Source organism: Paenarthrobacter sp. UW852 (assembly GCF_024608385.1).
Lineage (GTDB): Bacteria > Actinomycetota > Actinomycetes > Actinomycetales > Micrococcaceae > Arthrobacter.
This window is the reverse complement of the sequence record NZ_JAMSGY010000004.1, coordinates 338,412-384,541: the sequence shown is the minus strand read 5'-3', so window position 1 is coordinate 384,541 and position 46,130 is coordinate 338,412. Positions and strand designations below refer to the sequence as shown.

General features: G+C 63.8%; 36 protein-coding genes (1 of these 36 only partly in view). 18 read left to right on the top strand and 18 right to left on the bottom strand.

What is annotated here, in order from left to right:
• Window positions 1-195 precede the first annotated feature (195 nt).
• Window positions 196-387 (bottom strand): DUF1508 domain-containing protein, encoded by a 192-nt coding sequence (locus NEK97_RS09975; protein ID WP_044569301.1) that lies wholly within the window; start codon window positions 385-387, stop codon window positions 196-198.
• Between the two features lie 159 nt (window positions 388-546).
• Between NEK97_RS09975 and nboR the strand changes: the two genes are divergently transcribed.
• Together nboR and NEK97_RS09965 are read left to right on the top strand one after the other, a co-directional pair.
• Entirely contained in the window at window positions 547-1,182 is a 636-nt protein-coding gene (nboR, locus tag NEK97_RS09970; protein ID WP_257369713.1) for a nicotine blue oxidoreductase, read from the top strand.
• Window positions 1,183-1,201: 19 nt separating this feature from the next.
• Complete coding sequence (locus tag NEK97_RS09965) at window positions 1,202-1,660, top strand: GNAT family N-acetyltransferase (protein WP_257369712.1); 459 nt, start codon at window positions 1,202-1,204, stop codon at window positions 1,658-1,660.
• Window positions 1,661-1,678: 18 nt separating this feature from the next.
• Here NEK97_RS09965 and NEK97_RS09960 read toward each other — a convergent pair whose 3' ends face one another.
• The 5 genes from NEK97_RS09960 to NEK97_RS09940 form a co-directional block, all read right to left on the bottom strand.
• A complete protein-coding gene (locus NEK97_RS09960; RefSeq protein WP_257369711.1) occupies window positions 1,679-4,498 on the bottom strand; it encodes a molybdopterin-dependent oxidoreductase in 2,820 nt (939 codons plus the stop codon).
• Window positions 4,488-5,423, bottom strand: a complete 936-nt coding sequence (locus tag NEK97_RS09955) for a xanthine dehydrogenase family protein subunit M (RefSeq protein WP_257369709.1) — start codon at window positions 5,421-5,423, stop codon at window positions 4,488-4,490. The genes NEK97_RS09960 and NEK97_RS09955 overlap by 11 nt, the downstream gene beginning before the upstream one ends.
• Window positions 5,414-6,649, bottom strand: a complete 1,236-nt coding sequence (locus NEK97_RS09950; protein WP_257369708.1) for an XdhC family protein — start codon at window positions 6,647-6,649, stop codon at window positions 5,414-5,416. The genes NEK97_RS09955 and NEK97_RS09950 overlap by 10 nt, the downstream gene beginning before the upstream one ends.
• A 331-nt stretch (window positions 6,650-6,980) precedes the next feature.
• Window positions 6,981-8,570: an NCS2 family permease gene (locus NEK97_RS09945; RefSeq protein ID WP_257369706.1), complete on the bottom strand. Its 1,590-nt coding sequence runs from the start codon at window positions 8,568-8,570 to the stop codon at window positions 6,981-6,983.
• A gap of 6 nt (window positions 8,571-8,576) precedes the next feature.
• Window positions 8,577-9,071 (bottom strand): nucleoside deaminase, encoded by a 495-nt coding sequence (locus tag NEK97_RS09940; protein WP_142937997.1) that lies wholly within the window; start codon window positions 9,069-9,071, stop codon window positions 8,577-8,579.
• A 410-nt stretch (window positions 9,072-9,481) separates the two neighbouring features.
• Here NEK97_RS09940 and NEK97_RS09935 point away from each other — a divergent pair, with 410 nt between their 5' ends.
• Window positions 9,482-10,822, top strand: coding sequence for an 8-oxoguanine deaminase (locus NEK97_RS09935; RefSeq protein WP_257369704.1), 1,341 nt, complete (start codon window positions 9,482-9,484; stop codon window positions 10,820-10,822).
• A gap of 109 nt (window positions 10,823-10,931) precedes the next feature.
• Here NEK97_RS09935 and NEK97_RS09930 read toward each other — a convergent pair whose 3' ends face one another.
• From NEK97_RS09930 to NEK97_RS09920, 3 genes are all read right to left on the bottom strand, one after another.
• Entirely contained in the window at window positions 10,932-12,491 is a 1,560-nt protein-coding gene (locus NEK97_RS09930) for a hypothetical protein (RefSeq protein WP_257369703.1), read from the bottom strand.
• A 380-nt stretch (window positions 12,492-12,871) separates the two neighbouring features.
• Window positions 12,872-13,069 (bottom strand): hypothetical protein, encoded by a 198-nt coding sequence (locus NEK97_RS19845; protein WP_306672936.1) that lies wholly within the window; start codon window positions 13,067-13,069, stop codon window positions 12,872-12,874.
• A 1,021-nt stretch (window positions 13,070-14,090) separates the two neighbouring features.
• Window positions 14,091-14,267 carry a hypothetical protein gene (locus NEK97_RS09920; RefSeq protein ID WP_014922716.1) on the bottom strand — a complete coding sequence of 59 codons (177 nt, stop codon included), beginning with the start codon at window positions 14,265-14,267 and terminating at the stop codon, window positions 14,091-14,093.
• 370 nt (window positions 14,268-14,637) lie between these two features.
• Between NEK97_RS09920 and pucL the strand changes: the two genes are divergently transcribed.
• Together pucL and NEK97_RS09910 are read left to right on the top strand one after the other, a co-directional pair.
• The gene (gene pucL, locus NEK97_RS09915; RefSeq protein ID WP_257369701.1) at window positions 14,638-15,552 is read left to right on the top strand and encodes a factor-independent urate hydroxylase; all 915 of its coding nucleotides are present in this window, start codon (window positions 14,638-14,640) and stop codon (window positions 15,550-15,552) included.
• Window positions 15,553-15,717: 165 nt separating this feature from the next.
• Window positions 15,718-17,235, top strand: coding sequence for a nucleobase:cation symporter-2 family protein (locus NEK97_RS09910; protein WP_257369699.1), 1,518 nt, complete (start codon window positions 15,718-15,720; stop codon window positions 17,233-17,235).
• A gap of 187 nt (window positions 17,236-17,422) precedes the next feature.
• Here NEK97_RS09910 and NEK97_RS09905 read toward each other — a convergent pair whose 3' ends face one another.
• Window positions 17,423-18,178, bottom strand: a complete 756-nt coding sequence (locus tag NEK97_RS09905; RefSeq protein WP_257369698.1) for an IclR family transcriptional regulator — start codon at window positions 18,176-18,178, stop codon at window positions 17,423-17,425.
• Between the two features lie 220 nt (window positions 18,179-18,398).
• On the opposite strand from NEK97_RS09905, the gene NEK97_RS09900 reads away from it, so the two are divergent.
• The 7 genes from NEK97_RS09900 to NEK97_RS09870 all read left to right on the top strand — a co-directional run bounded on the left by NEK97_RS09900 (window position 18,399) and on the right by NEK97_RS09870 (window position 27,360).
• Window positions 18,399-19,799 carry an NAD-dependent malic enzyme gene (locus NEK97_RS09900; protein ID WP_257369697.1) on the top strand — a complete coding sequence of 467 codons (1,401 nt, stop codon included), beginning with the start codon at window positions 18,399-18,401 and terminating at the stop codon, window positions 19,797-19,799.
• Between the two features lie 34 nt (window positions 19,800-19,833).
• Window positions 19,834-21,447, top strand: a complete 1,614-nt coding sequence (gene aceB, locus NEK97_RS09895; RefSeq protein ID WP_257369696.1) for a malate synthase A — start codon at window positions 19,834-19,836, stop codon at window positions 21,445-21,447.
• Window position 21,448: 1 nt separating this feature from the next.
• Window positions 21,449-22,711 (top strand): aldolase, encoded by a 1,263-nt coding sequence (locus NEK97_RS09890; RefSeq protein WP_257369695.1) that lies wholly within the window; start codon window positions 21,449-21,451, stop codon window positions 22,709-22,711.
• 14 nt (window positions 22,712-22,725) lie between these two features.
• Window positions 22,726-23,538, top strand: a complete 813-nt coding sequence (locus tag NEK97_RS09885) for a bifunctional allantoicase/(S)-ureidoglycine aminohydrolase (protein WP_235517474.1) — start codon at window positions 22,726-22,728, stop codon at window positions 23,536-23,538.
• Window positions 23,539-23,789: 251 nt separating this feature from the next.
• Complete coding sequence (locus NEK97_RS09880; RefSeq protein ID WP_257369694.1) at window positions 23,790-24,377, top strand: DinB family protein; 588 nt, start codon at window positions 23,790-23,792, stop codon at window positions 24,375-24,377.
• Between the two features lie 196 nt (window positions 24,378-24,573).
• The gene (locus NEK97_RS09875) at window positions 24,574-25,074 is read left to right on the top strand and encodes a sensor histidine kinase (protein ID WP_257369693.1); all 501 of its coding nucleotides are present in this window, start codon (window positions 24,574-24,576) and stop codon (window positions 25,072-25,074) included.
• A gap of 108 nt (window positions 25,075-25,182) precedes the next feature.
• Window positions 25,183-27,360 (top strand): transglycosylase domain-containing protein, encoded by a 2,178-nt coding sequence (locus NEK97_RS09870; protein ID WP_257369692.1) that lies wholly within the window; start codon window positions 25,183-25,185, stop codon window positions 27,358-27,360.
• Here NEK97_RS09870 and NEK97_RS09865 read toward each other — a convergent pair.
• The 5 genes from NEK97_RS09865 to NEK97_RS09845 all read right to left on the bottom strand — a co-directional run bounded on the left by NEK97_RS09865 (window position 27,285) and on the right by NEK97_RS09845 (window position 35,771).
• Window positions 27,285-29,078 carry an FAD-dependent oxidoreductase gene (locus NEK97_RS09865; protein WP_257369691.1) on the bottom strand — a complete coding sequence of 598 codons (1,794 nt, stop codon included), beginning with the start codon at window positions 29,076-29,078 and terminating at the stop codon, window positions 27,285-27,287. The two genes, NEK97_RS09870 and NEK97_RS09865, sit on opposite strands and share 76 nt — an antisense overlap.
• Window positions 29,075-32,035: an FAD-dependent oxidoreductase gene (locus NEK97_RS09860; RefSeq protein ID WP_257369690.1), complete on the bottom strand. Its 2,961-nt coding sequence runs from the start codon at window positions 32,033-32,035 to the stop codon at window positions 29,075-29,077. Before NEK97_RS09860 ends, NEK97_RS09865 begins: the two co-directional genes overlap by 4 nt.
• Window positions 32,036-32,037: 2 nt before the next feature.
• The gene (locus tag NEK97_RS09855; protein WP_257369689.1) at window positions 32,038-33,177 is read right to left on the bottom strand and encodes a Gfo/Idh/MocA family protein; all 1,140 of its coding nucleotides are present in this window, start codon (window positions 33,175-33,177) and stop codon (window positions 32,038-32,040) included.
• A 147-nt stretch (window positions 33,178-33,324) separates the two neighbouring features.
• A complete protein-coding gene (locus tag NEK97_RS09850; RefSeq protein WP_257369688.1) occupies window positions 33,325-34,713 on the bottom strand; it encodes an MFS transporter in 1,389 nt (462 codons plus the stop codon).
• A gap of 251 nt (window positions 34,714-34,964) precedes the next feature.
• Window positions 34,965-35,771, bottom strand: coding sequence for an IclR family transcriptional regulator (locus NEK97_RS09845; RefSeq protein WP_257369687.1), 807 nt, complete (start codon window positions 35,769-35,771; stop codon window positions 34,965-34,967).
• A gap of 89 nt (window positions 35,772-35,860) precedes the next feature.
• On the opposite strand from NEK97_RS09845, the gene NEK97_RS09840 reads away from it, so the two are divergent.
• From NEK97_RS09840 to NEK97_RS09825, 4 genes are all read left to right on the top strand, one after another.
• The gene (locus NEK97_RS09840; protein ID WP_257369686.1) at window positions 35,861-36,757 is read left to right on the top strand and encodes a LysR family transcriptional regulator; all 897 of its coding nucleotides are present in this window, start codon (window positions 35,861-35,863) and stop codon (window positions 36,755-36,757) included.
• A 114-nt stretch (window positions 36,758-36,871) separates the two neighbouring features.
• Entirely contained in the window at window positions 36,872-37,210 is a 339-nt protein-coding gene (locus NEK97_RS09835) for a YciI family protein (protein WP_257369685.1), read from the top strand.
• Window positions 37,211-37,219: 9 nt separating this feature from the next.
• Complete coding sequence (locus NEK97_RS09830) at window positions 37,220-38,269, top strand: alcohol dehydrogenase catalytic domain-containing protein (RefSeq protein ID WP_257369684.1); 1,050 nt, start codon at window positions 37,220-37,222, stop codon at window positions 38,267-38,269.
• The gene (locus tag NEK97_RS09825) at window positions 38,266-39,894 is read left to right on the top strand and encodes an FAD-dependent oxidoreductase (protein ID WP_257369682.1); all 1,629 of its coding nucleotides are present in this window, start codon (window positions 38,266-38,268) and stop codon (window positions 39,892-39,894) included. The genes NEK97_RS09830 and NEK97_RS09825 overlap by 4 nt, the downstream gene beginning before the upstream one ends.
• 342 nt (window positions 39,895-40,236) lie before the next feature.
• Here NEK97_RS09825 and NEK97_RS09820 read toward each other — a convergent pair whose 3' ends face one another.
• Complete coding sequence (locus tag NEK97_RS09820) at window positions 40,237-40,968, bottom strand: glutamine amidotransferase (protein WP_257369680.1); 732 nt, start codon at window positions 40,966-40,968, stop codon at window positions 40,237-40,239.
• Between the two features lie 148 nt (window positions 40,969-41,116).
• On the opposite strand from NEK97_RS09820, the gene NEK97_RS09815 reads away from it, so the two are divergent.
• Complete coding sequence (locus tag NEK97_RS09815) at window positions 41,117-42,358, top strand: MFS transporter (RefSeq protein WP_257369679.1); 1,242 nt, start codon at window positions 41,117-41,119, stop codon at window positions 42,356-42,358.
• Window positions 42,359-42,528: 170 nt separating this feature from the next.
• On the top strand, window positions 42,529-43,857 hold the full coding sequence (locus tag NEK97_RS09810; RefSeq protein ID WP_257369676.1) for an ammonium transporter: 1,329 nt from the start codon (window positions 42,529-42,531) through the stop codon (window positions 43,855-43,857).
• Window positions 43,858-43,932: 75 nt separating this feature from the next.
• On the opposite strand, the gene NEK97_RS09805 is transcribed toward NEK97_RS09810, so the two are convergent.
• Window positions 43,933-44,529 carry a DUF1992 domain-containing protein gene (locus tag NEK97_RS09805; protein ID WP_257369675.1) on the bottom strand — a complete coding sequence of 199 codons (597 nt, stop codon included), beginning with the start codon at window positions 44,527-44,529 and terminating at the stop codon, window positions 43,933-43,935.
• Between the two features lie 199 nt (window positions 44,530-44,728).
• Window positions 44,729-46,130: the 3' portion of a bifunctional SulP family inorganic anion transporter/carbonic anhydrase gene (locus NEK97_RS09800; RefSeq protein WP_257369673.1), read on the bottom strand. The gene runs 878 nt beyond the window's last position; 1,402 of the gene's 2,280 nt are visible here — the last part of the coding sequence; its start codon lies off the right edge, out of view; its stop codon occupies window positions 44,729-44,731.

Genomic DNA, 46,130 nt, shown 5'->3' with positions numbered 1-46,130 from the left:
ATGCTGGCGGCGAGGGGCGAAGTCGCGGAGGGCGCGCCGTCGTACGCCATTGACCGCTACAAGCTGCTTGACGTGAACGCCGGCACCACCGGCGGAGCAGGCGGCGACGCCTAAAGCTCCAACAAACAACAATCGGCGGCAGTGTTCGTGATGAACACTGCCGCCGATTGTTGTTTCCGACCAGGACGGGCAACGTCAGGTGCCCAGGTTCCGCCTGTCGACGACAAAGCCCGTTGCCGCATTTTCGCGGACTGCGTTGATACCGGCCACAACGGCCTTCAAATTCGGAAACTGTGGCGACACTGCCACAACCGTGCCGTCTTCGGCAGTGAGCCGAAATCGGAATGAGTTGGTACCTGCTTTGAGAATCTCGAAACTGCCCGCCATTTTCCCCTGTTCCTTACGCGTCGCTGCGTACACGAGCTGACTTCATAACTCCCCACCGACCCTAACGGCCATTTCCGACCACCAAAAGCCCTACTGATGGGTAATTTACAACCGATATCGGTAGATCTCTTTGAAAGCAACCGAGGAGCTACAGACCGCATGGAACCCCGCGCGTATGGTGAGGATATGACTCCATCCGGCACGCCCACTACGGGCGTCCTGCTCGCTGCGGGCGCCGGCACCCGCTTGGGGCGCGGCCCCAAAGCGCTGCTGCCCTTCCGCGGACGCACGCTGGTGGAAGTACTCGCCGACACCCTTTTCGACGGCGGCTGCAGCGAGGTGGTGGTGGTTCTCGGAGCCGAAGCCGAAAACGTGCGGAACAGTACAGACCTGGGCGCGCACACCGTCGTAGAAAACCAGAATTGGGCCAAGGGGGTGGCCGGATCCTTCCGCGCGGGCATCGAAGCAGCAGCCCCTGGGAACAACATCATGGTGGCTCTGGTGGATCAGCCCGGGCTTACCCTGACGGCGGTGAGCCGGTTGCTGGGCAGCCATCGTCCAGGGCGGGTCACCGCCGCCGCCTACCCTGACGAGTCAGGAAGGCTGAAGCGCGGGCACCCGGTGATATTCGACGTCGGGCTTCGCGGACAGGCCGCCGACGCCGCCAATGGCGACACCGGCGCGCGGTCCTTCCTCAAGGCGCACCCGGGCCTGGTGGACCTGGTGGACTGCAGTGATTTGTGCTCGGGTGAGGACTTGGACACCAAGGATCAGCTGCATCTTCTGGACGGATAGCGGCAGGTACATTGGGTGCATGATCCGCATCGAAACAGACGATCCCGCACGCCCGGATGTCCATCAGCTCCTCAGTGAACACCTGGCTGACATGTTCGCCACCTCCCCCGCGGAGAGCGTCCATGCGCTGGATCATTCCGCGTTGTCCCACGAGTCCATCACGTTCTGGACTGCCAGGGAGGATGGACAACTGCTGGGATCCGGTGCCCTGAAAGACCACGACGGTGGACTGGCCGAGATCAAGTCCATGCGCACCACGGCCAGCGCCCGCGGCCGGGGCGTGGCGACATTGATGCTGGAACACATCGTCGCCGACGCCCGAAGCCGCGGGTACCAGCGGCTGTGCCTGGAAACGGGCACCGAGGACTATTTCGCCCCGGCACGGCGTCTGTATGAAAGGCACGGCTTTACGGAGTGCGGGCCCTTTGCGGACTACACCCTGGACCCGAACAGCGTCTTCATGGAGCTCCCCCTCTAACCCGATTGGGCAGGCGGGCTACACGGAGGCAGGGCTCCGGTCGCGGAGCGCCAGGTAGATCTTGTCCCGGGCGATGGGCAGCTCAGCGAAACGGATCCCGGTAGCGTTGCGGATGGCGTTCGCCAGCGCCGGGGCCACAGGATTGAACGGGCTCTCACTCATGGACTTGGCCCCGAGGGGACCCGTGCTGTCATTGGTTGTGGCGAAGTAGACCTCACTCCTCGGCACATCCGCGAACGACGGAATGTGATACTGCCGCAGGATGTCCGTGGTGACCCGGCCGGCGTCGTCCACTTTCACTTCCTCGTACAGCACCGCACCGAGGGCCTGCGCGATCCCGCCCTCGATCTGCCCACGGCACTGCCGCGGGTTGACCACCACTCCGGCGTCGGCGGCCTGCACGCTCTGCAGGATCCGCAGCTCACCGGTCCCCGTGTTTACGGCAACCCGGAAGCCGTGGACGTTGAATGCCACCGAACGCGGCGTCCCTCCCCAGTTTCCGTCGGTGGCGAGCCGAACGCCTTGCAGCCGGGCGGCGTCGACGATGTCCGTCAGCTGCACGGTACGCTCGCCGCACTGGACAGCGCCATCCACCAACCGGCAGTCCGCCAGCGCCACCCCTGTGAGCGAGGCCGCGACTGTCTGGATGCGGGTCGCCAGTTCCAGCGCCGCACCGAGCGTCGCCTTGCCGGCAACCACCGTTCCCGCGGACCCGAACGCACCGGTGTCGTGCTCCACAAGGTCGGTATCGGACTGGCGCACGGTCACCTTGGACGCTGAGGTCGCCAACGCCGTGGCCGCCAGCTGCGCGTGCACCGTGGTGGTTCCGTTCCCGAATTCGGCAGTACCGACGTCGACGGCGAACCGTCCGTCCGCTTCCAGGCTCACCCGGGTGTGGGCGAAGTGGCCGCGGGGCGGGACGGTGTCGATCATGGACAGGGCTGACCCCTCACCGGTGACCCACTCCGGGCCGAGGTCATCAAGGCCGGCGGCCCGGTAGCGTTCCTTCCCGCGGTCCAGGGCGTCGCGCACCAAGGCGATGCACTGGTCCAGGCCGTAGCTTCCGTAGTGGACGTCTTCCTCGGGCTCCGGAGTTGTGGACAGCATGTGGTCACCGGGCCGGACCATGTTCTTCAGCCGGAACTCCAGCGGATCCATACCGATCCCAAGGGCCAACTCGTCGATGGCCGATTCGATGGCAAAGATCATCTGGCTCAGCCCGTAGCCCCGGAAAGCCCCGGCGGGAACTGTGTTGGTGTAGACGGCGTGGGCGTCCACTTTCTTGTTCACGCACTTGTACACGGCCAACGACTCTCCGCAGCCGTGGAACATCACGCCGGGAGCGTGGTTTCCGTAGGCACCAGTGTTGGTCAGGACGTTCAGCTGCAGGGCCGTCAGGTATCCGTCCTTGTTGGCACCGGCTTTGAGGTGGATGGTGAAGGGGTGGCGGGTGGTGGTTGCCGTGAACTGCTCGGTCCGGGTGAACTCCAACTGCACGGGACGCTTCAGGGCAAGGGTTGCCAAAGCCACCAAATCTTCGGTGAGGACTTCCTGCTTTCCACCGAAACCGCCGCCGACCCGGCCGGCCACAACACGGACGGTTTCCGGCGCCAGGTTGAACAACCGGCTCAATGTCCGCTTCACCAGGAACGGGACCTGGGTGGAGGAACGGACAACCAACCGGCCCTCCTGATCGAGCCAGGAAATGGACGAATGGGTTTCCATGGCTACGTGCTGCACCCGCTGGGTCTGGTACGTGTGCTCGTGGATGTAGTCCGCGGCGGCGAAGCCGTCTTCCACGCTGCCCAGTTCCGCGTGGACCTCGGCCACAACATTCTGGAGCGGCCGCGAAATACGGGACTCGACGCCGTCTTTCTCGCCGTGAATCGCCGGGGCACCGGGAAGGATGGCTTCCTGGGGCGTGAAAACCGGGTCAAGGATTTCGTACTCCACGGCCAACGCGCGCGCTCCGGCTTCGGCTGCACCCACGGTTTCGGCAACGACAGCTGCAACGCGTTGCCCTATGAAGCGCACCACGCTGTCCAGGACGCGGGTGTCATCGGGGTCGTCGGTGAAATTCTCGTGTTGTGCCGTGGAGAAGAGCTGCTGCGGTGCGTCCTCGTGCGTGAACACTGCAACCACGCCCGGCACGGCCAACGCCGGAGCCTTGTCAATGGAAACGATCCGGGCGTGCGGATGTGGCGAGCGCGCCACTTTGAGGTGCAGCAAGCCGGGGAGTTGCTCCGCCGGAACGTCCAGGGCGTACCTGGCCGTTCCCGTGATCACGGCGTCGCTGGCCAGGGCGGGGACATTGTCGCCAAGTTGGCCGGGGGTCGCCTCCACAACAGCAGGCGACTTTGCGCCTGAAACGTCAGCTCCGGCGTCGTGCTGGTGTTGGCCGCCGTGGCCTCCGCCGTGGCCACAGACGGCGTCCGCAATGGAGCGGTAGCCGGTGCAGCGGCACAGGTTTCCCTTGAGGTTCCGGGGCAGGTTGGCGCGTTGTTCGTCGTCGAAAGTGGCGGCAGTCATCATCATGCCTGCGGTACAGAAGCCGCACTGGAAACCCTGGCCCTGGTGGAACTGCTCCTGCACAGGGTGCAGTTGTCCGTCCTTGGCGAGGCCCTCGATTGTGGTGACCGTCTTGCCTTCGGCGCGGACTGCCGGGTAGATGCAGCTGTGCACGGGAGTTCCGTCGACGTGGACGGTGCAAGCTCCGCAGTCGCCGCCGTCGCAGCCCTTCTTGACGCCGAAGTTGCCCTCCTCCCTCAGGAAGGTGCGCAGGCATTGGCCCGGACGGGGTGTGGCCTGCGAGGCAGTGCCGTTGATCTCAATTGCCATGGGAGGCCTCCTTCTGGGTGCCTGTGGTTTCGGGTTGCGTGGACGGCTGGGGCGACGTGGCATGCGGGGGCCAGAAATCGCCGGAGACAGTCATCAACTCGTCCATCAACTCCGCCCGTATTTCCTCGGCCAGCTTGAGCGTCATGTCGCGGCGCCATGCCGGGAGCCCGTGGATATCGTCGTGGTACAGCGGCCAGGGAATGGAATGTTCGACGGCGTCGGCCAGCGTCCGCGCGTCCGGAACCTTCCCGGCCGGGAACCTCAGTTGCACCGGGCGCTTGGTCGAAGCAGTCACCGTGATGACCAAGCCGAAGACGGGATCGAGCCTGCCAATCAGCAGCACCCCGGAGCGGCCAAGGTTGCTCAGCGACAAGCGCCTGAATGCTACGCGCGCCGAGAGTGCCTCGGCGGGGAGATGAATGCTGCGGAGCAACTCCCCCGGGGCCAGGACGGTCTGCATATCGCCGATCACAAAGTCGGCAACCGGGACCGTGCGGCTGGAACCATCCGGGCTGAGGATGGTGGCGAGGCCGTCGAGTCCGGCGCACAGCGACGTCATGGGTCCTGCGGGCAAGCCCGTGCAGATGTTGCCGCCCACCGTGGACATGTTCCAGATTTTGAAGGACGCCACGAACGAGTCGCAGCTGGGCCGGATCAGAGCCAGTCCGGGCCATTCGCGGTGGGCTGCTTCTTCGCTGGCCGGCAAGGCGTAGAGCTCAGCCACGGTGCAGGTGGCAGCCAGTTCGATGCCGTCATCGGTCACGGTCACGGCGGGCCAGTTGGCTTCGCCGAGGTCGAGGAGCCGTTTGAGGACAGTGCTTCCGTAGGAGAAAAGGACTGTACCGCCGGCGAGCCAGGCATCGCCTTCGCGCCACAGGGCCGGGTCCGTCGTGGGCACCACGGCCTCGATGGTGTTCATGTCCATGGGTCCTCCTGGGTGAGGTGTTGAGGTGCTGGGTGAATCGGGCCGTTGCCGTCTTTGAGGGACGGAAAACCGGGCGTGCCGTGCGTTCCCCGGGTACCGGGTCCGCGCTCGGCGATGATCTCGGCCGTAATGGAAACCGCCACCTCTGCTGGTGTCACGGCACCAAGGTTCAGGCCGATGGGTGAGTGCAGCCGCGCCAAGGACTCTGAGGGAGTGCCTGACTCGAGGAGGGCATCGACCCGTTGGCGGTGGCTCCGGCGCGAACCCATCGCGCCAACGTAGGCCAGGTTGAGGCGGAGGGCCGTCTCCAGCAAGGGGATGTCGAACTTGGGATCGTGGGTCAGGACGCAGACCACGGTCCGGGAGTCGATCCGTCCCGCCGCGGCCTCTGCTTCGAGGTAGCGGTGCGGCCAGTCCGTCACCACCTGGTCGGCTCCGGCGAAACGACTTTGTTGAGTGAAAGCAGGCCGGGCATCGCACAGCGTGACGTCGTAGCCGAGCAGTTGTCCAGCGGGAAGCAACGCGGCACCAAAGTCGTTGGCGCCAAAGACCAGCATCCTCGCTGCCGGCAACCTGCTTTCGACCAGCAGGGTGATGGGTTGAGGTTCTTCCTTTTCCCGGGGCGGCGCAGCCAACCTCTCGGTTGTTACCCACCCATCGATGCAGCCCTCGGGCGGGGCCAGCCGGACCAGGCCTGCGCGGCCCCCTTGGAGGAGGGGCTCCACTTGAGCGGCTGCCGCGAAAAGGGTAGCCGGGTGGTCCCCCACCAGTCTGGCCAGTTCTTCGGATTCCATGGCACGGAACCGTGCGGGATCATCCACCACCATGACTCCACCACCAGCATCAAGGCGGCGGATGAGTGCGCCAGGGCGTCGGGTTTCGGCCAGCATCGAGAGTTCGGGCGAGCCTTCCTGCAGCGGCTGGATGTGGACTTCCAGTTCCCCTCCACAGGTGAGTCCCACCGCGAACGCGTCCTCGGGACTGAAGCCGAAGGACTCAAGGCGGGGGCCGCCGTCGCGCATGGCTTCCAAGGCCGCCTCCACAACGGCACCCTCCACGCAGCCGCCGGACAAGCTGCCCAAAATTTCGCCGTGTTCGGAGACCATCATGGACGTCCCCAGGGGCCGCGGCACGGAGCCGCCGGTCCCTACGATCGTGGCCACAGCGCATCGTTGGCCGGAGACCGCCGTCCGCCAGCCGCCCAGTGAAGGCATCAGATCCAGCATGGCAACACATCCTTATTCCAGGTGTCCCGGCCAGGTGGCCCGGCCGGAGCAGTGCGCGATCTTGCCCCATAATCTCATTCGCAGAGGCTGTTGAGGGGCAGTCGCGGCTGTTCAGTAAAAGTTCAGTCAGTAAGGGTTCATAGGAACGGGGGCAAGGGCTTCATCTCCCTGCCCCCGTTCCCTGACGGAGCACCGGCACCCTGCCGCCGCCCGCCGTCGTACCTTGTTTTCAGGGACGACGACGGCGGGCGCCTATTCGTGCGGAGGGAACCGGGGGACCGTCGATCGGAGTGCCGGATGATGACCCGCCGGCGCGGGCTGGGGTTCCTGGCTAAACACCCATCAGGGCGTTGATGGGACCCCGTGCGAAGTAGATGATGAAGCCGGCCGTGACCACCCACATGAGCGGATGCACCTTCTTGGCCTTACCTGACGCGGCGTTGACCACGGCGAAGGAGATGAACCCGACCCCGATGCCGTTGGCGATGGAGTACGTCAGCGGCATGGTCACGATGGTCAGGAACGCAGGCAAGGCGACCGAGAACTTGGTGAACTTGATCTCGCGGATCTGCGCCATCATCATCGCGCCCACAACAACCAGTGCGGCCGCAGCAACTTCCAGCGGAACCACCGAAGTGAGCGGCGTGAAGAACATGGACCCCAGGAACAGGAGGCCGGTGACCACCGACGCCAGGCCCGTGCGGGCACCTTCGCCGATACCAGCCGCGGAGTCGATGTACACGGTGTTCGATGATCCGGAGGTTGCCCCACCCACCACGGCACCCATGCCTTCAACAATGAATGCCGACTTCAGCCTGGGGAACGTGCCGTCCTTGTGAGCCACACCAGCGCTCTTCGCCAGCCCGGTCATGGTGCCCATGGCGTCGAAGAAGTTGGTGAACACCAGGGTGAAGACCAACATGGTGGCGGCAAGTCCACCGATCCGGGCGAACGAGCCGAAGAGATCGAAGTGGCCCACCAGGCTGAGATCCGGCACGGACACCAACTGGCTGGACAGGATAGGCACGTTCAGGTGCCAGCCGCCGGGATTGGTGGCGCTGCCTGGCCCAATCTTGAATACGGCCTCGACAACTGCGGCGAGGACGGTAGTGGCGACGATGCCGATCAGCAGGCCGCCCTGGATTTTGCGGGCCACAAGGATGCCCATGGCAAGCAAACCGACGATGAAAACGAGGGTCGGGAGGGAGGTGATGGAGCCGTCGTTACCCAGCTGGACCGGTGGGCCACCCGCTGTGGGACGGACGAACCCCGAGTCCACGAAGCCGATGAAGGCAATGAACAGGCCGATACCAACGGTGATGGCTGCCTTGAGTTCCTTGGGCACTGCCTTGAAGATCGCTGTCCGGGCCCCGGTAGCACCGAAGAGGACAATGAGGATGCCGTTGATGACCACCAGGCCCATGGCTTCTGGCCATGTGACTTCCTGGATGACCGCAACGGCCAGGAACGAGTTGATGCCCAAACCTGCGGCCAGGCCGAAGGGAAGGTTGGCGACCAGGCCGAAAATGATCGTCATGACGCCGGCCGTGAGGCCAGTGACCGCACCGACCTGCGCGGCCGACAACCAACCGCCCGCCACATCAGTTGGCGCGTTCTCTGCCGAGAAGCCACCCAGGATGAGCGGATTCAGGATGACGATGTAGGCCATGGTGAAGAACGTGACCAGGCCGCCGCGGAATTCGCGGGCCAGTGTGGAGCCACGCTGGGAGATCTGGAAGAACTTGTCCAGGAAGGAGTTCGACGCCGGGGGCTTCTTGTTGCCACCTGCCAGGCCGGCTGCCGTGTGCTTTGCTTCTGCCGCTGTGGGCTCTGCGCTGTTCTCACCGTTGGGGAAGAGCGCAGCCTGCTTTTCAGCTGCTGTGTGCATTTCTGCGGTACCCAGGATTTCCATGTCAGCCACCGGGCCCTAGTAATCAATCCTGGAATCAAGCGTGTTCCATGTGGTGAACGGCTGGAGGGCCTCCGGAGCCTGGGGATCGCCCAGTTCCAGCTTGGCTACCGGCATCAGCGCGTCCCGGTTGTCGTTCTCGAAGTACTCGTAGAAGACGGCGTCGTCGAAGCCCACGGATGCGGCGTCGTGACGGTCTGCGGCGAAGAACACGCGGTCCACGCGTGCCCAGAGCGCGGAAGCCAGGCACATGGGGCATGGCTCGCAGCTGGTGTAGAGGGTTGCTCCGCTCAGATCGAACGTTCCCAGTTCGCGGCAGGCGTTACGGATTGCCGTGACTTCTGCATGCGCGGTGGGATCGTTCGTGGCGGTCACGCGGTTGACGCCTTCGAAGGCTCGTCCGTCCGCGGTGACAATGACGGCGCCGAAAGGGCCACCACTGTTCAGGACATTGGCTGTTGCCAGCTCAATGGAGGTGGCCAGGAATTGCTCGGCCGTGACGGTTGTACTCATGTTGCGACTTCCTTAGTGCTGTGGAAGCCAGGTGACCTGTTTGAGCGCGCTGCAAAAAGGAGCTCCAGTTAGCTTGGTTACCAGGCTTCAGCATGTGCGATGAAGGTTAAGTTGCGCCTGGTAGATAGCTTCCCGAAGTCCGGGTGCCCGCCTTTGGCAGTTAGAGCGTAGCACCAGGGTTGTGAGCCGCGCCATAGTTTTTTGAAAATTTAATTTCGTCATGCGAAATAAGTTGCGCCGTGCTTTTGGTGCCCGAATGTGACTGCAACCCGTGTGCGGGCGTTGACGGCCGGCGTCGCCCATTTTACGCTGTTGGGACCGTACCGCTCTCTGGCGGACCGGAAACCTGGATCAGCAGACAGGGCCTAACTGAGCTGGAACGCGTACACGCCGACCAGACAAGGACCTCCATGCTTTGGATCAAAAACCCGCTGGGTATCTTCACCGCCAACGACCTCGACGCCGGCAACGGCCTGGTGGTCTCCGACGACGGAACCATTCTTGAACTGGTGCCCTCCGGCGTTGAGCCTTCCATGCCGTGTTCCGTGTTCGATGCGTCCTCCCACGTCGTGCTCCCGGGCCTCATCAACACGCACCACCACTTCTACCAAACCCTCACCCGCGCCTGGGGCCCCGTGGCCAACGCACCCCTGTTCCCGTGGCTGCAGAACCTCTACCCCGTGTGGGCGCGGCTCACTCCACGCAGCCTTGAGCTCGCGGTTCAGGTAGCGCTTGCCGAGCTCCTCCTGTCCGGCTGCACCACCGCGGCCGACCACCACTACCTGTTCCCCGACGGCATGGAAGACGCCATCGACATCGAGGTGTCCGCCGTACGGTCCATGGGGATGCGGGCTACCTTGACCCGCGGGTCCATGACCTTGGGAGAGGACGACGGCGGGCTGCCGCCCAGGACTACGGTCCAGTCACCTGAGGCAATCCTCGCGGACAGCGAACGCCTGATTCGCAGGTATCACGAGACCGGCGATGGGGCTGTGGTCCAGATTGCCCTTGCCCCATGCTCGCCGTTCTCCGTGACCAAGGAAATCATGGCCGAGTCCGCAGCCATGGCCGAGCGCTTCGACGTCCGGCTGCACACGCATCTTGCCGAAACCATCGACGAGGAGGACTTCTGCCAGTCCATGTTCGGGCTGCGGACCGTGGATTACCTGGAGTCCGTGGGGTGGCTCGGATCCCGGACCTGGCTGGGACACGGCATCCACTTCAATGACGAGGAGATCGCGCGTCTGGGAGCTGCCGGAACAGCGGTGGCCCACTGCCCGACGTCGAACATGCGCCTGGCCTCCGGGACCGCACGGGTCCTGGAGCTGGAAGCCGCGGGCGTTCCCGTGGGGCTGGGCGTGGACGGATCTGCTTCCAACGACGCGTCCAACATGATCCTCGAAGCCCGGCAAGCCCTGTATTTGCAGCGCTTGCGGTATGGCGCCTCGGTCCCCGTGTCACGCGCGCTTGGATGGGCCACGCGCGGGTCCGCGGCAGTTCTTGGGCGGTCCGACATCGGCCAGCTGGCTCCCGGGATGCAGGCGGACCTGGCACTGTTCAAGCTCGACTCGTTGAGGTTTTCCGGCAGCCACGACCCCGTAGCTGCGTTGCTGCTCTGCGGGGCAGACCGGGCCGACCGGGTGATGGTGGGCGGATCCTGGCGCGTCGTTGACGGGGCAATCCCGGACCTGGACGTGGCCGGGCTGATCGCGGAACACTCTGCGGCTGCGCGGAAGTTGGTGGCCGGGTAGCTCGTTGGTTATGGTTTTGCGCGAGTTCGCCGGAACGCTGCCACTTCGCAGGGAGCGTTCCGGCGAACTCGCACTCTTCCGGCGAACTCGTTGTTTGGGTTGTCCTTCCCTAGATCGTGACCTTGTAGACGTGGTGCGTGTATTCGTTGGCGAAGGAGTCCGTGAACTTGCCGTTCTGCACGGCAATGCTGCGGTTCTCGCCCACAACCTCCACCTGCGTACCGGTGATCCCGGCAGGAAGAGTGAAGGTCTTCGAACCGGTAGTGCCATTCAAGCCAATGCCTGCGAACAGGTACGCGCTGCCGTCCTTGGCTTTGAGCATGGTGTCAGAGCCGGCCGCGCCTGCGTTCCACACATAGCTCTGGGTGTTGAGGACAGGTGCAAGCGCCTGGATCCCGGCCAGCAAGGCCTTGATCTTGGCCTTACGGTCGGCGGGGATGTCCACCAGCGAGTAGTTGCCGTACGCCGGATCATTGTTGTGCTGGAAAATGCTGATTCCGCGGGCTTCATGGATGATCGCCGACCACATTGCACCCTCCATCTGCTCCGGGGTTATGGTCTTGGCGTTCGACTCTGACAAGAAGGGCCGTGCGGACTCGACGAACACCCAGTTGGGCTTAATGCCAGGGGTTGCCTGGAACGATCGCATCTGGTCAATCTGCCACCCATAGGCTGCACTCGTGGCGGGGTTCGCTCCTGCAGGCCACGCAGGGGAAATCTTCATGGCATCTCCCACAGGAGGGCTGGTGTAGGCGTAGTTATCCGCGGATGCGAAGTCCACCACGGCCAGGAAGTCGTCCATGGTTCCGCTGGCCCACCACGTGCCGAGGATGCCCTTGCCATAATTGGCGTTGATTGGGCGGCCATCACCGTACGCACGTATCTTGGCCACCAGATTGTTCATCTGCTGCAGGTTCTCCTGGGTATTGCTCCCGGAGCACCCAAGGCCCATGTCGCACTCGTCAAAGGTCGCCCAGGCGACGACGCCGGGATTGGTCCCCACTTCGGCCCGCGTCCACTCCTGGCCCGCAATGACGAGCATTCCGGTGTTGGTGATGGACGTCAACGTGGAGCCGTCGTGTTCCGCCTCTTGGTAGACGTTCACGCCCAGGTCCTTCAACTGCGCAGCGTGCTCCGGTTTCCCGAAGAAAACACTCACGGGGAACAGGCTGGGGTTGTTCAGCCGCGCCGCACCCGGGAACTTCGACCAGTAGGCCGGGCCACCATCCCAAGGGACCCGGGCCAGGTTGGCGAGGCTGCCCGTGGGGGTGGGGGTTTCAGTGGGGGTGGGGGTCGGGGTCGGGGTGACAGTAGGCGTCGCTGTCGGAGTGGGCGTCGCCGTCGGCGTCGGGGTGACAGTAGGCGTCGCTGTCGGAGTGGGCGTCGCCGTCGGCGTCGGCGTGACAGTAGGCGTCGCTGTCGGAGTGGGCGTCGCCGTCGGCGTCGGGGTGACAGTAGGCGTCTCTGTCGGAGTGGGTGCCACCGTCGGTGTCACCGTCGGGGTGACAGTGGGTGTCACCGTCGGCGTCGGGGTTTCGGTCGGCGTCGGGGTTGGTTCCACTGTTGCCGTTGCGCTGGGGCTCTCGGTGGGTGGCGGGGTGCCGGGGTCCGTGCATCCGGCAAGGGCCACCACAATCACCGCCCCGAGTGTGACAAAGGTGCGTTTCATGACAATGTTTCCTTTGGGGAAAGCAGCCTGATTGCTGCTGTGCGGCGCCAGCCCCCCAGATCCGGCTCTTTTTGAGACCTACCGCGGCAGGCGTTATCAGCCAGGTATCCGTGTCCCGGCACGGCTCGATGACGAGCGGCAGCTATCGCTCGTGCTGCTGCAGTACGACGCTTGCAGACCTTTGTCCGGCGCCATCAAGCCAGCAAGTGCGGCCCAAACGCCGGGCCACGGCGACCTTTAAGACCCCATCGGGCGGCCGCCATTCCAGCATACGTGACCCACGCCACACCCCACCGAAATATGACGCGGCCCATTTTCGGCCAATTAGACGCCGCACTGCACCCTAGACGGTTGAAATCGTCTAGTACGCAGCAAGTCGTCTAACTGGCGCGGCTCAGGGCACGGAGGAGCCGGGTCTTGAATGCCTGCTCCTGAAAGAGGTCCCGCCTTTGGATGCGAATGAAGACCCACCTTTGCTCCATCAAAGCGTTCTCCCGTTGCCTTTCCCTGTAGATGACCTGGCCAGTTGGCTCATAGTCGAAGTATTTGACCCTGCCGTCGAATTCGAGGGCCACCATCTCCCCCCCTCCACGCGAGGTCAATGCGGTACACACCCTCGGACGTAGGCACCTCCACCTGCAGATCAGGAGCTTCAACGCCAAGTTTTTTCACGAGAGCCCCGGTCAGGGCCTCCCCTGGCGACTCAGACCTCGCATCCGCGTCTCGAGCACCCGCCGCAAAGTCACCACTCCACTTCGTCCGATCATCGAGCGGCACATGTCCCACAGTTTGGCTTCGCTGGCACCCATGCGAAGAGCGTGGTCCATGACGATCAAGGCCTGCCCGTACTGCAACATCCGGCAGCAGTCGACCACCGTGCGCTCCAGTGACGTGCAAGGCAATCCGAAACGCTGGACAATCTCGGCCCGGTCAAGGAGTCGGGTATGCGGCACCACATCCATGCCGTGCGAAACCGGCGAAGGAGGCGTCTTCTGCGTGACATGACTGCGATCGTCAACATTCCAGTGGAACAGCCCGTAAAGCCTCGCCGCTGAAGTATGGCTGTAGACGAGACTTCCACCCGAAGTCGCCAGCGTCCCATGAGCGTGGGCAGCGACGAGTTGGCGGCTTCTCACGCCCGGCTTTTGCGCAGACCACACGCTCCCCCTGATGTAGCAGCCCCTCCGAAGCCTGACCAAGTGACGAGACCGGACCAAAGGCAGCTATGGCCCGCGCGCTGAAACCTGCGTCCTCCAGCTCACTGGTCCGCCATAAGTCAACGCCAGCGGGGAGCTCCCGCACCTTCTATCCCGTCATTCCACAAGCCTCGTGGAGTCCGCACAGGGAGCGCATGCCTGACTTTCCCTATGTGGATAATCCCGATTAGACGAATACCTGCGTATTAGACGACTCCTACCGTCTAATATGCAGCGAACCGTCTAAACGGAAGGGCGGGGTGGGTTAGGGCGCGCGGGAAGCGTGGGCGCGCGGGCGAAAAAGGGCATGCCCAGGCGCACGGGAAAGCGGGCGACACCTCCCCAGGCATCGCCCGCTTCCTTGGCTCTGTTGCGCAGAGTCCGCGCCCGTGATGCAGGAAAATCAGGGGCGCTGCCGGCCGAATACCGGGAGCGCGCGCAGCCAACGGGAGAACCCTCCGGCTTTGCGGTCGCAGTCGGCCGGAATATAGAAGTCCGGATCTGTTGCACCGAAGGGCAGGTACAGCTCCTGACCCGGTGCCGGGAATTCCACGACGTTGTTCGTATCCTTCGAGTCCATCTGTTCCTCCTCTTTCTCATGCACTCAGTTTCCGTACTTCGGAAAACTTTTATTGTTACGTGGAAAGTGTAGGCAGCTGGGAAACTGGGCGTCAAGAGCCCCTCCGGAGCAAAGTGAGTTGCCCCGGTCACATTCGGGTAGTTCATAACGATCCTTGGGAACCCGTATACACAGGCCGAAACCATGCGCTACTCTCGAATCAGTTCGTGGCGTAGGTCACGTAACCTGAGAGCAGCAGGCAGGGTCGTAATGAGCTGGCATCAATGGATGTCGGCTCTTTTTTGTTGGGTCGGCTCCACCAGAAACGCGGTGGAAACACGCGCTTAATTTCATTGATGGAACCTAGGTTCCACCTCACAGAAGTTGGGATATGACCATGAGCAACAACATCGTCCTCGGCGAAAACCAGTACGGCAAAGCAGAAGTCCGCGTCGTCAAAGTCACTCGGGATACGGACCGCCACCACATCGAAGACCTGAACGTCACCTCGCAGCTGCGGGGCGACTTCCAGGCAGCCCACCTCGAAGGAGACAACGGCCACGTCGTTGCCACCGACACCCAGAAGAACACGGTCTACGCTTTCGCTCGTGAAGGCATCGGCTCCCCCGAAGCCTTCCTCCTGCGCCTTGCCGATCACTTCACCGGTGGGTTCGACTGGGTAACCGGCGGCCGCTGGGAAGCCGAGGCCTACAGCTGGGATCGCATCCAGGCACACGGCGAGGGACACGACCACAGCTTCGTCCGCAACGGACAAGAGGTGCGTACCGCCGTCGTCGTCCGTGATGGCGCAACCACCCACGTTGTTTCCGGCCTCAAGGACCTGACCGTCCTGAAGACCACTCAGTCAGGTTTTGTCGGCTACCCGCGCGACAAGTACACCACCCTGCCGGAGACCACGGACCGCATCCTCGCAACGGATGTCTCCGCCCGCTGGCGCTACAACACCAACCTGGACGTCGCTGGCACGGACTTCAACAAGAGCTACGAAGACATCCGGGCGCTCCTGCTGGAAGGCTTCACCGAGAACTACTCCCACGCCCTGCAGCAGACGCTGTTCGACATGGGCAAGAAGGTCCTCGAAGCACACAGCGAAGTGGACGAAATCAAGTTCTCCATGCCCAACAAGCACCACTTCCTGGTTGACCTGAGTCCGTTCGGCCTGGACAACCCCAACGAGGTCTTCTTCGCGGCTGATCGCCCGTACGGCCTCATCGAAGCAACCGTCCAGCGCGAAGACATCGACGCTGCACCCGTTGCATGGAGCGGCATCGCCGGCTTCTGCTAACCACCCGGCGAAGGCCAACCCCTGGGTTTGTGTACAGGTGCTGTCCCTAAGAGCCCCTTTAAAGGCATCACCTGTACACAAACCCGACCCCTAAAACCCCAAGATTTGTTAGCCAGACACAGTTAGCCAGACGAAGACGTCTGCCATGAACCCAGAAAGTCTGCCATGAACATCAAGAAGAAATCCCGCCCCGCGAATACCACCTCGTCCCGGACGGACCGCGCGAACAAGCCCGAACGGCCCGAGGACAAGCGCCTCTCCATCGGAAGCACGTTTGCCTACGGCTTCCAGCACGTCCTCACCATGTACGGCGGAATCATTGCCCCGCCGCTGATCATCGGTGCAGCGGCCGGCATGAACTCACAGGACATCGGCCTTTTGATCGCCGCCTGTTTGTTCGTAGGCGGGCTCGCCACCATCCTTCAGACGGTGGGCATCCCGTGGTTCGGCTCGCAGCTGCCGCTGGTCCAGGGCGTGTCCTTCGCCGGCGTTTCCACCATGGTGGCGATCGTCCAGGGTGGCGGCGGGATCCAGGCGGTGTTCGGCTCGGTGATCGTGGCCTCGCTGATCGGTTTGGCCATCACTCCCCTGTTCTCGAAAATCATCAAATTCTTCCCACCTGTGGTTACGGGCACAGTAATCACCACCATTGGGCTTACCCTGATGCCGGTGGCCGCGAACTGGGCCATGGGCGGCAACGCCAAGGCTGACAACTACGGCAGCATGGCCAACATCGGATTGGCCGCAGCAACCATGGGCATCGTTCTGCTCCTGAGTAAGGTCGGCAACGCCGCGATCTCCCGGCTCTCGATCCTGCTGGCCATGGTGATCGGCACCATCATTGCGCTCATTGCCGGCATGGCCGACTTCTCCAAGGTGGGCCAGGGCGACGTCGTCGCATTCCCCACACCCTTCGCTTTCGGTGCCCCCACCTTCGAAGTCGCAGCCATCATCTCCATGCTGATCGTTATCCTGGTGACCCTCACCGAGACCTCCGCGGACATCATCGCGGTGGGCGAGATCGTGGACACCAAGGTTGATTCCCGCCGCATCGGTGACGGACTCCGCGCCGACATGCTCTCCAGCGCCATCTCCCCCCTGTTCAACTCCTTCACCCAGAGCGCTTTCGCCCAGAACGTTGGCCTCGTTGCCATCACGGGCATCAAGAGCCGCTTCGTGGTCAGCGCCGGCGGCCTCATCCTGGTGGTCCTGGGCCTCCTGCCGATCCTCGGCCGCGTGGTCGCAGCGGTTCCGACGCCCGTCCTGGGCGGTGCCGGCGTCGTACTTTTCGGTACGGTTGCCGCGAGCGGTATCCGCACCCTGGCCAAGGTCGAGTACAAGAACAACATGAACCTGATCATCGTGGCGGCCTCGATCGGCTTCGGCATGATCCCGATCGCCGCCCCGAAGTTCTACGACCAGTTCCCGTCCTGGTTCTCCACGATCTTCCACTCCGGCATCAGCTCGGCCGCGGTCATGGCGATCCTGCTGAACATCCTGTTCAACCACTTCAAGGCCGGCAACTCGGACAACCAGTCGGTATTCGTTGCAGGAACGGACCGGATTGTCAGCGAAGAGGACATCAAGTGCCTCAGCGAAGGCGACCGCTTTGAGAACGGCAAGTTGATCGACGCCGACGGCAACGAGGTCCCGCTCAAGACTTCCAGCGCGTCAGAGCACTGACCACTCTTCCGCGGATGAAAGGCGGCAGTGTTTCCTTGGGGGACACTGCCGCCTTTCGCGGTGCCACGGAAGCGCACGACGGCGGCACTCGCCCAGAGCGCGCCGCCCACCTTCCAGGGGCCGTCCAGATAACAAAAGATGGCAATGTTCGCGGGGAACATTGCCATCTAGTGCCATCTGGCAGGGATTAGTTTTGGTTGAGCTCCGCGGAGATCGCCTTGGCCGCCTCGCTCAGCATTGGCACAGCACGGTCGGCGAAGCTCTGGTCCACGCGGGTAATCGGCCCGGAAACGGAGATCGCAGTGGGCGTGGGCGCGTTGGGGACGGCCATGGCGAAGCAGCGCACGCCGAGCTCCTGCTCTTCCTCGTCAATGGAGTAGCCGCGCTCACGGATCAATGCCAGGTCAGCGAGCAGAGAGTCGATGTCCCCGATGCTCTTGGCCGTGGGGGTGGGCATGCCGGTGCGGGCCACGATGCCGCGGACAACCTCGTCATCCAGCTGGGCCAGGATGGCCTTGCCGACGCCGGTATCGTGCGTGTGGGCGCGACGGCCAACCTCGGTGAACATGCGCATGGAGTGCATGGACGGAACCTGGGCCACGTAGATGACCATGTCCGAGTCCAGGACCGCCATGTTGGAGGTCTCTCCGAGTCGTTCTACGAGGGTCTTGAGCTGAGGGCGGGCTACGGCACCGAGTTGCTTGCTGGCACCTTCGCCGAGCCGGATGAGCCGAGGGCCCAGGGCGTAGCGGCGATTAGGCAGCTGGCGGATGTAGCCGAGGGAGACCAGGGTCCTCAGCAGGCGATGGATGGTAGGCAGGGGCAAATCCGTGGACGAGGAGAGCTCGCTCAAGGTGACGTCGCCACCGGCGTCCGTGATCAGTTCCAACAGTTCAAAGACGCGCTCAACGGACTGCACGCCTCCGGAGGCTTTTTCAGCCATTCCCTTGTCTCCAATGACTCAGATTCCGACAACTCTTATCCGCATCGTGAAAAGAATTGCTTAGAACACCCAACATACAGCACGCATGCAAGCGGCGCGATGACACCGAACATGACCAAGCAAGGGGTTGTGTTTCCACTTTGTAGATAATAATATCCATAATACGAAAACATTTTGTAGGAACGGCGGCCCGGGAACGGGCCTAACAGGAGGAATTTCAATGGCGAATCCGAGCCCCGGAAACTCGATCACCCTGCGCGTCGCCGCACCGTCGAGCTTCACCGCTACCAGCGAACTGGCAGCAGCCGTCGGCGCAGCCGGTGCAGCAATCACCGCCCTGGACGTCACGGAATCCCACCACGAGAAGATCGTTGTCGACGTCACCTGCAACACCACCGACGACGACCACGCAGCCCGCGTCAAGGACGCCCTGAACGCACTCGACGGCGTCACCGTCCAGCACGTTTCGGACCGCACTTTCCTCATGCACCTCGGCGGCAAGCTCGAGGTCGTCCCCAAAGTAGCCCTGCGCAACCGCGACGATCTTTCGCGCGCCTACACTCCCGGCGTCGCCCGCGTTTGCATGGCCATCGCAGAAGACCCGGCTGCTGCCCGCAACCTCACGGTCAAGCGCAACACCATTGCTGTCCTCACTGACGGTTCCGCCGTCCTGGGCCTGGGCAACATTGGCCCCGCGGCCGCACTTCCGGTCATGGAAGGCAAGGCGGCGCTGTTCAAGCAGTTCGCCAACGTTGACGCCTGGCCGGTTTGCCTGGACACCCAGGACACCGAAGAGATCATCATGATCGCCAAGGCCATGGCCCCCGTTTACGGCGGCATCAACCTTGAAGACATCGCCGCACCGCGCTGCTTCGAAATCGAGAACCGCCTCCGCGAAGAGCTGGACATCCCGGTCTTCCACGACGACCAGCACGGCACCGCGATCGTTACGCTCGCAGCCTTGGTCAACGCCCTGCGCGTCGTGGACAAGAAGCTGTCCGAGGTCAAGATCGTGGTTTCGGGCGTCGGTGCTGCCGGCTCCGCCATCATCCAGCTCCTCAAGGCCCAGGGTGCGCAGCACATCATCGCCGCGGGCCGCTCGGGCGCCATCCACTCGGGCGAGGAATACAGCGACGAGCACCGCAGCTGGATCGCCGCGAACACCAACGAAGAAGGCTTCTCCGGCACCCTGCACGATGCCCTCAAGGGTGCTGACGTGTTCATCGGCGTCAGCGCACCGCACGTGATCGGCGAGGACCAGGTCGCCTCGATGGCCGAAAATGCGATTGTGTTCGCCATGGCCAACCCGACGCCGGAAATCGATCCCGTGATCGCTTCCAAGCACGCCGCCGTCGTAGCTACCGGCCGCAGTGACTTCCCCAACCAGATCAACAACGTGCTGGCTTTCCCCGGATTCTTCCGCGGGCTACTGGACGCAGGGGCATCGGACATTACGCCTGACATGCTGGTGGCCGCCGCCGAGGCGATCGCCAACCGGGTGGCTGACGATGAGCTGAACGCGAGTTACATTATCCCCAGCGTCTTCGATCCCCACGTTGCTGCCGATGTTGCTGCTGCGGTGGCAGCCGCCGCGCACGCAAACGCCGCCAGCGCGCTGTAGCACCAGCGCACCCTAGAAGAAGGAATCCGCTCACATGGCTATTACAGTCACTGATCCCCGGCCGATCGATCGCGCCGAGGAGATCCTCACCCCGGAGGCACTGGCCTTCATCGAAGAACTGCACACCCGCTTTGCCGGCACCCGCAACGAGCTTCTCCAGGCACGGAAGGTCAAGCGCCAGAAGGTTGCGGATACGTCCCGCCTTGATTTCCTTCCGGAAACCCAGGAAATCCGCGACGGCGACTGGAAAGTCGCCGAGGCTCCTGCGGCTTTGCAGGACCGCCGCGTTGAGATGACCGGTCCGGCAACCCCGGCCAAGATGGCCATCAACGCCCTGAACTCCGGCGCGAAGGTATGGCTTGCCGACCTCGAAGACGCTTCGACGCCGACGTGGCCTAACGTCGTCGATGCCATCCTGAACCTCCGCGACGCCGCCCGGGGCACTTTGAGCTTCACCTCCCCCGAGGGCAAGGAATACCGGCTCCGCACGGACGCTCCCCTGGCCGTCGTTGTTGCCCGCCCCCGCGGCTTGCACATGGAGGAAAGCCACGTACTGCTCGACGGCGAACCCGCCGTTGGTGCGCTGGTGGACTTCGGTTTGCACTTCTTCCACATCGCCAAGCAGTTGCTGGAAAACGGTCACGGCCCGTACTACTACCTGCCCAAGATGGAGAGCCACCTGGAGGCACGCCTCTGGAACGATGTGTTCGTCTTCGCCCAGGACTACCTCGGCGTCCCGCAGGGCAGCGTCCGCGCCACCGTGCTGATCGAAACCATCCCGGCAGCGTTCGAGATGGACGAGATCCTCTACGAACTGCGCGACCACGCTTCCGGCCTCAATGCCGGGCGTTGGGATTACCTCTTCAGCATCATCAAGTACTTCCGTGATGCCGGCGAAGAGTTCGTCCTCCCGGACCGCGCCACCGTTGCCATGACGGCACCCTTCATGCGTGCCTACACCGAGCTCCTGGTCAAGACCTGCCACAAGCGCGGCGCCTTCGCCATGGGTGGCATGGCCGCCGTCATCCCCAACCGCAAGCAGCCGGACGTCACCGCCGCAGCCTTCGACAAAGTCCGCGCCGACAAGACCCGCGAAGCAAACGATGGCTTTGACGGTTCCTGGGTTGCCCACCCGGACCTGGTGCCTACCTGTCGCGAAGTCTTCGATTCCGTGCTTGGCGACCCTGCCAACGGCGGTAAGAAGAATCAGCTGGATAAGCAGCGCCCCGAGGTGAACGTCACCGCTGAGCAGCTGATCGACGTCGCGTCCGCCGGCGGTACCGTCACCGAAGCCGGCCTGCGCCTGAACCTGTATGTCGCCGTCGCCTACACCGGCGTGTGGATCTCCGGCAGTGGTGCCGTGGCCATCCACAATCTGATGGAAGACGCCGCGACTGCGGAGATCTCCCGCTCGCAGGTGTGGCAGCAGCTCCGCAACAAGTCGATCCTCGCGGACACCGGCAACACAGTGACCCGCGAACTGGTCACCCGCATCCTGGGCGAAGAGACCGAGCGCCTGCGCATCGAATTCGGCGACGAGAACTTCACCAAGTACTACGAGCCCGCGTCCAAGCTGATCGAGGACATCTGTCTCTCCGATGAGTACACGGACTTCCTGACCACGCCCGCGTATGAGCTGGTGGGCTGAGATGGGTTCACTGAGTTCATCTGACCTGGCCCACATCGAGGAACAGCTGACCGCAACGGACCAGTTGCTGGACCGCAACTACCCCGGCGACGACGGCTCCCGCCAGCCCATCCACACCGTCTACATTCCGGCGGACCGCTTCACGCCCACTTTCCTGGCGGACTGGGGCGCCCAGGCACTCGCGACGGCGGAGGCCCACGGCGGCCTCGAAAAGCTTGGACAGCTGTTGGGCCAGGAGCCCGACTTGGCTGCAGCCGTTGCCGCCCGGGTAGCTTCCAAGCTGGCCTCCGAGCCCATTGAGGACCTTCGCCTGGACTTTGAAGACGGCTACGGTGACCGCGGCGACGAGGCAGAAGACGCCGACGCCGTTGCTGCCGCCAACGCCGTTGCAGCTGCTGTCGCAGCCGGAACAGCACCGCCGTTCATCGGTATCCGCTTCAAGTGCTTCGAAGCCCCCACCCGCGCCCGCGGCCTGCGCACCCTGGACCTGTTCGTGTCCACGCTCGCAGCAGCCGGGGAGCTCCCGGCCGGCCTGATCCTCACCCTGCCCAAGGTCACCACGGTGGCCCAGGTCCAGGCCATGGATTACGCAGTGTCCCGCCTGGAGGAAGTCCTTGGGCTCCCCGCTGGCCGGCTCCGCTTTGAGGTGCAGGTGGAGACCCCGCAGCTCATCATCGGCGCGGATGGAACCTCGCCGGTGGCACAGCTCCCCCACGTGGTACCCGGTCGCATCAGCGCCCTGCACTACGGGACTTACGACTACAGCGCGTCGCTGGGCATCTCCGCGGAATACCAGTCCATGGAACACCCCGTGGCCGACTTCGCCAAGCAAGTCATGCAACTGGCCGTTGCCGGCACAGGCATCCGCCTGTCCGACGGTTCCACCAACATCATCCCCGTCGGTGACGCGGTGGAGGACGCCTGGAAATTGCACGGCCGCCTGGTTCGTCGTTCCCTGGAAAACGGCTACTACCAGGGCTGGGATCTCCACGCCGCCCAGCTCCCCAGCCGCTTCTCGGCGTCGTACGCTTTCTACCGCGAAGGCCTGCCCGCCGCGGCGCTGCGCCTGCGTAACTATGTGGAGCGCACCGAAGGCGGCGTCATGGATGAGCCCGCCACGGCCCGCGCGCTGGCTGGCTTCGTCCTCCGCGGCGTCCAGTGCGGCGCAGTGGGGACCGACGAGGTCAAGGCGCTTGCCGGCGTCGAACTTTCACAGCTGACCGCGCTGGCGCACCCGCGGCTCGCACAACCGACTTCCCACTGATAGGAGCATTTCGCATGGGCAAGTACTACTACCCCGAGGGCGGGCTGCCCCCGCAGACCCACCTGACCACCGAGCGGGCCATCGTCACCGAGGCCTACACGGTGATCCCCAAGGGTGTCATGACGGACATCGTCACCAGCAACCTGCCGGGCTTCTCCAACACCCGCTCCTGGATCATCGCGCGGCCGATTTCCGGCTTCGCCACCACGTTCTCCCAGCTGATTGTGGAGATCGGCCCGGGCGGCGGCGCTCCCAAGGCCGAGTTCGAGTCCGGCGTTGAAGGCGTTATCTTCGTGACCAAGGGCCAGGTCAACCTGACCCTCGACGGCGAGCTGCACCACCTCGAAGAGGGCGGCTACGCCTACCTCGCAGCCGGTGCGGAGTGGGGCCTGGAGAACGTCTCCGACGACATCGTTTCCTTCCACTGGATCCGCAAGGCCTACGAACGGCTTGAGGGCTTCGAAGCGAAGTCCTTCGTGACCAATGAGAAGGACGTGGAGCCCACCTCCATGCCGGACACCAACGACGTATGGAAGACCACCCGCTTCACGGACTCCAGCGACCTGGCCCACGACATGCAGGTCAACATCGTTACGTTCCAGCCCGGCGGCGTGATCCCCTTCCCGGAAACCCACGTCATGGAGCACGGCCTGTACGTGCTGGAGGGCAAGGCCATGTACCTGCTCAACAACGACTGGGTTGAGGTGGAGGCCGGCGACTTCATGTGGCTGCGCGCGTTCTGCCCGCAAGCTTGCTACGCCGGCGGCCCGGGCGAGTTCCGGTACCTGTTGTACAAGGACATGAACCGCCAGGTGAAGCTCACCTAGGTTTGATGCTTGCGCCGAGATCGCCGGAAAGCTGCCAGTTCGCTGGAGTTTTCCGGCGATTTCGTCGTTTTCCGGCGGACTCGGTGCTGACGCCCCGTGTTGTTGTCCCCCATGCGCCCGAGTCTAACCTGCGTGCGAATTCGTAAGGCCAAGCGAGTTCGCTGGAACGCGGCGAAATCGCCGAAGCATTCCCAGCGTTTTGGCACGTTTCCCGCGAACCCCTGTCGGACCCCTTCGGTAGAGTGCAGCACATGGATGACAAAGCGACGCTGCTCACATACCTCAGGAATCGGCGGGAGGATCTCCTCAGCAAAGTCGAGGACCTCAGCGAGTACGACGCCCGCAGGCCCATGACGCCCACCGGCACTAATCTGTTGGGGCTCGTGAAGCACGTCGCCAGCGTCCAGTTGGACTACTTCGGTGTGACGTTCGGGCGGCCCAGTGGCCGGGAACTTCCGTGGTTTGCCGATGGTGCCGAGCCTGATGGGGACATGTGGGTTCCGGCCAACGAAAGCCGCGAAGAGATCATGGAACTCCACCGTTTCTCTGCCGAACACAGCGACGCCACCATCGAGGCACTGCCGTTGGACGCGGCGGGCGTGGTGCCCTGGTGGAACGAGGCAAAGAAGAACGTAACGCTTCACCAGATCCTGGTGCACATGTGCGTCGAAACGGCCCGCCATGCCGGGCATGCGGATATTCTCCGTGAACTCATTGACGGTTCGGCAGGCCAGCGGCCAGGGGATCCGAACGTGCCCGGAAAGTCCACGGAGGAATGGGCGGCGTACCGGGCCCGCATCGAGCAAGCAGCAGTGGAGGCTGGCCACAGCAACCGCTGACACCCTGGCAGCGCCCGACGACGGTACTCACGTGCCGCCGTCGGGCGCTGTTATGCGGGAGCTTCCACCGGCGCAAGTCCGCCCCGCAAACTTGATACGAACTTGAGCTAATCGAAAAGGTTCCTTGATACATCAGCGCCACGCTGGAAGCAGTCGAAGCACCAATACACGGAGTCTTCGGCAACGAATTTCCGGTATGAATCACAACGATGTGGGGGACCCAATGGACCAGTCAGCAGCTCTCAGTGAGGTGATGGCCGTCAAGGGCATCATCCAGGATCAGCACCCCGTGGATTTCTACGCGCTGGGTGTCGCAGGATGCATCGACCGGCTGGCTGCTCCCCTTCGCAGGGCCGGTGTGACAGTGCACTGGCACACCCCGCACCATGGAATCGAAATCTCATCCTCCGCGGCGGCCCTTTTGTATCACGTGGCCCAGGAAGCTTTCAGCAACACCCTGAACTACGCGGGAGCCAGCGAGCTCACCATCCGCCTGAACGCGGTGTACCACGGCATCCAGCTCACTATCACCGATGATGGCAGCGGCTTCGAAATCCATGCTGCGCCCAGCGGACGTCGCCACGGTTTTGGGCTCCTCATGATGTCGATCGCAGTGCACGACGCCGGCGGGACAGTGGACATCGACTCCGAGGTTGGACGGGGCACCAGCGTGAGGGTCACCCTTCCTCTGGATTGAGTCCTATTTGGGACCTTATTTAGGCTTCCACCCCATGGATCGGCGGCAGTGCCGGACGTATTCTGTACCTACTTTTCAGCCTCATGTCCCTACGGAATGGCATCGAAAATGGCGCGGAACAAGGGTCGGAAGCCAACTCTCGGAAAGGTCCTGCTCAGGATCTTCGGTTTCTTTTCCGTGAGCATCCTCTGCGGTGTGCTGATCTCCGGGTTCGTGGTGCCCGTAGTCGCCTTCACCAGCACCACGGTGGGTGGATCCATCGGGTTCTACGAGAGCCTGCCCAGCGAACTCAACGTCGACTCGCCGTCCCTTTCCAGCACCGTTGTCACGGCGGACGGCCAACACATTGCCACCTTCTATGCCGAGAACCGGGTGAAGGTTCCGCTGGAGGAAATGTCGCCGTTCATCCGGGAAGCGATCGTCGCCATTGAGGACAGCCGGTTCTACGAGCACCCTGGTGTGGATGCCCAAGGCATCATGAGGGCGTTGACCTCAAACCTGACCAAGGGAACCCGGCAGGGTGCCTCCACGCTGACGCAGCAGTACGTGACGAATGTCCTCAACGAGTCGCGGCTCACTCAGGGACGTCCGGAGGATGTGGTCCTGAGCGGCGAAAAGACCATGGGAGACAAGCTCCGCGAGATCAAGCTGGCCCTGGAACTGGAAAAGCGGTTCAGTAAGGACCAAATCCTTGAGGGCTACCTGAACATTGTCTTTTTCAACCGGAACGCGTACGGCATCGAAGCGGCGTCGCGCTACTTCTTCAGTACGTCCGCCAAGGACCTGACCTTGCCGCAGGCCGCACTCCTGGCCGGCTTGGTGAACGGGCCCAGCGTCTACGATCCAACCGTTGCCCCGGACGCCGCAGTCGCCCGACGAAACCTGGTGCTGGACAGGATGCTGGAGCAGGGCAAGATCACCGCCGTGGACCACGGTGTTGCAGTGGCGGCACCGTTGGAACTCAACATCACCCCGTCCATGCAGGGCTGCGCGGGGGCCACCATCGCCACGTATTTCTGCGACTACGTTTCGCATCTCATCCTCAACAACGACGCCTATGGCTCAACGTTGGAGGAACGCGAGCGGCTCCTGTTCCGCGGCGGCCTCACCATCACCACCACGCTGGACAGCAGGCTCCAGGCCGCCGCGCAAAAACAGGTCGATGCCTCAGCAGGCGACAATCCTGACAAGTGGGGCGCGGCCATGACCACGGTGCAGCCCGGTACCGGCAAAATCCTTGCGATGGCGCAGAACACGGTGTTCGTCCCGGAGGAAGGGAAGTACGATACCCAGCTGAACTTCAACGTGGACGCCAAGGATGCGAACGGCTACGACCTCAACGGGGCCGGCGGCTTCCAACCCGGGTCCACCATGAAGCCGTTCATCTATGCCGAGTGGCTCAATGAGGGCAAGAATCCAACCGCGGTGGTGGATGCTTCCCGCCGGGTCTACCCGGTGGGCTTCCCGTGGCGTGACAGTTGCGGGAAAGTGATGGGTGGCTACAGCACGGCCCAGAAAGCGGCCAACCTGGGCGCCGACGACGACCTGCAAAACAACGACCCCGGCTACTACCGTCCCATGCCCATCAACTACGGGCTCTACAACTCGATCAATACGGCAACGTTCGCCACTGCCGCGCAACTGGATTTCTGCGGCATCCAGCGGATGGTGGACACTGTGGGCCTGCACAGCGGCCTGGACAACGCGCCGGTCAACATGCACCAGATCGGCAACCTGCTCGGTTCCATCGGCGTGGCGCCCGTGGTCCTGGCGAGCGCTTACGCCACCTTCGCCAACGACGGCACCTACTGCGCCCCTATCGCCATCACAGAAATCAAGGACGCCCAGGGGCGGCAATACGATGCCCAGCAACCCGAGTGCCGGGATGCCGTCAAACCTGCCGTTGCCCGCGGAGTCAACGCTGTGTTGCAGGACGTACTGAAGATGGGTTCCGGCGTCTACATCGAACCCAAGGTACAGAACCAGGTCCCTGTCGCTGCAAAAACCGGAACCTCGAACAACAACGGAGCCACCTGGGTAGCCGGCTTCACCACCACGCTGGCTACGGCGTCGTTCTTCGGGGATACCTCGGCGGGCCAGCAACGGGCGGGCCAGAACGTCACCATCAACGGCAAGTTCTACAGGTCGCTGGACGGCTACATGATCGCCGGTCCACAGTGGGCAAACTACATGATGGAAGCCACTGCGCTCTACCCCAGCGGTCCCTTCCCTGCACCGGCTCCCCCACCTGCTCCGGTCACCCCTGCACCTACCGCGCCGCGGTAGGTATCCACGCCGGCGAGATCCCTTCCGGCGATGTAGCCGAACGTCAGCGCGGGACCGAGGTTGATGCCGCCTGCCGGGTAGTGGCCGCCCATGACGTTGGCTTGGTCGTTGCCCGCAACGTAGAGTCCCTGAATCGGCTTACCGTGGAGGTCAAGTGCCCGTGCGCGCCCGTCGGTCTCAACGCCGGCAAAGGTCCCGAAGCTGCCGGGAACCACCCGCACGGCATAGAACGGGCCCTTCTCGATGGGACCCAACGACGGGTTGGGCTTGTTGCCGGCATCGCCGCCGTACCGGTTGAAGGCGGTCTCTCCACGGCCAAAGTCGGGGTCCACGCCGGCCCGTGCGTTGGCATTGAACCTCGTCACTGTTCGACGTAGACCGGCGGGGTCTATGCCGCACTTCTCCGCCAGTTCTTCGATCGTCCTGCCCTTGATCAGGTATCCCGAGCGCAGGTACGGGAACAGGGGCACGGGCAAAGGTTTGGCCATGCCCAGCGGGAACCTGCGGACAAAGCGGCTGTCCGCGATCTGCCATGACTCCACAGTTTCGCCTTCGGGCGTCGCGGCCAGGAGCGCCTCGACGTAGTCGTAGTAGCCGTTCGCCTCGTTCACGAACCGCTGACCGTCCGCGCGGACACCGATGCTGCCCGGCTTGGCCCGGTCCATGATGTGCGGGAACACCCCCGTCCTGCCGTTGCGGTAGGGCACCAGCGACACCGGGCACCACGCGGCAGGCGATTTCACCGCAGTCTTGAAGCTGGCCCCCACAGACTGGGCCAGGTTGATGCCATCACCGGTGGTCTCCCCCGGCGCCAGCGTCCAGTGCTCGCGACCCGTTGGGGTTTTTGGAAACAACTCTTTCCGTCGCTGCACATCGTTGGGGAAGCCGCCGGACGCCAGCACGACGCCGCGGGCAGCGTTGATCTGCAGCTCACCTTCCGGTGGACGCACGACGGCGCCAGTCACCGTGCCGTCGTCGTCGCTGAGTAACGCTGTGGCTGGCGTGGAAACGCGGATGTCGACGCCGAGGTCATCAGCCGATTTCATGAGCCGGCCGGTAAGCGCTGTGCCGTTGACCAGCTGCATGTTGCGGCGGTGCGTCAGGACGTCCAAAAGGTGGAAGCCGAAACGCCAGCCCGCATGGAACAGTCCTTTGGGGTTTCCCTGTGATGCCGAGAGGAACTTGCCCAGGTCCGGACCGGCCATGATGCCCATGCCGAGGAACGATGTTTCATATAGTTGGTGGCGCATCATGGCGCGCACGGTGGGTTTGATGGCGCGGGCGTTCAGGGGTTTGGGTCCCACGGACCGGTTGCCTGTACCGGCGCCGGGCAGCTTGCCGTAGATGTCGTTGATCTTGCTGCCGGGAACAAACTGCAGGGATGTTTTTTCGTGGAAGAAGCCCACCATGTGTGGAGCAGCTTCGAGGAATGCATCCACTTTGTCGGCCTGATAGTCATCCCCGAGGACCCCGCGGAGGTAGGTTCGGAAGGTGTCCTTATCCTCGTTGACGCCTTCCTTCTTGGCGAGGGGATTGCCCGGCGCCCAGGCCCAGCCGCCGGACCAGGACGTTGCACCGCCGCACACGTCGGCTTTTTCCACCACGATGACTTTCAGCCCGTGATAGGCGGCCGTCACTGCCGCTGAAAGGCCTCCGGCCCCTGAGCCGATCACCAGGACGTCGCAGTCCACAGTAGCCAGAGGTTGTTTGGTGTTCATTTGGTGCTCCCGGTAAGTGCTGCGTTGTTGATTGTGAGGGTGGTGAGGACAGCTCCGGCTGCCGCTCTGAGGTGCTTGGCCCATCCGGATTCGCCCAGTGCCGCGACCCGGCTGTCCGATGGGGTTTCGACGCTGACCGCAGTACCCGCGGGGAACGCAGCTACGAGGGACGCAAGGTCGAATTCGCCTTCTCCCGGGACGCCGCGTTCGGAACGGGACTCCTTGACCAGTCCCTCCCTGTTCCCTGGCGGTGATGAAGGTCCGTCGCAAAGTTGGATCAAAGGAACAAGATCCGCGGTGGCAGCAAGCTCATCCAAGGAACCCCCGAAACGGTTGATGTGGAGGGCGTCCACCACGATCTTGCAGCCCGCCCGGCGAGCCAGCGCTGCCGCCTGCGGTATGGAACGGACTGCCTGGTAGGCGATGGGTTCCAAGGTGGGCATGATGCCGTAGGCCTTGCCATCCAGGGTCATCTGGGCGAGGTGGTCCCCAAAGCGATCAAGGTCCGGGTCCGCGCATGCCACCGTCAGGGTCGAGGCACCCAAGGCTTGGCCGGCTTCCATCATCTGCAGCCACGCCTGGCGCTGATCGGTCCCGTTCTGCAACCCTGTTCCGTCCAAGAGCAGGAACTCGATGTCTTCAACCGTGATCCCTGTGTCAGCCATGCGGGCCAGGGTTTCCCGAAGCATGGGCGAGCCCGGTTGAAGGTCATAGGGCCGCTCGGAAGCAGTAACCGGCCGGACCCGTGCGCCAATGAAGTCGAATCCGGCCTGGGCTGCGATGGTCACCAGGTCCGGGGGCGCGGTGCCGACAAGGGAAAGCTGGGCCAATCCTAGCCGCCGGGGCTGACGCTCGCTCTGCTCTGCGCCGAATTCGCCGGAATCGTGCGGCTTCGCTGGAGAGCTCCAGCGACTTGGCACCTTTCCGGCGAACTCGGCTCCCATGCCGCTTCCGGCCAACGTCGCTGCGATGCGTTGCGCAGCGTCGTACCCGCTCTTCACAGCGTTGGACACGATAGCCGGGGAGGTATCCACAACCGTCCCGGCCAGCGCGACCGGTACGGACGCAGCCAGGCTGAGCCCTGCTTCCCGTTCCTCGTGCGTGATGGAACCATCCAGCGGCAGCACGGAACGCGAAACCAAGAGATCGCCCGGAGCCTCAACCCACTGGTCCTCAACACCCGCTCGGCTGATTCGGACCCGGGAACCGTCATACTCCTCGATGGTGCTGGACAGGAAAATCCGCACCTTTGGGTTGGCTTCGAGCCGTGGCACGGCAAGGATCTTGGCACGGCGCCCCGACTCAGGAGCCAGCGCCGCCTGGGGGCCCACGATCAGCACGGCAGTGCCCAGGGACGCGAGGGTGTCCGCCACACTCATGGCCACGGAGTCCCCACCCCATATGGTCACAGCCTCGGGAACAGCAGCCGATGAATCGCCGTCCAGGATGTCCGGATGGGCAGACAGCCAGTCCCGGACATCGGACACCTGCGGCAAGTCGGCCCCGATAAACCCTGGCGTCGGCCGCAGCCCACCGGTAGCAAGGACCACGGCATCGGCGCCGACCTCGCGGGCCAGCTTGCCGGCGTCGGAGATATCAACGCGTGCTGCTAAACGGACTTCCACGCCCAGCCGCTCGTTTTCCGAGTTGGACCACTCCGCAAAACGGTGGAAGTCCGGCGTCGATTTCATCCGCTCCGCCATCGCGAACTGCCCGCCGGGCCGCACGCCGCCGTCCATCAGAGTCACCCGGGCACCGGCTTCGGCGAGTTCCCGGGCGGCGGTGAGGCCAGCGGGTCCGGCCCCCACCACCAGCACCTTCGAGTCGGGACGGACAGCGGCAGTCGGAACTGGAACCCGTGAGCGTCCGACGGCTGGATTGACCGTACAGGTGACCTGGCCAAGACCAAGGTTGTCGATGCAGACGTTGCAGGCGATGCAGGGCCGGTAACGTTCTCCCCGCAGGACGCCGCCAACAAAGGCAGGGTCTGCATGGATGGCACGGGCCAGGCTCACGAAGTCGCAGGTGCCCTGAGACAGGACTTCCTCAATGATCTCCGGCGAATTCAAACGCCCAGCCATGCCCAAGGGGAGCCCGAACTGGCGGTAGGCCTTGGCATAATCGGCCAGGATTCCGGGCTTCCACTCCCCCGACTGCACGATCCATTCACCGGCGTCGTAACTGCCCGCCGAGATGTCCAGGAAGTCGAGCTTGTCCAGGTGTGCCTTGGCGACGATGGCCACTTGCTGCTCGGCGCTGATACCGTCGGCCGGCCCTTCCACCACCGAAACCCGCATGCCCACGATCGTGTCAGGCACGGCCTCCCGCACGGCGTCGATGACCAGGTTCAAGAAGAACTCCGGAGCCGCGAACTCGTCCGTGCGGTGGTTGGAAATGGGCGACATGAACTGGTGGATCAGGTACCCGTGCGCGCCGTGGAGGTTGATGACGTCGAACCCGGCGGCAACAGCGCGGCGGGCCGCGGCCGCGTAGGCTGCCACCAGCTCGTAACACTCGGCAGCGGTGAGTTCGCGCGGAACCTCGCCTCCCGCCGTCGGGCATGGAACGGGCGACGGCGCGAGGTTCTTGAAACCGGAAACTGCGGCCTGCGCGGTGCGGCCGCCATGGTTAAGTTCGACGGCGGCGAGCGCACCTTCCGCGTGCAGGGCCTCATTGAGCCGGCGAAGTCCGGGGATCATGTCATCCGTGTGCAGGCCAAGTTGGTGGGTGCGGCCCTTGCCGTCGGCCCGGACGTAGGTGGCCTCAGTGGTGACCAGGCCCAGTCCGGCTTTGGCACGGGTGACCAGGTAGTCGATGTATTGCTCCGTGATGTAGCCGTCCGTGGTGCCGTAGTTGCGCTCCATGGGCGCGGAGGCCAGTCGGTTGCGGAGGGTCTTGGGGGTGCGGCCGTTGCGGCCAAGGGTCACGGGTGTTCCGGCGATTCGTGTCTGTGCCATGGTCAGCCAGCCACCTTCTGGAGGTCGCGGAGCCCGGGGATCGCCTGGTGTGCGGGGTGAACGGGTGCGAAGCGGACTGGTTGGCCGGTTCGTGAAGATTCGTACACGGCGAGGAGAATGCGGAGGGACTTCAACGCGTCCTTACCCGTGATGGCTGGTTCGGTGCCAGCCTCGAGTGCCTGGACGAAGTCCTGGACCTGCAATTTGTGGAACGGAATCAGCTGGCCGTTGATGGCGGACAGATCGACGTTCGGCTCCACGCCTTCCGGGTGGACAGGTTCGACGACGATCCGCTCGCCCACCGCCCACAGGTCCAACCGTCCGTCGCTGCCTTCCGGGAACTCCGTCAGGGAAGCCGAGGCACCTGTTTCGCCGGTGATACGGAGCTGGATCCCAAGGTTCGGCGATACAGCGGTGGATGCCTCCAAGGTAGCCATGGCACCTGAGGTGAAGGTGATCACCGCCGTCGCGGAATCCTCTACCTCTATGTAGTCACCGTGGCGGTAGGTGTTGACCTTGCCATAGACCTCGGCCACGTCCCCCAGATACCACTGGAGGAGGTCGATCTGGTGGACAGCCTGGGACATGAGGACCCCACCGCCGTCGCTGTCCCAGGTGCCTCGCCAGGCGTCACGGTTGTAATAGTCCGGCGCCCGGTGAAGCATCACTGAGCACTGCGCCATGATGGCTTTGCCCAACGTGCCGTCGTCGATGGCTGCACGGATCTTCTGCGACGCCGGCCAGAAGCGGCGCTGGAACAGGACACCAAGTTGGACTCCTGCTTCCTCGCAGGCTGCGACCATGCGCTCGGCGGACTCCAGCCTGGTGGCGATGGGCTTCTCGCAGAGGACGTTGACACCGGCAGCTGCGGCTTTCAGGACCACTTCCTCGTGCGTGGGGTGCGGCGTGCAGACGGAGATGATGTCCACCTCCAGCGCCAGGAGCTCATCCAAGCTGGTGACCGCGTTGGGGATGTCCCAGGCTCTCGCTGTTGCCGCGGCGCGGTCTGCATCCACGTCGCAGACGCCGATCACCTGGACGTTGTCCAGGGCTTTGAAAGCCTCCAGGTGATTGCGGGAAATGGCGCCGCAACCCGCGATTCCAACGCGGAAGGTGCGGGTTGCCGGTGCTGGGGAAGTCATGGGGTATCCAACTTTCGGGACTGGGTGGTTGCTTGGTGGTTGCGGCACGTCGCGGGGACGGCGCGGCGCCGGGCCGGAAGCCGGCTGGCGCCGGCGGCGGGGTGCCGGGCGGCTGGAAGGTGCCGCCCGGCGTCGTGCTTTGTTCGCTTACTTGCTTGCTTTGCTCGGTTTGCCGAGATCCCCAAGCGGAACGTTGTAGGTCTCGCGGGCCGTCATGATGGCGATGGCCGAGGCCGCCAGGCAGAGGATGGTGAAGCCCGCCACGGGCATCCAACCGTTCGGTCCGGGCTGGGCCAGCAGCGTAGCGATAGCGGGTGCGAAACCGGCCAGGATGAGGCCGATCTGGCTGCCGATTGCCATGCCGGAGTAGCGGACAGCGGCGGGGAACATTTCCGGGAAGAAGACCGTCCACACGCCGTTCCAGCAGGAATAGAAGACCGTCATGTTGAGGAAGCCGAACAGGAAGACCAAGGCAATGTTCTGCTCGCTGATGGCCCAGAAGTAGCCCACCGTGGTCAGTGCGCAGCCGAGGGCACCCACCAGCAGGACCTTCTTCCGGCCAACGCGGTCAGAGATCATGGCTGAGATCGGGATGGTGACCATCGAAAGGCCGATCGTCACAGCGTTCACCGTGAGCATGAGCGTGCGGTCGATGCCCACGGCCGGTCCGGTTGCGTATGCCAGGGCGTAGACGGTGAAAGTGGTCTGCATGACGGAGAACAGCATCACCACGCCGACTCGCAGGACGTCGCGCCATTGGGTCTTGAGGACCGCGACGGCGGGGATGGCTTTGGGCTTGCTGGTCTCCACGATTTCTTCGAAGACGGGCGGCTCTTCCAAACGGGTCCGGATCCAGTACGCCACAGCCAGCACCACAACCGAGAGCCAGAACGGCACCCGCCACCCCCAACTGAGGAGCTGGTCTTCGGGCAGGGCTGCGAGCGGGATGAACACGATGGTGGACAACACCATTCCCGAGGCGTAGCCGGTCATCACGAAGCTGGTGAAGAAAGCCCGGCGGCCTTCCGGTGAGTGCTCCATGGTCAGGGTGGAGGCGCCAGCGGATTCGGCACCTGCGGAGAAGCCCTGGGCGAGGCGGCCTACCAGCAACAGCGCTGTTGCCCAGTAGCCGATCTGCCCGTACGTGGGCAGGAACCCGATACCGATCGAGGCGAGGCCCATGATCACCAGCGTGACCATCAGCGCCTGCTTGCGTCCGATCTTGTCGCCGTAGTGGCTCATCACGAGCCCGCCCAGCGGCCGGGCAAGGTAGCCCACGCCGAACGTCGCCATGGCTCCGAGCAAGGCAACCACGGGGTCGCCTCCCGGGAAGAAGATCTTGGGGAAGATCAGCGCTGCGGCCGTGCCGTAGATGAAGAAGTCGTAGTACTCCAGGGTGGATCCCAGGAAGGAGGCAAGTGCCGCTTTCTTGGGCATTTTGACGTGTTCAACCGGCGCTGTTCCAAGCGGCGCGGTTCCAAGCGGTGCTGCCGGTTCGTTTACATCCGAGGGCGAGTGCTGCTGCACGTGTCCCATACTGTCTCCTCATTGAGTGCCGCGGGAAGTGGCACCGCCATGGTGCCTTGCCCGGCAAAGAATTAGATGAGGTCCGGATCGCCGGCTGCCGCTTTGTTGTGCAGCCCATCATGTTGCCGTTGATAACGGCTCCGGATGTGTGCTCCAGATCACTGACGATTGTTCCTCTGGGATCGACTGTAGGACCCAGGTCACACCGCATGGACGAACTTCCCGTTGAACGGGATACCCCCTGTGGATACTGCCTGTTGCTACGCAGAACCAGCCTGCGACAACCACGGCCGGGAGCCGTAGGGCCGGCGCTCGGCACCCATGGTTCTGGACAGACCGCGGCCTGCGGCCACCAACACCGGCAGGATCAGCCCGGCATCTTCATCGACAGAAGGCACGACGACGGATATGGCACCTATGACTGCCTGGCCCTGGCCAAACACAGGCACCGAAAAGGCGGTGTTTTCAGCCACCAGAACACCCACCAGACGGGCATAGCCGCGCTCGCGGATCAGGGCGAGGTTGCTCCTGAGGCGGGCAGGATCTGTCTCCGTTGCAGGGGTTGTCTTCTCCAACTTCCCGGCAATGAAACGATCCTGGACCCAGCCGGGCATGTGCGCCATCATGGCCATTCCCGAGGACGTGGTGTGGATGTCCAGGCGCCCAGCGACCTCGGCCAGGTTCATCACCGTCCCGTGCCGGTCCAGCCGTTCGAGGTAGAGGACGCTGTTGGACTCGATATCCGGGATGGATAAGGACACATGTTCCCGGACGGCCGCATGGACACCTTCCAGGAACGGCAGGCCACGACGCCGGAACTCCTCCAGCGGGTTGCTGCGGGATGCCAGCTCCCACATCTTCATGCCGACGCCGAATTCGCCGGCTTCATTGCGTTCAAGGAGGCCGTTGGATGCCAAGTCCATGGCCAAGCGATGAACCGTACTGCTGGACATCCCGGTAATCCGGACGAGTTCCTTCAGGGGAAGCCACGGCTGGCCCTTGGAGAACGCATCCATGATCTTCACAACGCGCTCAATGACGGACTCCCCCGACGCCGAGTTAGCCATGGTGCCTCCGTTGAACCGTCCGGCTGCTTTCACCCGGAACCAGAACCCAATATAGCCTTGCACTGGATCCGTAAAACGTGGGAGGCACTGTGGAACTGCGGCAAATTGAGGCCTTCCTGGCTGTGGCCGAGGAGCTGCATTTCGGCCGGGCTGCTGAGAGGCTCCGCATGGCACAATCACCGCTGAGCCAGACCATCAAGAAACTCGAAAAAGGCCTGGGCGCACCACTTTTTGAGCGGAACACCAGGTCCGTTACGCTGACCACTGCGGGTCACTCACTGCTCCCGCATGCCCGCAGGATCCTTGAAGAAGTAGATCTGGCGCAGAGGGCCGTAAATGCGGGCAACGCAACCGTCTACGGCAAGCTGGCCATCGGCTTCTCCGGTGCCCTGAACCACACCACGCTGCCCCCGCTGACCCGCGCCTTGCGCCAGGAGTATCCCCAACTCGATGTGACGCTGCACGGTGGATTGCTGACCCAGGAAGCTCTCCAGCAACTGGGTAACGGGGCGTTGGACCTTGCATTCATCGGCCTTCCCGTGGACGCCCCGTCCTTGGCCACCCGCCGCATTGCCACTGAGCGTTTGGGCGCCACCTTGCCCACGGATCACCCGCTGGCAGCCCGCTCCTCAGTGGGCCTGACGGACCTCGCCGGGGACCCCTTCATCACCATGCCCGCTGCACAGGGGTCCACCTTGCGGGAGGTGACCTTCGCTGCCTGCGCAGCCGCGGGCTTCCGGCCAAGGATCAGCCAGGAGGTTGCCGATCCCTACACGGCACTTTCCCTGGTGGCCAGTGGGGTGGGGATCAGCCTCATGCCGGAATCGATCGAGGGGATCATGCCAACCGGCACCGTGTTCCTGCCCCTCGACGGCGACGATGTGCTGCTGTTCTCCGGTCTGGCATGGAACCCGGGCGGTCTGTCTCCGGCTCTCCGCGCCGCCCTTCAAGTAGCCGAGGAAGTACTTCCCACTCCGGCGGGCTAAGGCCCCACTATGTAGAATTTTCACATAGTTCTTGACCAACTAAGTATTGGACAAGGCCTAATACGTTGCCCAGCATTGAGGGAGCCCCATCAACTCAATGAAGAGGACACCCTCATGGCCACCTTTGCTGTCACCTACACCTACTCAGACGCCACGTCCGCTGGCCGGGACACTGTCCGGCCTGCCCACGTGGAGTTCCTCAAAGCCCAGTTCGAAAACGGTCGGCTCCTCAAAAGCGGTCCCTTCGGACCGGACGAAGCTCCGGGCGCCCTCCTGATCATTGCCGGTGAATCCAAGGACGACGTCGAATCCCTCATGAACCGGGATCCATTCCACGAAGCCGGCCTCATTGAAGAGCGCACCGTGAGGCAGTGGAACATCTTCTTCGGCGCCGACGCCGTACAGCCGGCGCAGCCAGCGCAACCCGCCGCGCAGCCCGCCGGCCGGAACTGAGGTTTCCCCATGCTGTCAGCCATCACCGTCACCCGGGAAACCATCGAATTCCGGGAATCCGCCGAGCCTTCAATGGAACCCGGCCATGCACTGGTGCGAGTCCACAACGTCACCCTCTGCGGCACCGATCTCCACATTTGGGAGGACGACTACCCCACGGAGTTGCCGCTGATCCAGGGCCACGAGTTCTCCGGGGTTGTGGAGGCGGTTGCCCCTGGGAACAGCGAAGGCATCGCTGTGGGTGATCGCGTTGCCGTGAACCCCATCATCTCCTGCGGCCAGTGCCGCCCGTGCCTGAGCGGCCGGTACAACGTCTGCCGGAATGTCGGTTGCCTGGGCTGCTACTCCGACGGTGCGCTCACTGAACTGATCAGCGTCCCGCTGGGCAAACTCCACCCTGTTCCCGACGAACTGCCTTTGGACATCGCAGCCATGGGCGAACCTGCTTCCATCGCCATGCAAGCGGTGAACCGGGGCAGGCCCGAGACCGGGGAGACGGCGCTGGTGCTCGGAAGCGGGCCTATCGGTTTGCTGGCCACGCTCTACCTGACGGAATTGGGCGTCAAGGTGATCTGTGCCGATACCGAGCAGCACCGCTTGGACCTCGCTATCGACTTCGGGGCTGCAGACACCCTCCTGGTGACTCCAGGAATCGAGTTCCCGGACGCACATCAGACTCAGCGCCTGAACGCACTAACCGACGGTTACGGGCCACAACTGGTCATGGAGGCAACGGGCGTGCCCTCATCACTGGAAAACGCGATCAGGCTTGTTGCCAGCGCCGGGAGGATCGTCCAAGTGGGTATTTCGCCCCGGCAGGCCAACGTTTCCATGAAGGACATCCCCTACAAGGAACTGGACATCATGGGCAGCCGCATGAGCCTGAACCTCATTCCCGACGGTCTGGCATTGTTGTCACGCCATCCTGAACAAGCCCGGGCGCTCATGACGCACCGCTTCGCCTTCTCTGATCTCCAGCAGGCATTCCAGCTCATGCAGGGACGCACGGAAAAGATCGGCAAGATCCTCATCGGGATGCCTGCGGCTGGTGTCGCATGAGTACCCCTGTCCTCACCGAAACCAGCCAGCTCAACCCAAGCTACGACGTCGTGGTTATGGGCAGTGGCGCGGCGGGACTAGTGGCGGCCGCCCGCGCAGCCGACGCCGGACTAAGGGTCCTGGTTGTTGAAAAGGCTTCGCTCTTGGGCGGTACGACGGCGGCCGGCGGCGGCGTCATGTGGGCGCCCAACAATCACCTCGCCAGGGCGGCCGGGTACCAGGACAGCCGTGCCGACGGCGTTGCTTACCTCTCAGAGGCGGCTGGCCACGTGATGACGGCCGGGGAAATCGACTGGTACGTCTCCACTGCGCCGCGAGCCGTGGAGTTCCTCAACACGAACACCAGAGTCTCCATGGTTCCCATCGCCCGCCCCGATTACCACATGGAGTGGAAAGGTGCCGCGAACGGCGGCAGGGGCTTGGACAACAACGCGTTCGACCCCCAGGAGTACCCGGGCTTGGCGGAGCTGATCCGGCCGTCGTCGTACTTTCCGTTGCTCACCATGACCGAGCGGGACGAACTCAACGGCCGAGCGGCTGACCCTTCGCTGCTCGAGCACCGCGCATCCACGGGCATCCGAACCATGGGCGGGGCACTGGTGGGAAGCCTGGTTGCGAGCGCCTTGGATCGCGGGGTCCACATCGTGGTGTCGAGCCCTGTGGAGGAGTTGTCGCGTGACGAGTCCGGGTGGCTGGTGACCCTTGGCGGTACCGCCGCCGGGGTGTCGGTGGCCGCGACCGCCGTCGTGCTTGCTTCCGGCGGCTTCGAATGGAACCCGCGGCTCCGCAGCGCTTTCCTGCCCTATCCCGTGACGCCGATCAGTGCCCCATCCAACGAGGGCGACGGTCTGGAACTTGGGCTGAAGGTCGGTGCGGCTGTGGAGGACATGTCGGCTGTGTGGGGTGTCCCGGTTATTTCGACGGCGGCCCATCAGTACGACGGCCGGCGTTCGGGCCGCATGGGGAACGTGGAAATGACGCTTCCGGGTTCCATCACTGTGAACAGCGACGGGAAGCGCTTCGTGAACGAGGCGTTGAATTATCACGATGCCAGCCGGGTGTTCGAGTCCATCAATCCGCACACGGGCAGGCAGCAAAACAATCCCGCGTGGTTGGTGTTCGATGCGGACTATCTCGCCAAGTACCCAGTGGCGGGGTCTCTGCCCGGCGAACCCGCTGAATGGATGGTGTCCGCGCCGAGCCTGGAGCTGCTGGCCAAGGAGGTGGGCATCAATTCGGCCGGTCTGGAGTCGACGGTTGCTCGGTTCAACGCCGACGCGGCCGTGGGCGTGGACACGGAATTTGGGCGGGGAGAGACACCGCAGGACCGTTTCCTGGGCGACGCTGGCAACACGCCCAACCCTTGCTTGGCACCCCTGGTCACGGCCCCGTTCTACGCCGTGCCCATCCACGCCGGGGTGCTGGGTACCTCGGGCGGGCTGGCCACGGACTTCAACGGGCGTGTGCTGGACCATCGGCAGCAAGCCATTCCGGGGCTCTACGCTGCGGGCAACGTCTCGGCCGGTGTCTTCCGGAACAACTATCCGGGCGGTGGGGCAACCCTGGGCTCTGCGATCACGCGGGCCTTCGCGGTTGGGGAAGATCTCGCGGCCCGGCTCGCGTAGCCGCACCTTGGGGGGACACAAACGCTCGACGGCGACTACCGCCGTCGGGCGTTTGCGTTGCCAGGCCCGCTCTACGCGGCAACCCATGGCCGAGGCACGCAGAGCGGGCCCCACAACACACCACCCCACGATGCGAGGCCCACTCTGCGCGGCAACCCATGGCCCAAGCCCGCAAAGCAGGCCCCACAACGCACCCACCCACGATGCGAGGCCCGCTCTGCGCGGCAACCCATGGCCCAAGCCCGCAAAGCAGGCCCCACAACACACCACCCCACGATGCGAGGCCCGCTCTGCGCGGCAACTCATGGCCCAAGCCCGCAGAGCGGGCCCCACAACGGGGTGCTAGCGGGCGTAGAGCTCCGTGAAGTTCCGCAGGACCCGCATCGGCTCGGTCACCGATGAGCTCCGGGCCGTTTCGATGAGTTCGTCCGCGGTGTGCGGCGGGAAGTAGCCGGAGTTCTTGTAGATGTTGATGCGGGTGATGAGGCCGTCGGCGTCGAGCTCGGGGTGGAATTGCGTGGCGTAGAGATTGTTCTTGATCCGGAACATGTGCACAGGGCACGCGGCCGAGCTCGCCAACAAAACCGCGTGGGCAGGCAGTTTGCTGCACGCTTCTTTGTGACCCACAAAAGCGTCGAAGGTGTGCGGAATGCCCCGCAGCATGGGATCGCGCTCCCCCTCAGCAGTGAGCTTGATCTCCGTGGGTCCCACAGGTTCGCCAAAACGGCGGTCGATGGTGGCCCCTTGGTGAACACCCAGAGTGCCGACCCCATAGCAGGCACCCAAGAACGGGAAGTCCTCGGCAACTATGCGGTCCAGCAGCGCTGAGAGTTCCGCCTCCACCCGAATCTGGGCTGCGCTCTTCTCTTCCACAGGATCGCTGGACGTATAGGGACTGCCACCGACGATCACTCCGGAGTACTCGGAAAGTTCAAGGGGCGGCAACGGCTCGGATTCCAAGCGCAAACGGACCAGTTCTTCAGGTTTCAGTCCGCAGTACCGGAGGTAGGCCTGATACTCGTCATCGGCTGCGGCATCTTCGGCGCGGGTGGCCAGCAGGAGGAAGGGCTTCACAAGGACAGTCTGCGCGCGGAATGGCTGGCGGACAAAGTGTGTTGCGGGTAAAGGGGTGACTAACAGTGACTCCCTCGCGCCGGTGTCGCCGCATATCGTTGGCTTGACCCCCTATGAACAGCACACCCCATCCCCGGAGGAGCAATTTTTGAAGCAAGACCCTGTGGCCGTCCAACCGCAAACGCCCAAAACGCCGGCAGTGGAAAGGCAGCAGCCCAAGAAGATCCCGTGGGGCGGACTCCTTGTTCTGGCAGCAGCGGGCTTCACGGCGGTGACCACCGAACTCCTGCCGTCGGGCTTGCTCCCCCAAATCAGCCGCGACCTCGGTGTCGACGAATCTGCCGTGGGCTCCCTGACAGCGGTGTATGCGGCCATCATCGTCTTCACGGCCTTGCCTCTTTCACGGTTCCTTGCCGGAAGGGTTCCCCGGAAGACCCTGCTGATCGCCACTGTGCTGGCCTTCGCCCTGAGCAATGTGCTCTTGGCGTTGAGCCCCGCTCTGGGGTGGGCGATCGGGGCCAGGCTCCTTGGCGGCATCGCGCACGGCATGCTGTGGTCCAGCATGGCTCCCTACGTGGCGCGCATCGTCCCGGCCCACTCCGTAGGTAAATCCATGGCTGTGGTCTTTAGTGGCAACAGCATCGCACTGGCAGTCGGCGCTCCGATTGGCACGCTCATGGGCTCGCTCATGACGTGGCGTACTTCCTTCCTGGTCCTGGCCGGAGTGGGTGTGCTTCTGGCAGTGCTGGCCTTCTGGCTGCTCCCCGGTGCCCACGACCACGCCAGCCAAAAAACGCCCTCCCTCCGGGCAGCCATGAAACTGCCCGGCGTCGTGGCCATAGCCATCGCCTGGCCCCTCCTGCTACTGGCCCACTTCACACTTTTCACCTACGTCGCCCCGTTCCTCCTCGCCTCCGGACTCCCGGAATCCGCTACGAGCCTCTCGCTCTCCGTGGTGGGAGTTGCCAGCCTGGTGGGCATCTGGATTGCCGGCATGACCGCCGACTCCCACCCACGACGCTCGGTGATTGCCGCCGTCGGGCTCCTGACGCTGGCGTTCGCCCTGCTCCCCGCGCTGGGCGGCACGTGGGTAGGTGCGTTCGGCCTCATGACCTTGTGGGGTATCGCGTTCGGTGCAGTGGGTATCTACAACCAGGCTGCGATCCTGCGTGCGGGTGGAGAACACAAAGATGCAGCCAACGGCCTCACCGTGGTGACCATCCAACTGGGTATCGCCGTCGGAGCGGTCTATGGGGCCTTCGCCCTCACCAGCGTCGGAGCGCAACTGGTCCCATTTGCCGCGGCGATTCCCACTGCCATTGCGCTGGTGATCATTATTGCCAGTCGTCGCGGCGGCTACCCGGCCGGGCCCCGGGAGAAGCGCCGTTAACATTGCCGAAACATGCCAGTGACGTGATCTTCACGAACGAAGGATTTCTGTAACTTTCCTGCAACTTAGCTCTTCGGAGTCGGAAACATAGCTCACCGAATATTGATCGGGGGGTAGGTGTGGGCCGTGCAACAACGGCCCCGTTTCGGACAAGCTTGAAGGGAACGCAGGTGGAGATCTCTGCGCAACACGTCTGGCTGATGTTGTCATCGGCGATGGTGCTATTCATGACCCCAGGCCTCGGCCTTTTCTACGGCGGCATGACCCGCGCCAAGGCCGCCCTGAACATGATCATGATGAGCTTCATCTCCGCCGGCATCGTGGGCGTGGTGTGGGTCCTGTGGGGCTACTCGATGACCACCGGCGACGGCATCCTGGGCCTGTTCGGCAATCCGTTCGCGCACTTCGGCCTGCAGGACTTGATGGGATCCCCCGACCTCATCAAGGCCACCTTTGCAGCAACCTTCGCCATCATCACTGTGGCCCTCATCAGCGGTGCAATCGCTGACCGGACCAAGTTCGGCGCCTGGGCCTTGTTCGTACCGATCTGGGTCACCGTGGTCTACTGCCCCCTGGCGTACATGGTGTGGGGCGGTGGCCTGATGAGCGCCGGCGGTGCCCTCACTCAGATCTTCGGCCAGGTCATCGACTTCGCCGGTGGTGCAGTGGTTGAGGTCAGTTCCGGAACCGCCGCTTTCGTCCTCGCATTGATCGTGGGAAAGCGTCACGGCTTCGCCAAGGACCCCAACCACCGCCCACACAACGTGCCGTTCATCATGATCGGCGCAGCCATCCTCTGGTTCGGCTGGTTCGGTTTCAACGGCGGCGCTGCTACTACCGCCGCGCAGGCCGGCCTCATCTGGGTCAATACCCTGGTGGCCCCGGCGGCGGCCATGCTCAGCTGGCTCGTCGTCGAGAAGGTCCGCCACGGACACCCCACTTCGCTGGGTGCGGCATCAGGCGTGGTGGCGGGCTTGGTGGCCATCACCCCGTCCTGCGCCAACATCACCCCGCTCGCCGCATTGGGCCTGGGCTTGGTGGCCGGCGCCGCCTGCGCTGTGTTCGTGGACCTGAAGTACAAGTTCGGTTTCGACGATTCCCTCGACGTCGTGGGCGTCCACTTCGGCGCCGGTGTCATCGGCACGCTCTCCCTGGGCTTCATCGCCTTCCCGCAGGACGGGGTCGCGGGCGGCCTCCTCTACGGCGGCGGTCCCCAACAACTCATTGCACAGACCATGGCCGTGCTGATCACCATCGCACTCTCCGGCGTGGGCACCCTGGTCATCGGCCGGGCCATCCACAAGGCCATCGGCTTCCGGGTTCCCTTGGAGCACGAAGTCACCGGAGTGGACCTCACCCAGCACGCCGAATCGGCCTACGAATTCGGGCTCACCGCCCACGGCCACTTCCGCCAGCAGCAGGCGCACCTTTCCGCGCTGATTGGCCGGAAGCCCGCAGCACCGAAATCCGAACAGGTCAAGGAAGACAGCTTCGCCTGACGGCACCACACTCAGACAGCAGCCGACGGCGGAACCCGGGTTCCGCCGTCGGCTGCTGTTTGCGTCGCAAAGGTTTCATCCTGAACCGTTCCAGATGCGCTGCCACCACGTGCGCCTGGCCACTGGTCCAGCCTCGGGCTCGGGAGGAGCCTCGGCGGCCCTCCGCTCGCGCCACCGCTCCAGCTCAGCATCCACATCCCTGAGCTTGGTGATCACGGGTGGGCCGCCCTGGAGTTGCCGTCGGGCCTCAATCACCCGCTTGTTGAAGTCCTCGAGGATGTCCCGGACTTGTTTCTCCGTGTACTGCTGGTCCAGTTTGGCATCGAGTTCGGAATCCTCGATCCGCAGCAGGATCGCGGGAGGTCCGATGCCACTGAGCTTCTCCCGTTGAATGAGCCCTTTGACCCACCAATCGGGATCGTAGTGCTCGCCCAGGCCCGGAATGGGTTTGCCGGCATACTTGAGGTTGTCGAACTTGCCCTGGTCCATGGCGTCCCGGATCAGGTACTCAACCCGGGCGGCGTCGTCCACCTTCCGGCGTTTCTCCCGTTCCGCGGCGTCCGCAGCTTCGATCTCCGCGTCTTCTTCCGCGTTCCCACCCCAGCCCCGGACAGCGCGCAACTCAGCGCCGCGCTCGAGTTTCCGCCTGAAGGCATTGTTCCCGGAGTTCACTTGTGGACACCTCCTCGCACGGCAGTCCTCCCCTGCCGGACATCGTGGTTCTGATTCCCAGTATTCCGCATACGGCGCCTGCTTGGGCCTGTACCCCCGCCACCGGGTGTGGAAACAAGCCAGCCCCGGCACGCCGTGGAAGCGGGGTGTCGGGGCTGCTTGTAGGCCCAGAGTGGGTGTCGGAGGTACGGCTCCGGATCTAGGACCGAACCGCCATGCTTGGATCGAGTTGTTCGATGCCCTCGGGAGTGACCAGCACTACGCGGGCCGTGCAGATGTCGTAGAACAAGCCAATGGGCTGCACCCGGCCGGACAGAAGCGCCGGGCCGGTCACAGGGTGGTCCTCAAGCTTCCTGAGCTGCAAAGCCACGTTGACCATGCTGAGCTGGTCCACGCAGCTGTACCCTTCGGCAGCCGCGGCCACTGCCACGGGATGTCCGGAGAGCATGGCCGTGTAGCTTGGCCGCGCATGTTCCAGCCAGGTATCGAATCCGCCGCCCAAGGCAGGCGCAGCTCCTTCAAAGTCGGCGATGACGGCGTTCATCGCACCGCAGTTCGAATGCCCGCAGATGACGATCGAGTCCACGGACAACCCTTTGACTGCGAAGGAGAGCGCGGAGTCGATCGAAGCATCGCGACCGTCGCTGCACACCACGTTTCCGATGTTCCGGAGGGTCAGGAGGTCGCCGGGTCCGCTGCTGGTGATGAGGTTGGGATTGACCCGGGAATCCACGCAGGCAACGAACAGTGTGTCCGGATTCTGGCCTTCTGTCAGGTCTTGCACCAACGGCCGGACCTTGTCCGCGTGGCGGCGGTGGTATTTGTCGATGCCCAGGAGGATAGAGCGCAGCGGCAGCCGCCCGCCGTCGTCGTCCGCTGTTGGGCCGCCGGCGGACGGCAACCAGGACGTCTTGGGCGGAAGCGGAAGTTCACGGGGGTCCTGGCGCTGGGGAGTGTTGTCCTCGGCGTCGGTGAAAGCAGTGGTGCCGTGCTCTTCCAGGGCCACGGAGGCGCCGGTGTTGCGGTGCTGCTTCTGCCAGGCAACCAGGGCTTCGCGGAAGGCGTGGTCGAGGTAGTCGGCGTTGAGTTCCACTACGGCATCATGGCCTTCGGGCACCGAATGCAGGACGCGGTTGAGCCGCGGCAAGGCGAAGAAGCTGCAAGAGCCGGCGATGGTGACCCGCCACGGCAGTCCGGAACCGGCCGGGGCGTGAGCGTGGATTTGAGCGCGGAGCACCCGCCACAGTACAGAAACAGCAGCGAGTGCCAGGCCAATGAGCACGCCTTCGAGCAAGTTCAGGGCCACCACGCACACCAACGTCACCGCGTAGACCAGCAGGTCGCCGGTGCGAAGGCTGGTGCGGATGTCGGCGACCTTGATGAGCTTGGCACCGATCACCAGCAGCAGACCCGCCAGCACGGACAGGGGAATCAACTGGATGAGGCCAGCGAACAGCAAGGAGAACACCAGGACCCACACGCCGTGCAGGATGGCCGAGGTACGGCTTTTCGCTCCGGCTTCGACGTTGGTGGCGCTGCGGACGATCACGCCGGTTACCGGGAGTCCGCCGAGCATGCCGGAGACCATGTTGGCGGAGCCT

Excerpts from the sequence above, each read along its gene's own strand:
- NEK97_RS09975 (WP_044569301.1), bottom strand. The coding sequence starts at position 387 with ATGGCGGGCAGTTTCGAGATTCTCAAAGCAGGTACCAACTCATTCCGA.
- nboR (WP_257369713.1), top strand. The coding sequence starts at position 547 with ATGGAACCCCGCGCGTATGGTGAGGATATGACTCCATCCGGCACGCCC.
- NEK97_RS09965 (WP_257369712.1), top strand. The coding sequence starts at position 1,202 with ATGATCCGCATCGAAACAGACGATCCCGCACGCCCGGATGTCCATCAG.
- NEK97_RS09960 (WP_257369711.1), bottom strand. The coding sequence starts at position 4,498 with ATGGCAATTGAGATCAACGGCACTGCCTCGCAGGCCACACCCCGTCCG.
- NEK97_RS09955 (WP_257369709.1), bottom strand. The coding sequence starts at position 5,423 with ATGGACATGAACACCATCGAGGCCGTGGTGCCCACGACGGACCCGGCC.
- NEK97_RS09950 (WP_257369708.1), bottom strand. The coding sequence starts at position 6,649 with ATGCTGGATCTGATGCCTTCACTGGGCGGCTGGCGGACGGCGGTCTCC.
- NEK97_RS09940 (WP_142937997.1), bottom strand. The coding sequence starts at position 9,071 with ATGAGTACAACCGTCACGGCCGAGCAATTCCTGGCCACCTCCATTGAG.
- NEK97_RS09935 (WP_257369704.1), top strand. The coding sequence starts at position 9,482 with ATGCTTTGGATCAAAAACCCGCTGGGTATCTTCACCGCCAACGACCTC.
- NEK97_RS09930 (WP_257369703.1), bottom strand. The coding sequence starts at position 12,491 with ATGAAACGCACCTTTGTCACACTCGGGGCGGTGATTGTGGTGGCCCTT.
- NEK97_RS19845 (WP_306672936.1), bottom strand. The coding sequence starts at position 13,069 with ATGGTGGCCCTCGAATTCGACGGCAGGGTCAAATACTTCGACTATGAG.
- NEK97_RS09920 (WP_014922716.1), bottom strand. The coding sequence starts at position 14,267 with ATGGACTCGAAGGATACGAACAACGTCGTGGAATTCCCGGCACCGGGT.
- pucL (WP_257369701.1), top strand. The coding sequence starts at position 14,638 with ATGACCATGAGCAACAACATCGTCCTCGGCGAAAACCAGTACGGCAAA.
- NEK97_RS09910 (WP_257369699.1), top strand. The coding sequence starts at position 15,718 with ATGAACATCAAGAAGAAATCCCGCCCCGCGAATACCACCTCGTCCCGG.
- NEK97_RS09905 (WP_257369698.1), bottom strand. The coding sequence starts at position 18,178 with ATGGCTGAAAAAGCCTCCGGAGGCGTGCAGTCCGTTGAGCGCGTCTTT.
- NEK97_RS09900 (WP_257369697.1), top strand. The coding sequence starts at position 18,399 with ATGGCGAATCCGAGCCCCGGAAACTCGATCACCCTGCGCGTCGCCGCA.
- aceB (WP_257369696.1), top strand. The coding sequence starts at position 19,834 with ATGGCTATTACAGTCACTGATCCCCGGCCGATCGATCGCGCCGAGGAG.
- NEK97_RS09890 (WP_257369695.1), top strand. The coding sequence starts at position 21,449 with ATGGGTTCACTGAGTTCATCTGACCTGGCCCACATCGAGGAACAGCTG.
- NEK97_RS09885 (WP_235517474.1), top strand. The coding sequence starts at position 22,726 with ATGGGCAAGTACTACTACCCCGAGGGCGGGCTGCCCCCGCAGACCCAC.
- NEK97_RS09880 (WP_257369694.1), top strand. The coding sequence starts at position 23,790 with ATGGATGACAAAGCGACGCTGCTCACATACCTCAGGAATCGGCGGGAG.
- NEK97_RS09875 (WP_257369693.1), top strand. The coding sequence starts at position 24,574 with ATGAATCACAACGATGTGGGGGACCCAATGGACCAGTCAGCAGCTCTC.
- NEK97_RS09870 (WP_257369692.1), top strand. The coding sequence starts at position 25,183 with ATGGCGCGGAACAAGGGTCGGAAGCCAACTCTCGGAAAGGTCCTGCTC.
- NEK97_RS09865 (WP_257369691.1), bottom strand. The coding sequence starts at position 29,078 with ATGAACACCAAACAACCTCTGGCTACTGTGGACTGCGACGTCCTGGTG.
- NEK97_RS09860 (WP_257369690.1), bottom strand. The coding sequence starts at position 32,035 with ATGGCACAGACACGAATCGCCGGAACACCCGTGACCCTTGGCCGCAAC.
- NEK97_RS09855 (WP_257369689.1), bottom strand. The coding sequence starts at position 33,177 with ATGACTTCCCCAGCACCGGCAACCCGCACCTTCCGCGTTGGAATCGCG.
- NEK97_RS09850 (WP_257369688.1), bottom strand. The coding sequence starts at position 34,713 with ATGGGACACGTGCAGCAGCACTCGCCCTCGGATGTAAACGAACCGGCA.
- NEK97_RS09845 (WP_257369687.1), bottom strand. The coding sequence starts at position 35,771 with ATGGCTAACTCGGCGTCGGGGGAGTCCGTCATTGAGCGCGTTGTGAAG.
- NEK97_RS09835 (WP_257369685.1), top strand. The coding sequence starts at position 36,872 with ATGGCCACCTTTGCTGTCACCTACACCTACTCAGACGCCACGTCCGCT.
- NEK97_RS09830 (WP_257369684.1), top strand. The coding sequence starts at position 37,220 with ATGCTGTCAGCCATCACCGTCACCCGGGAAACCATCGAATTCCGGGAA.
- NEK97_RS09825 (WP_257369682.1), top strand. The coding sequence starts at position 38,266 with ATGAGTACCCCTGTCCTCACCGAAACCAGCCAGCTCAACCCAAGCTAC.